This is a genomic window from Nakamurella multipartita DSM 44233, assembly GCF_000024365.1.
Classification (GTDB): Bacteria; Actinomycetota; Actinomycetes; order Mycobacteriales; family Nakamurellaceae; genus Nakamurella; species Nakamurella multipartita.
On sequence record NC_013235.1, the window covers coordinates 4641727 to 4699397 of the forward strand.

General features: G+C 71.5%; 38 protein-coding genes (2 of these 38 only partly in view). 17 read left to right on the plus strand and 21 right to left on the minus strand.

Translation table 11 applies throughout. From position 1 onward, the window contains the following. Positions 1 to 433, plus strand: the 3' end of a protein-coding gene (locus NAMU_RS20835) for a glycosyltransferase family 2 protein (protein WP_015749314.1). Its footprint begins 521 nt before the window's first position; 433 of the gene's 954 nt are visible here — the last part of the coding sequence; its start codon lies beyond the left edge, outside the window; the stop codon is at positions 431 to 433. Positions 434 to 481: 48 nt separating this feature from the next. Next, positions 482 to 1486 (plus strand): NAD-dependent epimerase/dehydratase family protein, encoded by a 1005-nt coding sequence (locus tag NAMU_RS20840; RefSeq protein ID WP_015749315.1) that lies wholly within the window; start codon positions 482 to 484, stop codon positions 1484 to 1486. Here the strand turns inward: NAMU_RS20840 and NAMU_RS20845 are convergent. The 6 genes from NAMU_RS20845 to NAMU_RS20870 form a co-directional block, all read right to left on the minus strand. Further along, complete coding sequence (locus tag NAMU_RS20845) at positions 1465 to 2586, minus strand: glycosyltransferase family 4 protein (RefSeq protein WP_015749316.1); 1122 nt, start codon at positions 2584 to 2586, stop codon at positions 1465 to 1467. The two genes, NAMU_RS20840 and NAMU_RS20845, sit on opposite strands and share 22 nt — an antisense overlap. Before the next feature lie 43 nt (positions 2587 to 2629). Further along, complete coding sequence (locus tag NAMU_RS20850; RefSeq protein ID WP_015749317.1) at positions 2630 to 5155, minus strand: glycosyltransferase; 2526 nt, start codon at positions 5153 to 5155, stop codon at positions 2630 to 2632. Continuing rightward, positions 5152 to 6426, minus strand: coding sequence for an ABC transporter ATP-binding protein (locus tag NAMU_RS20855; RefSeq protein WP_015749318.1), 1275 nt, complete (start codon positions 6424 to 6426; stop codon positions 5152 to 5154). Before NAMU_RS20855 ends, NAMU_RS20850 begins: the two co-directional genes overlap by 4 nt. Then, positions 6423 to 7217 (minus strand): ABC transporter permease, encoded by a 795-nt coding sequence (locus NAMU_RS20860; RefSeq protein ID WP_217180545.1) that lies wholly within the window; start codon positions 7215 to 7217, stop codon positions 6423 to 6425. The genes NAMU_RS20855 and NAMU_RS20860 overlap by 4 nt, the downstream gene beginning before the upstream one ends. Before the next feature lie 122 nt (positions 7218 to 7339). Continuing rightward, a complete protein-coding gene (locus NAMU_RS20865; RefSeq protein WP_015749320.1) occupies positions 7340 to 7630 on the minus strand; it encodes a hypothetical protein in 291 nt (96 codons plus the stop codon). An 83-nt stretch (positions 7631 to 7713) separates the two neighbouring features. Next, positions 7714 to 9216 (minus strand): DUF2142 domain-containing protein, encoded by a 1503-nt coding sequence (locus tag NAMU_RS20870; protein ID WP_169312534.1) that lies wholly within the window; start codon positions 9214 to 9216, stop codon positions 7714 to 7716. A 236-nt stretch (positions 9217 to 9452) separates the two neighbouring features. Here NAMU_RS20870 and NAMU_RS20875 point away from each other — a divergent pair, with 236 nt between their 5' ends. Both NAMU_RS20875 and NAMU_RS20880 read left to right on the plus strand, forming a co-directional pair. Continuing rightward, complete coding sequence (locus NAMU_RS20875) at positions 9453 to 11483, plus strand: DUF7657 domain-containing protein (RefSeq protein WP_015749322.1); 2031 nt, start codon at positions 9453 to 9455, stop codon at positions 11481 to 11483. Between the two features lie 71 nt (positions 11484 to 11554). Further along, the gene (locus NAMU_RS20880) at positions 11555 to 12595 is read left to right on the plus strand and encodes a glycosyltransferase (RefSeq protein ID WP_015749323.1); all 1041 of its coding nucleotides are present in this window, start codon (positions 11555 to 11557) and stop codon (positions 12593 to 12595) included. Here the strand turns inward: NAMU_RS20880 and rfbD are convergent. Continuing rightward, positions 12519 to 13427, minus strand: a complete 909-nt coding sequence (gene rfbD / locus NAMU_RS20885) for a dTDP-4-dehydrorhamnose reductase (protein ID WP_015749324.1) — start codon at positions 13425 to 13427, stop codon at positions 12519 to 12521. The two genes, NAMU_RS20880 and rfbD, sit on opposite strands and share 77 nt — an antisense overlap. Before the next feature lie 12 nt (positions 13428 to 13439). Continuing rightward, complete coding sequence (rfbB, locus tag NAMU_RS20890) at positions 13440 to 14435, minus strand: dTDP-glucose 4,6-dehydratase (RefSeq protein ID WP_015749325.1); 996 nt, start codon at positions 14433 to 14435, stop codon at positions 13440 to 13442. Positions 14436 to 14946: 511 nt separating this feature from the next. Here rfbB and NAMU_RS20895 point away from each other — a divergent pair. Together NAMU_RS20895 and NAMU_RS27705 are read left to right on the plus strand one after the other, a co-directional pair. Then, entirely contained in the window at positions 14947 to 16647 is a 1701-nt protein-coding gene (locus tag NAMU_RS20895; protein ID WP_052308031.1) for an LCP family protein, read from the plus strand. Further along, the gene (locus tag NAMU_RS27705) at positions 16635 to 17432 is read left to right on the plus strand and encodes a TIGR03089 family protein (RefSeq protein WP_015749327.1); all 798 of its coding nucleotides are present in this window, start codon (positions 16635 to 16637) and stop codon (positions 17430 to 17432) included. The genes NAMU_RS20895 and NAMU_RS27705 overlap by 13 nt, the downstream gene beginning before the upstream one ends. A gap of 71 nt (positions 17433 to 17503) precedes the next feature. Here the strand turns inward: NAMU_RS27705 and NAMU_RS20905 are convergent, their stop codons facing one another. The 6 genes from NAMU_RS20905 to NAMU_RS20930 form a co-directional block, all read right to left on the minus strand. Further along, on the minus strand, positions 17504 to 18664 hold the full coding sequence (locus NAMU_RS20905; protein WP_015749328.1) for an acyl-CoA dehydrogenase family protein: 1161 nt from the start codon (positions 18662 to 18664) through the stop codon (positions 17504 to 17506). A 55-nt stretch (positions 18665 to 18719) separates the two neighbouring features. After that, complete coding sequence (locus NAMU_RS20910) at positions 18720 to 20123, minus strand: MFS transporter (RefSeq protein WP_015749329.1); 1404 nt, start codon at positions 20121 to 20123, stop codon at positions 18720 to 18722. Beyond that, on the minus strand, positions 20101 to 20703 hold the full coding sequence (locus NAMU_RS20915) for an ArsR/SmtB family transcription factor (RefSeq protein ID WP_015749330.1): 603 nt from the start codon (positions 20701 to 20703) through the stop codon (positions 20101 to 20103). Before NAMU_RS20915 ends, NAMU_RS20910 begins: the two co-directional genes overlap by 23 nt. 45 nt (positions 20704 to 20748) lie before the next feature. Continuing rightward, a complete protein-coding gene (gene purE, locus NAMU_RS20920; protein ID WP_015749331.1) occupies positions 20749 to 21261 on the minus strand; it encodes a 5-(carboxyamino)imidazole ribonucleotide mutase in 513 nt (170 codons plus the stop codon). After that, the gene (locus tag NAMU_RS20925; RefSeq protein WP_015749332.1) at positions 21258 to 22520 is read right to left on the minus strand and encodes a 5-(carboxyamino)imidazole ribonucleotide synthase; all 1263 of its coding nucleotides are present in this window, start codon (positions 22518 to 22520) and stop codon (positions 21258 to 21260) included. Before NAMU_RS20925 ends, purE begins: the two co-directional genes overlap by 4 nt. A 219-nt stretch (positions 22521 to 22739) precedes the next feature. Further along, positions 22740 to 23495, minus strand: coding sequence for a hypothetical protein (locus NAMU_RS20930; protein ID WP_041369235.1), 756 nt, complete (start codon positions 23493 to 23495; stop codon positions 22740 to 22742). A gap of 366 nt (positions 23496 to 23861) precedes the next feature. On the opposite strand from NAMU_RS20930, the gene NAMU_RS20935 reads away from it, so the two are divergent. Together NAMU_RS20935 and NAMU_RS20940 are read left to right on the plus strand one after the other, a co-directional pair. After that, positions 23862 to 30854 carry a sigma-70 family RNA polymerase sigma factor gene (locus NAMU_RS20935; protein ID WP_015749334.1) on the plus strand — a complete coding sequence of 2331 codons (6993 nt, stop codon included), beginning with the start codon at positions 23862 to 23864 and terminating at the stop codon, positions 30852 to 30854. A 173-nt stretch (positions 30855 to 31027) separates the two neighbouring features. Then, positions 31028 to 31630, plus strand: a complete 603-nt coding sequence (locus NAMU_RS20940; protein WP_015749335.1) for a GtrA family protein — start codon at positions 31028 to 31030, stop codon at positions 31628 to 31630. A gap of 9 nt (positions 31631 to 31639) precedes the next feature. On the opposite strand, the gene NAMU_RS20945 is transcribed toward NAMU_RS20940, so the two are convergent. The 4 genes from NAMU_RS20945 to NAMU_RS20960 all read right to left on the minus strand — a co-directional run bounded on the left by NAMU_RS20945 (position 31640) and on the right by NAMU_RS20960 (position 36039). Beyond that, positions 31640 to 32941, minus strand: a complete 1302-nt coding sequence (locus NAMU_RS20945; RefSeq protein WP_015749336.1) for an ATP-binding protein — start codon at positions 32939 to 32941, stop codon at positions 31640 to 31642. Positions 32942 to 32996: 55 nt separating this feature from the next. After that, a complete protein-coding gene (locus NAMU_RS20950) occupies positions 32997 to 33677 on the minus strand; it encodes a response regulator transcription factor (RefSeq protein ID WP_015749337.1) in 681 nt (226 codons plus the stop codon). Between the two features lie 31 nt (positions 33678 to 33708). Beyond that, positions 33709 to 35148 carry a PH domain-containing protein gene (locus NAMU_RS27710; RefSeq protein ID WP_015749338.1) on the minus strand — a complete coding sequence of 480 codons (1440 nt, stop codon included), beginning with the start codon at positions 35146 to 35148 and terminating at the stop codon, positions 33709 to 33711. Positions 35149 to 35292: 144 nt separating this feature from the next. Continuing rightward, positions 35293 to 36039, minus strand: a complete 747-nt coding sequence (locus NAMU_RS20960; RefSeq protein ID WP_217180547.1) for a YggS family pyridoxal phosphate-dependent enzyme — start codon at positions 36037 to 36039, stop codon at positions 35293 to 35295. A 324-nt stretch (positions 36040 to 36363) separates the two neighbouring features. Between NAMU_RS20960 and NAMU_RS27715 the strand changes: the two genes are divergently transcribed. Continuing rightward, complete coding sequence (locus NAMU_RS27715) at positions 36364 to 39315, plus strand: carboxypeptidase regulatory-like domain-containing protein (protein ID WP_015749340.1); 2952 nt, start codon at positions 36364 to 36366, stop codon at positions 39313 to 39315. Continuing rightward, the gene (locus NAMU_RS20970) at positions 39291 to 39746 is read left to right on the plus strand and encodes a DUF11 domain-containing protein (RefSeq protein ID WP_138180378.1); all 456 of its coding nucleotides are present in this window, start codon (positions 39291 to 39293) and stop codon (positions 39744 to 39746) included. The genes NAMU_RS27715 and NAMU_RS20970 overlap by 25 nt, the downstream gene beginning before the upstream one ends. Before the next feature lie 79 nt (positions 39747 to 39825). Here the strand turns inward: NAMU_RS20970 and NAMU_RS20975 are convergent, their stop codons facing one another. Further along, a complete protein-coding gene (locus NAMU_RS20975; RefSeq protein WP_015749342.1) occupies positions 39826 to 47013 on the minus strand; it encodes a DUF5979 domain-containing protein in 7188 nt (2395 codons plus the stop codon). Between the two features lie 187 nt (positions 47014 to 47200). Further along, positions 47201 to 48016 carry a biotin--[acetyl-CoA-carboxylase] ligase gene (locus tag NAMU_RS20985; RefSeq protein WP_041369242.1) on the minus strand — a complete coding sequence of 272 codons (816 nt, stop codon included), beginning with the start codon at positions 48014 to 48016 and terminating at the stop codon, positions 47201 to 47203. A gap of 141 nt (positions 48017 to 48157) precedes the next feature. Between NAMU_RS20985 and NAMU_RS20990 the strand changes: the two genes are divergently transcribed. The 7 genes from NAMU_RS20990 to NAMU_RS21020 all read left to right on the plus strand — a co-directional run bounded on the left by NAMU_RS20990 (position 48158) and on the right by NAMU_RS21020 (position 56319). Continuing rightward, a complete protein-coding gene (locus tag NAMU_RS20990) occupies positions 48158 to 49816 on the plus strand; it encodes an acyl-CoA carboxylase subunit beta (protein WP_015749344.1) in 1659 nt (552 codons plus the stop codon). After that, the gene (locus NAMU_RS20995) at positions 49813 to 50043 is read left to right on the plus strand and encodes a hypothetical protein (RefSeq protein ID WP_015749345.1); all 231 of its coding nucleotides are present in this window, start codon (positions 49813 to 49815) and stop codon (positions 50041 to 50043) included. Before NAMU_RS20990 ends, NAMU_RS20995 begins: the two co-directional genes overlap by 4 nt. Continuing rightward, positions 50040 to 50699, plus strand: a complete 660-nt coding sequence (locus NAMU_RS21000; protein ID WP_015749346.1) for a nucleoside triphosphate pyrophosphatase — start codon at positions 50040 to 50042, stop codon at positions 50697 to 50699. Before NAMU_RS20995 ends, NAMU_RS21000 begins: the two co-directional genes overlap by 4 nt. A 42-nt stretch (positions 50700 to 50741) precedes the next feature. After that, the gene (locus tag NAMU_RS21005) at positions 50742 to 52526 is read left to right on the plus strand and encodes an acetyl/propionyl/methylcrotonyl-CoA carboxylase subunit alpha (RefSeq protein WP_015749347.1); all 1785 of its coding nucleotides are present in this window, start codon (positions 50742 to 50744) and stop codon (positions 52524 to 52526) included. A gap of 222 nt (positions 52527 to 52748) precedes the next feature. Continuing rightward, complete coding sequence (locus tag NAMU_RS21010) at positions 52749 to 53945, plus strand: cytochrome P450 family protein (protein WP_138180380.1); 1197 nt, start codon at positions 52749 to 52751, stop codon at positions 53943 to 53945. After that, complete coding sequence (locus tag NAMU_RS21015) at positions 53945 to 54925, plus strand: hypothetical protein (protein ID WP_015749349.1); 981 nt, start codon at positions 53945 to 53947, stop codon at positions 54923 to 54925. Before NAMU_RS21010 ends, NAMU_RS21015 begins: the two co-directional genes overlap by 1 nt. Next, a complete protein-coding gene (locus tag NAMU_RS21020; RefSeq protein WP_015749350.1) occupies positions 54922 to 56319 on the plus strand; it encodes a Dyp-type peroxidase in 1398 nt (465 codons plus the stop codon). The genes NAMU_RS21015 and NAMU_RS21020 overlap by 4 nt, the downstream gene beginning before the upstream one ends. Before the next feature lie 78 nt (positions 56320 to 56397). Here NAMU_RS21020 and NAMU_RS21025 read toward each other — a convergent pair whose 3' ends face one another. Then, positions 56398 to 57671, minus strand: partial view of a type I polyketide synthase gene (locus tag NAMU_RS21025; protein WP_015749351.1) — the 3' portion only. The gene runs 7375 nt beyond the window's last position; 1274 of the gene's 8649 nt are visible here — the last part of the coding sequence; its start codon lies beyond the right edge, outside the window; the stop codon is at positions 56398 to 56400.

Consider the following 57671-nt stretch of genomic DNA (forward strand, 5'->3'; position numbering starts at 1 on the left):
CGGGGAAGACTTCGCGGTCAGCGTGCTGCGCGGCAACTGGACCTACTTTCCGTCCATGGCCTGGCGTACGGGCTCGATCCGGCCCATCGGCTTCCGGCCCGGCCTCGACGTCGTCCAGGACCTGGCCCTGCTGCTGGACGTCGCGGCGGCGGGGGGTTCGCTGCTGTTCGACCCCGAGGTCAGCTTCGAATATCGCCGGCACCGCCATCAGGACTCGACGGTTCGCGCGGTGGACGGGCGCCGGTTCGCCGAGGAAGGCGCGTTTTTCCGGCGGGAGGCCGCGGACCTGGACCAGCGCGGCTGGCCGCGAGCGGCTCGGGTCGCCCGCTGGCACATTTCGTCCCGGCTGAACGCGTTGAGCGTACTGCCCAAGGCGCTAAGAATCGCCGGTGTGCCGGCCGCTCGACGGGTGGGGCGGCATGTGGTCGCCTGAGCTGGTGGGGTGCCCGTCCGGGCCACCCCGGGTTCGGCCAGGCCGACGATGACTGCCCTGGTCACCGGCGCGGCCGGGTTCATCGGGTCCACCCTCGTCGACCGGCTGCTCGCCGACGGTCAGCGGGTACTCGCGGTGGACGACTTCAGCCGGGGTCGAATGGAGAATCTCAGATTCGCCCAGGCGGCCGGCGGGGAACGGCTGGCCACCATCCGCCTGGACATCGGCGATCCACGGTTGGCCGAGGTGATGGCGGCAGCTCGACCCGAGGTCGTCTATCACCTGGCCGCCCAGGTCGATGTCCGCTGCAGCGTCGACGACCCGGTCACCGACGCCCGGATCAACGTCCTCGGCACGATCGCGGTGGCCGATGCGGCCCGCGCCGCCGGCGTCCGCAAGATCGTCTTCACCTCGTCCGGCGGATCGATCTACGGCGTACCCGATCGCCTTCCGGTGGATGAGGGAGCGGCGCTGCAGCCCCGATCGCCGTATGCCGTGGCCAAGGTGGCCGGCGAGCTGTACCTCAACGCCTATTCCGGTCTGCACGGCGTGCAGTGCACGCACCTGGCCCTGGCCAACGTGTACGGGCCGCGACAGGACCCGTCCGGGGAGGCCGGGGTGGTCGCGATCTTCACTCACGCGCTGTTGACCGGCCGGCCGACCCGTCTGTTCGGGGACGGCTCCAATACCCGCGACTACGTCTTCGTCGAGGATGTCGCCGCTGCGCTGCAGGCCGCCGCGGCGCCCGGCTGGGACCGGGTTCGTTTCAACATCGGCACCGGCCGCCAGACCTCCGATCGCGAGCTGCACTCGGTCCTGGCGGGCCTGGCCGGCGCACCTGACGAGCCCACCCACGCACCGGCCCGACCGGGCGACCTGCACCATTCCGCAGTCGACTCCACCCGGGCCCACCGCGACCTGGGATGGACGCCCGAGCACACGCTGGCGCAGGGGCTGCGCCGGACCGTCAACGATGCCCGGACGCAGCTCGAGCTCGCAGGTTCAGCGCCCGCCCGTCCTCCGCACCCCGATCAGCCGGCGGCGCGCCTATAGGCGCTCATGGTCTGCTCGGCACACCGGTCCCAGGTCCACCGGGCCGCGTACCGACGGCGCCGGAGCCGGTCACTCGCCCGTTCTGCGTCGCTGCGCCCTCGTTCCCGGGCGGTGACCGTGCCGAGCAGGTCGGCCAAGGCGTCCGGGTCCCCCATCGGGAAGGCGTCTGCATGCCCGCCCGAGACCTCTATCAGGGCCGGGATGTCGCTGACGATCACGGCCACGCCGGCGGCCAACCCCTCCAGGGCCGGGAGACCGAATCCTTCGTCCCGTGACGGCATGATCAAAGCTCGCGCTCCGGCCACGATGGTCTTGAGCTCGTCGGCCGGTGTGTAGTCCCGAATGAGCACACCCGGCCCCGGACGCTCGTCCGGTCCCCATCCCCGGGCCCCCACCAACACCAGGTCGGGAATGTCGGCGGGGTCCGGTGCGGCCGCCCGGTAGCGGTCATAGGCGGCCAGCAGGGTACGAAGGTCCTTGCGGGGTTCCCGAGTGCCGACGAACAGCAGGTACTCGCCGGGCAGCCCGAGCCTGGCCCGCTCATCGAGCCCGGGGGGATTCAGGGACAGCCAGTCCGCCTCGACGCCTAATGGCGTGACTACCAGGTCCTGCACCACCGGCCCGTAGGCGTCCCGGACCGCGGCGGCGACCGCATGAGTCGGGGTGCACACCACCGCGGCCCGCGCCAGGCTTCGCGGCATCAGCTCAAGCAGCTGCCGGCTAGTCCCATCGACGGTGCCCGGGCGGGTGAGATAGGCGAGGTCGTGGATGGTGACCACGCCCCCAGCCCGCCCGGTCGGCGGCAGCACGAAATTGGTCGCATGGAACACCTGGACCGGGCCGCTGAACGACCGGACCGTCGGCACCTCGCACCGCGTCCACAGAGCGCGCAACGCCCGCGCGGGCGAAGGAACCGACCGCGCCCGGACGCCGGCCGGAACGGCGTCGGCCAGTCCACGGGCACCCCGAAGGGTGAAGGCCGTGGCCGTCACCGTAACGTCCCCGCGCCGAACGAGAGCGGCGAGCAGGTGTTCGGTGTACCGGCCGATGCCGGTCCGCTGCCCGAGCAGCGGAGTACCGTCCAGGCCGACCCGGATCACTGGCGAGCGGATCCCGTTAGACCGGCGGCCGGCGCGCGGCGGCTCATTGCGCCCTCGCCGCCCGTGCCCGCTCGGCTTTACGTTTGCGGGCGGTCAGCTGCCGCTTCACGCGGCCGGCCGCCGCGCCCACCATCTCGCGGACGCCGCCGCTGCGCAGGTGTCGCCCGGCGATCGCCAGGTCGGAGCGGACTCGCTCGGCCAGAACCCGTGTCGGCCCGGCCGTTCGCACCGGCGTCATCGTTTCCGGCAAGACCCGGTCGGCGGCCGGGTGCGGATCGCGGCAGAACTCCAGCAACGGGGCCAGCGTTTTGTCCCAGGTGAACTCGGCCCGGACCCGATCCAGATTGCGGATCACCCGGCCTCGTTCGACGTCGTCGTACAGCATGATTTCGAGGGCGTCGGCCAGGGCCTGCGGGTCGTTCTCGCGCACGGCGACGCCCAGACCCTCGGCCGCGACCAGATCACCGAACCCATCGCCGCGAGTCGTCACGATCGGCAGCCTGGTCCACAGGTAGTCCAGGATCCTGGTACGGAAAGAGAAGGTGGTTTCGATGTGTTCGAAATGCGTGCTGACCCCGACATCGGCATCCAGCAGGTAGTTCTGCCGGGCGTTGTAGGCCACCCACTCCTCGTTGAAGAACACATGGCGTCCGGTGAGGCCGAGCTCCTCCGACAGCTGCCGGGCGCGCACCGCCATCTGCATCTCCGGGACCGCCGGGTTGGGATGCTGCATGCCCAGAAAGAACAGCCGGATGTCCTGATGGGTTCGAGCGAGCCCGGAAATCGCCTGGATCAGACTCAGCGGGTCGAACCAGTTGTAGATGCCGCCTCCCCAGATCACGATCTTGTCGTCGGCGCCGATGCCGTCGACGACCCCCCGCAGGGCCGGAGCAGTCCGAACCGGTTCCGCGGCCGGAAGTCCGAACGGGACCAGGGCCAGCAGACTGCCCAGCGAATTGTCCTGGGCATAGGTGAGGGGGTTGAGGCGTCCCTCACCGGCCAACTGGCCGAGCCAGAAGTGACGCTGACGTTCACTCGCGCACAAAAAGAAGTCGCCGCGGGCCAACTGCTGATTGAGGACCTCGGTGGCCGAGTTCACCTCGAAGGCCCAGGCCTTGGGCCCCTTCTCCTTCGCCTGCTCCAACTGCTCCAGATGCATTGGGTCGTACAGGTCGACGACCACGACCTTGTCGGTCTCGTAGAGAGCGGGGAACACGGCCATCGCGTGTCCCTGAAAGATGATCACGTCGGCCCAGTCGATGTGCACGTCGGCCGCGTGCGCGTCCCGCGGCGAGACCGAGAGAACCTCGAACTTATCCGGCCGAACCCCGGCGGTACCGAACGTCAACAGGCGCACCTCGTGCTCACGGCTCAGATACTGCGCCATGTTCCAGGAACGGATCGCCGGCCCGGCCATCACCGCGGAGACCGGCTCACCGGTGATGATGACGACACGCTTCTTGCGTCCGGCCGCGTCGATGCCCAGCGCGGACACCAGTTCCTCGTGCGCCTCCAGGTAAGTCGGCAGCGGGTAGGCCGGCTCCATCAGCTTGCCGAACAACGGCCGCAGCTCGGAGTCGCCGACCCGGCGCCGCTGCTGGAGCAGCTGCCGGGTCTCCGTGAACGAGGTGATGTTCTCCACCAGCTGATCGATGGCGTAGATCCCGGCCATGGCTTGCTTGGCCACCGGGCGATCCGGCGTGGCGTCATCTCCCGGTCGCCGAATGTCCAGCTCGGTGCTGTCCAATTCGCCCCGGGCCACCGCGCGACGAACGGCCAGCAGCAGCGCACCGGGCAGGAACTGAGCCAGGGAACGGTCGTCCAGATTCTTGTACATCGTGTACAGCGCGTTGCGCTCCAGCAGGTAGGTCTCCCGGAACGCACCGAACTTGTTCATTGATGCGTGATGCTTGTGGAAAGCCAGCGAGCGCGGCTCGTAGCGGACCTTCCAGCCCAGCAGGTTCAGGCGCCAGCCCAGATCCACGTCCTCATAGAACATGAAGTAGCGCTCGTCGAAGCCGCCGACGCTGTCGAACACGTCGGCCCGCACGAACATCGCCGCGCCCGTAGCGAACAGGACGTCCCGCGGCTCGTCGAAGGCGCCGGTGTCCGGGGACTCGCAGAACGGCTTGTACCCCATGCCGAACCAGGTGATCGCCGCCTCGACGAAGTCGATCTTCTGCCCGTCCCAGTCGAGCACCTTGGAGGCGACCGAACCCACGTTGGGCGAGGTCTTGAACGCGTCGACCGCCGCCCGCACCCAGCCCGGGTCGGGCCGCGCGTCGTTGTTCAAGAAGGCCACGTACTCGCCCCGCGCATGCCGGACGCCCAGGTTGCAGCCTCCGGCGAAGCCAAGGTTGTCGTCGGACTTCACCAGCGTCACGCCAGGATCGGCCGCGGCGATTCGCGCGGCGCTGTCGTCGCCCGACCCGTTCTCCACGCAGACGATTTCCAGCTTCTCGGCCGGCCAGTCGACCTTGCGCAGCGACCTGATGCAGGTGATCGTGTCATCGGCGCCGCGGAAGTTGACCAGGACGATGGACACCATCTCGGATGTGCGCTTGCTCACCGGCTTCCCTCCGGCCCGGTCCCGGCCAGCCCGGCGACATCGCGGCCGTCTGCCCCCGGCGCGGCGCCCGCCAACGGCTGACCCCACCGCCCGCCCAACGCGATGGGGCCGCCGGATTCCCTCGGCGTGCCGACCTCGACGTCGAATCGCGCGCAGTTGCGCAGGAAGTCAAAGACGTGCGTCGTGGAGTAGTCCACGATCGACGCGGTCAGGTCAAACGTGCCCGGCTGCAGCATGAGCTGCGGGATCTCAAGTTCGATGCTGCCGGCGCCCTCCAGCGCCTCCGGGACGCGACCGCCGTCCCGGCTGTGAAAGCCCCACAAGTGGTAACCGTCAAGCGCATTCACATTCAGCGCGAACACCGGCTGCTCGATGCGCTCGGCGAAGTGATAATTCAGCCGGATGGTCATGCGATCGCCCGTCCGGAAACTGGCCGTCGGCACTCCGGCGGCGTTGATCAACTCGACCGCCGTGAGGGTCGCCTCACCCGAGCCCCAGCGGGCCTGTTGGCCCGAGCCGGACCCGGGATCGCGCTGGGCGTGGGTCGCGTCCACGTAATCATCGACGGTCTGCTCGGTGGTGCCGACCTCGACCAGCTGACCCTGCTTCAGCCAGGCCGCATAGTCACACATCGTGCGCATCGACCCCATGGCATGGCTGACCACGATCACCGTCTTGCCCGCCCGCCGGAAGTCGGCGAATTTCTCCATGCATTTTTCCTGGAACGCGGCGTCACCCACCGCCAGGATCTCGTCGACGAGCAGGATGTCCGGGTCGATATTGATCGCGATCGCGAAACCCAACCGGACATACATCCCGGACGAGTAATTCTTGACCGGCTGGTCGATGAATTTCTCGATGCCGGAAAAATCAACGATCTCGTCGAATTTCGCATCGAGTTCCTTGCGCGACAGCCCCAGGATCGATCCGTTCAGATACACATTTTCCCGGCCCGACAATTCTGGATGGAAACCCGATCCGAGTTCGAGCAGGGCGGCCACCCGGCCGCGACTGATCACCCGGCCCGTGTCCGGCCGCAAGATCTTCGCAATGCATTTAAGCAGCGTGGACTTGCCTGATCCGTTCTCTCCGATCAGACCGAAGGTCGAACCTTCCGGAATGTCGAATGTCACGTCCCGCAGGGCCCAGAACTCGTTGAACGTCGCTCGCTTCCCGCGCATGAGCGCGGCCTTCAGCGACTGGTTGCGCTCGGTGAACATCCGGAAGCGCTTGGACACCTGTTCCACGCTGACCGCGATCTCGTTGCTCACAGCTCCTCCGCGATCCGTGCCTGGTACTTGGAGAAGACCAGGATCCCCAGGCCCATTGCCACGGCGGCCGCTCCGAGGCAGTACAACATGTCGCCCCAGTACGGCAGACGGTTGTCATAGAGCAGATCGCGGAAGACGGTGACGAAACGCTCCATGGGATTGAGGCTGTAGAACCAGGTGAGCGGGAAATCACGCCCGTTGGACCGCCATAGCGCTTCCTTGTCCGCGATCAACGTGACGGGATAGACGATAGGGGTGGCGTAGAACCATACCTGCATCGCGATGCCGACGAACTGGGCGGTGTCCCGGAAGTAGACGTTGGCGATCGAGAGCATCAAGCCCAGCCCCAGCCCGAACAGGGCCAGCAGCGCGATGAACACGACCATCAGCGGGAGCCAGATCCAGATCTGGCTCCCCAGGATCACCGCGATGCCCAGCAGCACCAGGAACTCGAAGCCAAAGGTCACCAGGCTGGACAGCATGCTGGCGGCGACCAGTGTGTAGCGCGGGAAATAGACTTTCTGGACCAGGTTGGCATTGCCGATCAGGGCATTCATGCCGCCGGTCATGGTGCTCGCGAAAAACGTCCAGGGCAGAAGCGCACAGGCCAGCCACAGAGTGAATACGTCGATCCCGCTGGGATCACCCGGGGGCGGCGTGGCCTGCAGCACGAACCCGAAAACAACGGTGTATATCGCCAGCGAGGCGATCGGATTGAGCAGTGACCAGGTCTGCCCCAGAAAGCTGCGCTTGTATTTCCCGCGCACCTCCCGCATCGTCAGGTTGGTCAAGATCTCCTTCGATGCCCGAAGGTCACTTGAAAGGCTCATCCCGACGGCTCCCACATTCGCACGATGCTAGCCCATGCACCGTCAGCAGCCGGTCCGGCGCGGGGACCGCCGTTCGCGTCGCGTCAGGCTCGACGGAGCAGACGCAGGGTGGCCGCGCGGGTGCGCAGGGTCAGGGTCGCGCGCAACGCACGGAGTTCGCGTTTGGCCAGTTCGCCCGATTCCACCAGCGACGCGAGGTCGTCCACCTCGGCCTGCAGGGCCAGATTGAGCTGGAGCGCCTCGGCCAGCTGGATCCGCACGTCCTGCAGCTGCCGGCTCAGCTCCTCGATCCGAGCCCGTTCCGGACCCGGCAGCCGGTTCGATGTCTCGTTGGTGGCGAACTCGACATCGATGTCGTCTTTCGTCGCGGACATGACTCTCCAGCGGTCGTCGGTGGGCACACCGTAATGCCCGTCGCACTCCCCAGGTGTGAGGCGCGCCACATCGATCCGCCTCGTCAGGTCAACGCCACCCACCAGGTCACCGCGCTGACGATCAGGGTCGTCGTGACAGCCACCGGGAAGAACACCCGGGCGGTCGCCCGTCGCATCGCTACCCGGATCGGCAGCACACCCGCCGCTCCGGCTCCTACCGCCACCACGCAGGGAACGAAGTATCGGCCCTGGACCCCCGCCGCCGACTCCGCGCCGACCGGATTGAAAGTCAGATACATCAACACGATGATCGCCAGGCCGACCAGCAGGCCCGCGACCAGCACCGACCACGCGGGTCCGCGTCGCAGCCGCTCGGCGTAGAACGCCGCTGCGGCGAGGGTGAGCACGGTCACGACGACGAACGGGTACGGCACCGCGATGGTGTTGTAGCCGAACAGGCCGACGACACCCTGGACCCATGACTCGCCGTAGGTCAGGACGGTGGTGCCGACCATCGTGACGCCGTGGATCGGGTTGACCAGCAAACCTTTGAGCTGCTCGACGGCATTGATCGTGGCGGCCAGGTCAGGTCGCTGGGTGCTCACCGCAACCGTCCCTTTGCTGGCGATGAACAGCGTCAGCCCGACCAGCACGGCCGCGCCGGCCAGCAGACCGATCTTGAACCACATGGCCGTTCGACGGGACCCGAACACGTCGACCGGCAGCAGCAACACCAGCAGTACCAGCACAGCGTAGGTCGGCTTGGACAGCATCACCCCCACGCTCGCGGCGACCAGCCCGACCAGCGTCGCGCGCCCCACCGGGGCCCGCTCGATCAGCATGGTCAGCACCACGGACATCAGGATCAACGCCGCGCCGTTGCAGAAGGTGTCCGCGCTGATCACCGAGGCCTGAAACAGCGCGGCCGGCAGCAGGGCAGCGACGAAGACCAGCCAGCGCAGGCGCAGTCGCCGGGCGAACCACACGGCCACGAAGGCCATCGCCAGGTACATCAGCGCGGCACCGATCTTGGCCGCCAGGGCGACCGTGCCGGTGTCCGCGCCGAACGCCCGAACTAGCGCGATCGCGCCGGCGGCGGGCAGGTAGACGACGGGAAAGTTCGGCAGGGTCTGGGTGACGTCGGTCGCCTGCGGGTCGCCGGCGTCCAGGGGCAACCCCTCGAGCCGCCGGTAGGCGTCGCGGTCGGGCACGTCCCGGCGATGGAAGAACAGGACCTCACGCGGCACGGTGTTGCTGTCGAACCAGCCCTGCTGCTCCAGGTCGTACAGCGAGCGCGGCACCTTCGCCACGTAGGTCCGGCTGACCGAGTCGAAGCTCGGAAACAGCACACCCTGGCTGAGTTGGTAGGTGCGATAGACGTGAGCCTGTTCGTCCAAGCCGTAGCCGGGAGGGGTCAGACCGATGAACAGGCCGATGAACACCGCCCCGATGACCATCGTCAACCCGTGCGCCGATAGCAGGAGGGAGCCGGCCCGTCCGCGAACCCCGGCGGGCCGGGTCCGGCCCTCGGTGGAGCCGGTCGCCTCGGTCGCCGCCGTCGGGGTTCCGGGCACCGGATCGGTCACGACAACCCCGATTCCATCGTGCGGACTGGCCCGCGGACCCGGCGCGTCGCGCTTCATCGACCCGGGCCCTGACCGGCCCGATGATAGCCTCGGACCCCGCCCGAATCCGCCGACAGCGGCCTCCGGGTGCACCAATCTTCGCATCGGCCGGCCCCGGTCGGCCGTCACCGGGCGCCGAATCATCTGCGGCACAGCGTGATCGCGCGAACCGTGACGGAAGGAAAGTCGAGCCGGCGATGACCGAGTCGACCAGCGCGGCGCCCACCGCGTCGGGCCCTGGCACCGGCCTTCGGGCCCGGTACTCGGGATGGGTCGAGCCCGCCCCGACCGGCCTGCCGCGCTGGCGGGTGGTGTGCGCGCTGCCCGTCGTGCTGTCGTTCGCCTTCGTGCTCCTGGTCTCCCTGGGCATCACCGGGTCGTCGACCGGGGCCTGGTGGCGCTTCTTCGGTACCGGTACCGACCCTGACCTTCTGCTTGGCGCGCCCCGCGAGATTCGCAGTGACGAATGGTTGGTCCAGTCCAGCTGGGTCATCTCCCAGGTCCAGCAGGGATTCCCGCTGTTCAACCACACCTTCCCGGGCGGGATGGACGCCAGCGTGCAGAACGACCTGCCCGTGTGGGACTGGTCGGCCCTGTTCCGGCCGCACACCCTGGGCTTTCTCGTGCTGCCCCTGGACCAGGGCATGGCGGTGCGGTGGTGGCTGCCCGGGTTGTCGCTGATCGCCGCCGCCTACCTGCTGCTGGTCACCCTTATGCCGCGCCGCCCGATCAGTGCCGCGGTCCTGGCCGGATGCTTCTTCCTCTCCCCGTTGATCCAGTGGTGGTTCCTACCCACCACGATCTGGCCCCCGACCTGGGCATTCCTGTCGATGACGGCGGTGATCTGGGCGGTCCGGGACCCTCGGCCATGGGTGCGCATCCTGCCCGCCGCCGGAGCCGGCTATCTGGCCGTCACCATGGTGATGAGCATCTACGTGCCGTTCATCGTGCCCGCCGCTCTGGTGTTCGGAATCGTCGCGGTGGGTGTGTTCGTGCAGGCCTGCGGTCGGGATCGGCTGGGCCTGCGGCGGGCCGCGGTACGTCTGGTTCCGCTGGTGGTGGCCGGTGTCGCGGCGGTCGCGGTCATCGGCCTGTGGGTGCTCACCCGGCGGGAGACCATCACCGCGCTGCTGTCCACCGTGTATCCCGGTCAGCGTCTGGAGGCGACCGGAACGGTTGACGGGCACGGGCTCGTCGCGTTGTTCGCCGGGCCGTTCGACGAATCTCTGACCTCGGGCGGGACCGTGATCCTGGGCCCGAACGCGTCCGAGTCGGCCACCCCCCTGCTCGCCGGGCTCTTCCTGCTCGTCCCGTTGATCTACTTCGTCGTCCTCGACTGGCGCCGGGATCGGTACCTGCACTGGCCGATGCTGGCGGTCATCGCCGGCACCGCCCTGTTCCTGGCCTTCATGCTGGTGCCGGGGTGGGATTTTCTGGCCCACCTGATCTTCATCGACCGAAGCCCCGCCACCCGGGCGCGGATGGGCCTGGCCATCCTCGACCTGCTGTGCGTTGCGCTGCTGGTGCGCCGGCTGGACCGGCCCGGCACGCGGCTGCCATGGGCGGTCAGCATCGTCACCGCGGTGCTCGCGGCCGGCAGCCTGGTCCTGGTCTGGCTGACCCTGCGGTCCACCTCCGACCCCGGGCTGGTGAACGCCGAGCACTGGAAGGTGCTCGCCGTCTTGTTCGTGTTCGCCACCTTCGCCTTCACCCGCCAGTGGGTCGGGGTGGCCGCGGCCGCGCTGGCCGTGGTCGCCCTCGCGACGGGGGGTGTGGTGAACCCGGTTTACCGGGGTGTCTTCGATCTGACCGACACGGCCGTCGGCCAGCAGATCCAAGACGTGAATGCGCCGGCGCCCGGCAGCTGGGTCGGGATCGGCGATTTCGCCCCGACCGGCCTGCTGGTCCAGTCCGGAGTTCAGGCCTACAACGGGGTGCAGACGTACCCGCCGGCATTGATGTGGCAGCAGATCGATCCGACCGGGCAGTACGAGTACCAGTGGAATCGGCTCGCCAACGTCGGTTGGACGCCCGGCGTCGGCGCGCCTGTCGTCCAGAATCCGGCCCGGGACCAGATTATGGTGACCTTCGATTCGTGCTCCGATTTCGCCCGCGACCACGTCGACTATGTCCTGACGACCACACCGCTCGACCAGGCCTGCCTGCGCGAGCTGCACGACATCACCGAAGGTCCGACCGAATTCTGGATCTATGGAGTCGACAAATGAGCGGCGTGATGAACCCGGGACCCGGGCCACGCGTCTTGCCCACAGATAGCTACCAGGAAAGGACGGCCCGTATGTATCCGGATCTCCGGATCGCCGCGATCGTTCCGTGCCACAACGAAGAGGCTGCGGTGGGCCAGGTGGTCACCGACCTGCGCGCTGCCGTGCCCGGTATGGCGATCTACGTCTACGACAACCGATCGACCGACCGGACGGTCGAGGTCGCTCAAGCGGCCGGCGCCATCGTGCGGCGTGAAGAGGTCAAGGGCAAGGGCAACGTGGTCCGTCGAGCATTCGCCGACATCGAGGCCGACGTGTACCTGCTCATCGACGGCGACGACACCTACGACGCCTTCGCCGCCCCGCGGATGATCGACACCCTGCTCGCGGGGCCGTACGACCACGTGCTCGGTGTGCGCAAGCAGACCACCGACTCCGCCTACCGGCCGGGCCACTCGGCCGGCAACAAGCTATTCAACAGGCTGGTCACGACCGCCTTCGGCACCCCGGTCAGCGACATGCTCAGCGGCTATAGGATCTTCTCCCGACGATTTGTGAAATCGTTCCCGGCGGTGTCCCGCGAATTCGAGATCGAGACCGAGCTCACCGTGCACACGATGAGCCTGCGCGTGCCGCAGACCGAAGTGCCGGTGGACTTCAAGGACCGCCCCGAAGGCAGCGAGAGCAAGCTCAACACGTACCGGGACGGATTCAAGATCCTGTCCTTGATCTTCCAACTCATCCGGCACGAACGTCCGCTGGCGTTCCACACGATCACCGCCGGTCTCATCGCGATCATCGCGCTCATCCTCGGCGTCCCGCTGGTCGTCGAGTTCGGCCGGACCGGGCTGGTCCCGCGGTTCCCGACCGCGTTCCTGGCCGCATCCCTGATGGTGATCGCGGCGCTGGTCCTGACCATCGGCGTCGTGTTGGACGGCATTACCCGCAGCCGGCGCGAATCGGCCCGGTTGGTGTATCTGGGCTACGAGGCACCCGGCCGGCCCCGGCACTCTTCGCCCGCCCGGCACGACCGGCCGGTCACCGGGCCCGAAACGCGTCAGCCGACCGCGCCATTGCATCAGCAAGGGCGACCCGCCACGGTCGTAGGGGGTTAAGTCCGGCGGCCGCCCAAGCCGCACCGGAGAGCACCGAATAGGCCGGCCGGGGAGCCGGACGGAGAAACTTGTCGCTCGTCGTCGGGTGCACCCGCCCGGGGTCCTCCCCCAGCTCGGCGAAGATCGCCCGCGCGAACTCGTACCAGGTCGTCTCCCCGGCGTTGGTCGCGTGCAGCACCCCACCGGGCACGTCCGAGCCGGCCAGCTCGAGCAGCCCGGCGGCCAGATCGGCGGCGTACGTGGGGGAGCCCCGCTGATCGTCGACCACGTCCACGGTGGGCCGGCTCGCGGCCAGCGCGGCCATCGTCTTGACGAAGTTGGCGCCGGTCGTACCCCACACCCAGGCCGTGCGCACCACCTGCGCACCGGCCAGGCTCGCCAGCACGGCCTGCTCGCCGGCGAGCTTGGACGCGCCGTAGACGCTGCGCGGCCCCGTCGGGTCGTCGATCTCATACGGGCGCCGGCCGTCACCGGGGAATACGTAGTCGGTCGAGACGTGGATCAGTCGCACTCCGCAGGCTGCGCAGGCGCGAGCCAGGTTCTGCGGTCCCGTCGCGTTCACCGCGTAGGCGGCGTCCCGATCGGACTCCGCCGCATCGACCGCCGTATAGGCGGCGGCGTTGATCAGGACCGCGGACTGACCGGCCTCATCCGCGGCCCGGCCGAAATCCGCGACCGTCGCCGTCACGGCGTCGACATCGGTGATGTCCAGCTCCCGCGAGCCGTGGGCCGCGTAGGTCAGGCCGGCGGCCGTGGCCGCGGCCACGACCTCGGTGCCCAGCTGACCGCGGGCCCCGGTCACCAGCAGCCGCGATGGGATCGATGACGTCATTCCCCGAGGATCTCAGCGATCGATCGCCGACCGGGCCTTGAGCGGCTCCCACCAGTCGCGGTTGTCCCGGTACCAGGCGATCGTGTCGGCCAGTCCCTGGTCGAACGGCACCTGCGGCTGGTAGCCCAGCTCGCGGCTGATCTTGCCGTGGTCGACCGAGTAGCGCAGATCGTGCCCGCCGCCCCGCGGGTCGACGATCCGCTCGATGAAGGACTCGTCCCGCCCGGTGGCGGCCACCAGCTTGGCGGTCAGCTCGGCGTTGGTCAGCTCGGTGCCGCCGCCGATGTTGTAAATCTCACCCGGACGGCCACCGGCCAGCACCAGCGCGATGCCGCGGCAGTGGTCGTCCACGTGCAGCCAGTCGCGCACATTGCGGCCCTCGCCGTACAGCGGCACCTTCTGCCCGTCCATCAGGTTGGTGACGAACAGCGGGATGACCTTCTCCGGAAACTGGTACGGCCCGTAGTTGTTCGAGCAGCGGGTGATCGTCACCGGCAGCTGGTGGGTCTTGGCGTAGGCCCGAGCCAGCAGGTCGGAGCCGGCCTTGGATGCCGAGTACGGCGAGTTGGGCAGCAGCGGCTCGTTCTCGTCCCAGGATCCGGTCTCGATCGATCCGTACACCTCGTCGGTGGACACGTGCACGAACTTGGTGAGCTTTGTCTCCAGTGCGGCCTGCAGCAGCGTCTGGGTGCCCATCACGTTGGTGAGGACGAAATCGGCCCCGCCCAGGATCGATCGGTCCACGTGCGACTCGGCGGCGAAATGGACCACTGCGTCGGCCGCGGCGACGAGCTTGCCGACCACGTCGGGATCGCAGATGTCACCCTGGACGAATTCGTAGCGGTCGGAATCCTCGACCGCGGCCAGATTCGCCAGGTTGCCGGCATAGGTCAGCTTGTCCAGGACGACGACCTCGGCGCCCTCCAACCCCGGGTACTGATCGGTCAGGACGTTCCGGGTGAAGGTCGACCCGATGAAGCCGGCACCGCCGGTGACGAGAATGCGCATGGGCACGCATTCTGCCGTACCTGGGCCGTGGAGCGGCGCACCGCGGCAGTTCGCCACCCGATCCGGCGGGGCGAGCGTCACCGGGGGTCACCGAAATTTCAGGCGTCCGCCGCTACGCTGGCGACGATCCGGGCGGCACCAGGCCGACGATGCGGGCCGATCGCGACCGTCCGGCCCGGGCAACCGCGGCGCGGCGGAGGCGTCCTTGTTCTCAGGTCGAGCGCCGGATCGCCGGCCGGCCACCCGGCCGGGCACAGGCTGAACAACGACGCAGGGCGCGAAGGGCAGTGGCATGACGAACTCGGATCGACCGGATCCGCAACGGGCGGCGCGCCGGTACGGCCCTAGTTCGACGTCGCGGGATCAGTCCCCGCCCCAGGGTGTACCCGGCGGGCACCGCCAACCGCCGCCCGGGCCGTACCCATCCGCCCGCCCCGCCTCGAACCAGCCGCCGGGACCTCAGCAGGCCTGGTCGCAGTCGACTCCCCCGCCGAACCCGCCGACCCGCCGGATGCCCAGCTATCCCCCGCCCGCCCCGTCGGGCGCGGGTCCCTCGTCCTACCGGCCGATGTCGGCCGACGTTCCCCCCGCCTTCCGCGGGTCGGTCCCGCCGCCCGCCGGCCCGCCCGGATCGCGGCCGCCGACCGGGCCGGGTGGGTCCGGGCCAGGCGATCCCGGACGGCGCCGCGGCCGCGGGCTGCTGGCCGTCCGGATCATCGCGATGGTGGCGGCCGCGATCGTGCTGATCGGGTCCGGAGTGGCCTACGCCTTCACCGACACCCTGCAATCGGTCAGCGGCACCTCCGACGCCGCCGGCAACGCCGGTGACGCCGGCGTCATCTCGGCGCAGGGCCTGACCTTCCTGCTGGTCGGCTCGGACGCGCGGACCGACGCCGACGGCAACCCGCTCTCCGCCGAGGAACTCGCCCAGGTCGGGACCGAGGACGACGGCGGCGGCATCAACACCGACACGATCATGCTGGTGCACGTGCCGCAGGGCGGTGGCCGGGCGACCGCCGTCTCGATCCCCCGCGATACCTGGATCGGTAGCCGGGTGACCAGCCAGATCACCGGCCCGTACGCCAACGGCTCGGAAGGGCCCTACCAACCGAACAAGGTCAACTCCTTCTACGCCACGGCCAAGGCCTACACCGAGCAGTACCTGGTCAGTCAGGGTGTGACCGACAAGGCCCAGATCGAGCGGGAGTCGAACGAGGCGGGCCGGACCCAGCTGATCCGGGTGATCCAGGCGTTCACCGGCATGAAGATCGACCACTACGCCGAGGTCAACCTGCTCGGCTTCTACCTGCTGTCCAACGCCATCGGCGGGATTCCGGTGTGCCTGAACGCGGCTGTCGACGATCCCTGGTCGGGCGCGAACTTCCCGGCCGGCGAGCAGGAGGTGCAGGGCACCGCCGCGTTGGCCTTCGTCCGGCAGCGGCATGGCCTGCCGGCCGGCGACCTGGACCGGGTGAAGCGGCAGCAGGCCTTCCTGCGCGGCGCCGCCGACAAGATCCTGTCGGTGGGCACCCTGACCAGCCCGACCAGGCTGAACGACCTGGTCAGCGCGGTCGACCGCTCGGTCGTCTTCGACAAGGGCTTCGACGTGCTCACCTTCGCCGAGCAGATCAGCAACCTGTCCTCGGGCAACATCGACTTCCAGACGCTGCCGACCACCGGGCCCGAGTCCTCTACCGACAAGGACGCCCTGGCCACCGACCCGGCCCAGATCAAGGCCTTCTTCCAGGCGATCGCCGGCGGCTCGAGCAGTGGCTCGGGCGGTGGGTCGACCCAGGCCCCGCCGTCGGTCGACGCCGCGTCCATCACCGTGGACGTCAACGACGGCACGATCGCCGACGGCGTGACCGCGCGCGCATCGGAACTGGTGACCGACGGTGGTTTCACCCTCGGCGCGCTCGGGGTGATCGCCGGCACCCGCAAGGGCAACGAGCAGACGACCACCGAGTTCCATTACTCCGGTGACGAGGCCGCCGCCCAGCAGGTGCAGTCGGCCTTCGGCGGGATCGGCAAGCTGGTCAACGATTCCGCGGTCAAGGCCAACCACGTGCTGGTGCTGGTCGGCACCGACCTGACCTTGCCCTCCGGACTGCGCGGGGCGGCGTCCGCCTTCGCCACCGCGGCGGCGGCCCCGGCCGTCGCGCCCGCGCCGGCTGCCTTCACACTGGCCGCGTCGGTGCCATGCGTGAACTGACGCTCCCCCGCTCCGGCGGCGTCACCGCCGCGGTCCTGGGCTCGATGGGTTCCGGCGACCCGCACCGGCCGCGTCTGGTCTGGTACGGGCAGGGCCGCACCGAACTGTCCACCGCCTCGTTGACCAACTGGGCGGCCAAGACAGCCGGCTACCTGGTCGACGAGCTGGGCGCCGAACCCGGCGATGGGGTGCTCTGGCGGGTCCGCCGCTCCTGGCAGGGCCTGCCCCTGCTGTTGGGCTGCTGGTGGGCCGGGCTGGTCGTCACCGACGTTCTCCCGGGCGATGCGGCGGCCGGCGCCACCGAACCGGTGGCGGCCTTCGTCGACCCGGAGGAGCCCGCGTCCGCGGATCTGGACGTCGACGAGGTGGTCGTGGCCTCGGTGCACCCGTTCGGCCTGGCGACCGGCGCGCTGACGGCGCCGTGTCGCAGCGTGGCCGACGCGATCCTGCCGCAGGCCGACCGGTTCGCCACCCGGGGTCCCGGTCCGGCCGCCGATGCTCCGGCCGTCGTCACCGCATCCGGATCGTGGACGGTGGGTCAGGTGCTGGCCATGATCGAGGCGGCCGCGGTGCCGGACGGCGCAGTCGTGCTCTCCACCACCCCACCGAGCCTGCTCGACGCGGTGTGCGCGGGCGCATTGGCCGCCTGGGCGGCCGGCGGCGCCCTGATCCAGGTGGATGGCGGATCGGTCGACCCGGCCCGGATCGCCAGCGGGATCGCCACCGACGAACGGGCCACCGCGACCCTGGGCCTGGACCTGCCCGGCCTGCCCCGGATCGGCTGAGGCGACCCGCTCCGTCACCCCGGTTGCTTCGACCCCCGCTACTTCAACCCCCCGCTACTTCAAACCCCCCGCTACTTCAACAGGGCGCGGGCCATGACCAACCGCTGGACCTGGTTGGTCCCCTCGTAGATCTGGGTGATCTTGGCGTCGCGCATCATCCGCTCCACCGGGAAGTCCCGGGTGTAGCCGGCCCCGCCCAGCAGTTGCACCGCGTCGACGGTGACCTTCATGGCCACATCCGAGGCCAGGCACTTGGCCGCGGCCGACAGGTAGGTCTTGTTCGCATCGCCCCGCTCGGCGGCCGCCGCCGCCTGGTAGACCAACGTGCGGGCGGCGTCGATCTGCATCGCCATGTCGGCGACCATGAACTGCAGTCCCTGGAACTCGGCCAGGTGCCTGCCGAACTGCCGACGCTCCTTGATGTAGCCGATGGCCACGTCCAGGGCGCCCTGGGCCAGGCCGATCGCCTGGGCACCGATGGTGGGCCGGGTGTGATCGAGAGTGGCCATCGCGGTGGCGAATCCGGTGCCCGGCTCGCCGACGATCCGGTCACCCGGGATCCGGCAGTTCTCGAAATGGATCTCCCGGGTGGGCGAGCCCTTGATGCCGAGCTTGCGCTCCTTGCTGCCGACGACGAATCCCGGGTCGTCCGCATGCACGACGAACGCGCTGATCCCCTTGGCCCGCTTGTCGGGATCGGTCACCGCCATCACCGTGTACCAGCTCGACACACCGGCATTGGTGATCCAGCACTTCGTGCCGTTGAGCACCCAGTCGTCGCCGTCGCGGACCGCCCGGGTGCGCATGGCGGCGGCATCCGAACCGGCCTCCCGTTCGGACAGCGCATAGGAGATCATCGCCTCGCCGCTGGCGATGCTCGGCAGCACCTGCTGCTTGAGTTCCTCGGATGCGGACAGCAGCAGCGGCATCGACCCGAGCTTGTTGACCGCCGGGATCAGCGACGACGAGCCGCAGACCCGGGCCACCTCCTCGATCACGATGACGGTGGCCACCGCGTCGGCCCCGGCGCCCTCGTACTCCTCGGGGATGTGCACGGCCTGGAATCCGGCCGCGGTCAGCGCCTTCTGCGCCTCGATCGGGTACCGCTCCCGCTCGTCGACGTCGGCCGCGTGCGGAGCGATCTCGTGTTCGGCCAGATCGCGGATCGCCTCCCGGACGGCCCGGTGGTCCTCGGTCAAGGTGAACAGGTCGGTGCTGATTGCCGTGCTCATGGTCGCCAGAGCCTTCCGCGTCGGAGAATCTCCGCAAATGTTACCCGTGGGTAACTTATCTCGCCAGGGGCCCGTCCGCTCCGGCTGCTCCCCCCTCACCGGCCTGCGCCCGGGCTCGGGCGATCTGCTCGTTGTTGATCCGCGGCCACGCCCAGGCGAGCAACAGCAGGTAGCTGAGCCCGCACAGCAGGAACGGCAGCCGCACGGCCCATTCCCGGCCGACGACCGGCTCGAACGCCCAGACCACCAGCCCGCCCAGCAGCGTGCCGATCGCGATCGTGCCCCAGCCGAAGAACCGGTACACCGAGTTGACCCGGCCGAGCAGTCGATCCGGGATCAGCGACTGACGCAGCGACACCGTGATCACGTTCCAGACCACGATGAACACGGCGGTCACCAGACTGACCGCCCAGAGCGCGGCGAACTGTGACAGCAGCCCGAACAGCAGATCGCCGGCGCCCATGCCCACGATCGCCGCCGCCAACGCCGTGCCGGGCGGCCAGCGCCGGATCAGCCGGGGGCCGGCGATCCCGCCGAGCACGGCGCCGACCGCCGAGCCCGTCATCAGCAGGCCGAATCCGGTGGCGTCCAACCCGGCCACCTCCTGCCCGAACAGCACGAACACGGCCGCACCCATGGCACTGGCCGCATTGAGCACGCCCAGCGAGATGGCCAGCGAGCGCAGCAGGCGGTGACCCATCAGCCAGCGGACGCCCTCGGCGATCTCGGCCGACAGCCGGGTCGGCGGGCCGTCCGAACGGGGTGGCCGGAACGAGCCGGCGATGGTGAACACCATGGCCGCGGCCACGGCGAACCCGCCGGCGCCGACGAAGAACGGCAGGGCGATGCCGACCGCGATCAGCAGACCGGCCAGGGGCGGGCCGACGAACTGGTTGGCGACGGTCTCGGCCGCCCACAGCCGCCCGTTCGCGGTGGTCAACCGTTGCTCAGGAACCAGGGACGGGATCAGCGTCTGTGCACTGTTGTCCCCGACCACCTCGGCCAGGCCGACCAGCAGGGCCAGGACGACGAGCCCGGCCAGCAGGACCCCGGAGTGGTCGCCGCCGGCCACCGTGCCGGTCCCCGCGCCGGCCGCCGGATCCGCGCCGGCCGACGGATCCGCGGCGGGCGCACCGACGGCCACCAGCAGCAGCGCGAACCCCAGCAACAGCACCGCGCGCGCCGTGGCCGCGAGACCGACCAGCCGCCGCCGGTCGAACCGGTCGGTGATCGCCCCGACCGGCAGGGAGAACAGCAGCCAGGGCAACCGGGTGGCCGCCGTGACCAGCGCGATCGACACCGGGTCGCGGGTGATCGCCGAGGCCAGCCAGGGCACCGCGACCACCATCAGCCCGTCGGCCAGGTTGGCCGAGGTGGTCGCGACCAGCAACCGGCGAAACGGGCCCGGCCCGGCCACCCGGGGCGCGGCCGCCGCGTCACCGGGTGGCGGCACCGTCATGTCCGCTGTCGTCCGGGGCCGCGGTATCGACCGCGAGCCGGGGCACGTCGGCCGGGTAGAGGCCGACCACCAGCCCGTAGGCCTGCTCGCCCGAACGGGGCTCGCGATCGAACTCGTCGAGCAGCCGGTGCAACCGATCCGTCCATTCCTGGGCCCGCGCGCCGGGTATCCGGGCGTAGCGCACCGCCCCGGTCATCACCTGCTCCTGCGGGTCGACCACCCTCGCCGCCTCGTCCGCGGCCTGCCGCAGCTGGCGGGCCGCCTCGCCGGCGGCGCCGTCCACCGACTCGAACCAGAACACTCGCGCGGTCCGTCCGTAGTACTTGGCCTCCAGCGCGCGCACCCGCCGGGTGCGCACCACCCGGACCAGCCCGGCCTGCTCCAGGTTCTTCAGGTGCGAGCCGATGGTGCCCTTGGGTTTGCCGAGCAGCTCGGCCAGCTCGGAGGTGGTGGCCGCGCGGTCCAGCAGCAGGCTGACGATCTCGCGGCGGGTCGGCTCGAACAGCGCCTTGTACTGCTCGGGCGAGTCCAGGGCGAGGCCGTCGGCCAGGTCGTAGTCGGGCGCGGTACGGTCGGTCATTTTCGTATGGTCGGCATTTGCCGACCATAAGTCAAGGTTTCCGGGTCAGTGGCCGGTGCGCTCGCGCAGGCCGTCGTGCTTGGTCAGCACCATCTGTTCCAGCCCGGCCGCAAAGCCGGCCAGGGACGTCCGCAACCGGTCGGCCCGCGGGTCGGCCCCGCTGGCCAGGATCCGCACCGCCAGCAGCCCGGCGTTGCGGGCGCCGCCGATCGAGACCGTGGCCACCGGGATGCCGGCCGGCATCTGCACGATCGAGAGCAGCGAGTCCAGCCCGTCCAGGGTGGCCAGCGGAACCGGCACCCCGACCACCGGGAGCACGGTCGCCGAGGCCACCATGCCGGGCAGGTGGGCGGCCCCGCCGGCGCCGGCGATGATCACCCGCAGACCGCGCCCGGCGGCTGCGCCGGCGTAGTCCAGCATGCGCTGCGGGGTCCGGTGCGCCGAGTACACGCCGACCTCGTACGGGACGTCGAACTCGTCCAGCAGCTCGCCGGCCGCGGCCATCACCTTCCAGTCCGAATCCGAGCCCATGATCAGGCCGACCACCGGTGCACTCATCGCGCCGCCACCTCCTGCGGTCGTGCTGCGCGGGGATCGGCGGCATGGGCGTTCCAACCGTCGGCCCACACGCCTTCGCTGAGCCAGGTCGCGGCCAGCGCGGCGACGCGCCGCAGCTCACCCAGATCCGAGCCGAGCACATTGACATGCCCGAGCTTGCGCCCGGGCCGGAAAGCCTTGCCGTATAGATGCACCTTGACCTGCGGGAACCGGGCAGCCAGGTGATGGACACGCTCGTCCATGCCGATGCCCGCACCGGGGCCGTCGGCCGGGCCACCGAGCACGTTGCCCATCACGGTGAACGGGGCGAGCAGGTCGGTGCGGCCCAGCGGGTAGTCCAGGACGGCCCGCAGGTGCTGCTCGAACTGGCCGGTCACCGCCCCGTCCATTGACCAGTGGCCGGAGTTGTGCGGGCGCATGGCCAACTCGTTGACCAGGATCCCGTCGGGCGCGTCCGGTCCGGGGTCGACCTCGAACAGCTCGACGGCCAGGATGCCGACGACGCCGAGCTCCCCGGCGACCTGCAGGGCCAGCCGCCCGGCCGCCGACGCGACGTCGCCGTCCAGTCCGGGTGCGGGGGCGATCACCTCGACGCAGATCCCGTCCTGCTGGACGGTCTGCACCACCGGCCAGGCCGCGGCCTGGCCGAAGGGCGACCGGGCGACCACGGCGGCCAGCTCCCGGCGCATCGGCACGAAGGCCTCCAGCACCAGCTGGCCCCCGTCCGGCAGGTCCAGCTCGGGCGCCTCGGTCGCCGACCGCACCACCCACACCCCGCGGCCGTCGTACCCGCCGCGCGCGGTCTTGACCACGCAGGGCCAACCGTGCGCGTCGCCGAACGCCACGATCCGGTCGTCACGGGCCGGGTCGTCGGCCGCGATCACCGCGAAGGCCGGGACCGGCACCCCGAGTTCGGCCAACCGGGTGCGCATCAGCGCCTTGTCCTGCGCGAATTGCAGTGCGTCCGCGCCCGGGTGCACGGCAAAGCCTTCGGCGACCAGGGTGCGGATGTGTTCACCGGGCACATGCTCGTGATCGAAGGTGACGACGTCGCACCCCTGCGCGAACCGGCGCAGGGCATCCAGGTCGGTGTGATGGCCGATCATCACGTCCGGCGTGACCAGGGCCGCGCTCTCCTCGGCCGAGATCGAGAGCACCCGCAGGGTCTGGCCGAGCGGAATGGCCGCCTGATGGGTCATCCGGGCCAGCTGGCCGCCACCGACCATCCCGACCCGGGGCATGCCGGTGCGTTCGTCCACGGTCGGACAGCCTAGTGGGGGCCGAGCACCGCGAACGCGGTGACCGTCCCACCATCGACCGGCCGATCACTCGGCCGGGCGCAGGACGGTCACCGCGCCGCCTCGAGCGCCCATCCCCGACGCTCGATCACCCTCCCCGGGACTTCCGGCGGCGGCCTGACCGGCCGCCACCGAGCGAGCCACGGCGTCCCCTCGATCCGCCGTGGAGTGTGGGGCCCGCTACCGGGCCAGTTCGCTGATCAGGTCGATGGCCGCGGCTCCGGTGTCCGGGAGCCGCTCGATCCAGATCCGGGCAATGGATTCGCCGGGGGGCAGGTCGCGACCGAGCCGCTCCTGCACCATCCCGGTGAGCAGGTGCGCGCGGCGAGCCAGCATCGGTTCGCGGACGGCCAGCACAACGGCCATGTGGTCGGCCAGCCGGGCCAGCGTCTGACCGCCGTCGAAGACGGTCCGCATGGCGTCGCCGGCCAGGATCAACGGGGTCAACCGGTCCCACCCGATCCGCCCGGCCAGGTTGAGCCGGACCGTCACCAACGCATGGGTGGCCGACACCTTGGTGTCCGCCACCTCGGCGGCGCGATAGACCTCGCCCAGCCGCGTCCGCAGGTAGTCGACGGACACCAGGCCGGTCAGCGGATCGAAGACCGCATGGCGGGGGGTCGTCATCCGTTCGGCCCAGCCCAACGACGCCGCACGGTGAACAACCCCGTCGCCGATGTCGGGGAGCACACAAGCCAGTCCATCCAGATCGGCCAACGTCTCGCCCAGGGAAACGCCTTTGTGCGCGCGGGCCGCGCCGAGCCGCTCGGCCGGCGCCCAGACGTTCTCACCCAGCAGGCAGGCTTCGCACAGCGCATCGACCGCGGGATGGTGCCAGTCGGACACGAACGCCCAGCCCGCCGCGCTGGACTGCTCGTACCAGCGGTCCCGGAGATCGGCGCTGGTCAGGGTGGTGACGCGAGGGGTGTGATCCATGCGTCCCGCGCCCTCCATTTCTGCTCTCGTCGTCGGTGTTGTTACGTGCTGTTACTAACTGTCACTGCTTGTAACTTTTGGTTACTGTCGAGACGGCGGAGGATGCAGTCCCGCCATGCTTCTGGGGATGAGACGGGCGGATCCCGTGACGATCACGCGACTTTGCGGACTTTTTTCACCAGGCGTTGCCCGGCCGTCCACCGAGGGGCCACGGGACCGGCCCGCTTAGCCCATTCGTGAGGTTCTCCCGCCCGGGCCGGTGACGGATCGCCGCTTCGTGGGTGACAATGCACGGGAGACCACGGCGCGGTGTGGTCAGGCGCGGGCCTGTCACTCCCCTGGAGGAAATCAAGGAGGGGTGCCCGCGTGCCGGAGCAGGAAGCTGACGAGTACGTGGTCAGCGACCCCGAACTGATCACCCAGGTCCGCAACGGCGATCGCGAGGCCTTCGGCGAGCTGTACCGGCGGCACTCGGGACCGGCCACCAACTTGGCGCGCCAGTTCGCCCGCAACGCCGCCGAGGCCGACGACCTGGTCTCCGAATCCTTCGCCCGCGTGCTGGACAACCTGCTGGACGGCAAGGGCCCCGACACCGCATTCCGCGCCTACCTGTTCACCACCATCCGCAACACCGCCTACGACCGCACCCGCAAGGACAAGCGGCTGCAGTTCACCGACGACATGACCGCCCATGACGTGGCCGTGCCCGGTGACGATCCGGCGCTGATGAAGATGGAGAGCGGGCTGGTCGCCAGCGCGTTCGCTCAGCTGCCGGAACGCTGGCAGGCCGTGCTGTGGCACACCCAGGTCGAGGGCGAATCGCCCGCCCAGGTCGGAGCGCTGCTCGGGATGGCCCCGGGGGCGGTGTCCTCGCTCGCCTTCCGGGCCCGGGAGGGCCTGCGCGAGGCCTATCTCCAGGCCCATCTGGCCGAGACCGCGGCCGAGCAGTGCCGCTCGACGGTGGAACGGCTCGGCGCCTGGACCCGCGGCGGCCTGTCCAAGCGGGAGACCCAGCAGGTCGACGCGCACCTCAAGACGTGCGACCGCTGTCGCGCGCTGGCCGCGGAGCTGCAGGAGGTCAACCACAACCTGCGCGGCCTGCTCGCCCCGCTGTTGCTCGGCGGCGCGGCGGCCGCGGGCTACCTGGCGACCCTCGGACCGGTGGCACCGCTGGCGGTGCCGGGGGCGCTGGCCGGTGGCGCGACCGGCGGCTCGGCGGGCTCGGCGGGCAGCGGCGGTGGCGCGGGAGCCGCCGGGGCCGGTGCGGCCGGCGGCGCCGGAGCGGCCGGAGGGGCCAGTGCGGCCGGGATCGCAGCGGCGGCCGCCGCTGCGGCGGCGGGTGCTGCCGCCCTGGGACTTGGCGCATTGGCCAGCGCCGCCGATTCGAACGCGGCGGCCGCGTCCTCCACCGGTGGTGCAGGGGCTGGTGGTGCTGGTGCCGGCGCTGGCGGAGCAGGGGCCGGCGCGGCGGGCGCGGGGGCCGCAGGCGCCGGTGCAGCGGCGGGCGCCGGCGGTGCGGCCACCGGACTGGTCGCGACCATCGGGGTCGGTGGGCTGATCGCGGCCGGCGCGGTGGTGGCCGCCGCCGTCCTCGCGGCGGTCGTGCTGATCGTGAACGGCTTGACTCCGGCGACCACCACACCCGTGGCCGATCAACCGCCGTCTGTGGCCGCCCCGGCCACCTCCGGCGGCGCCGACGGCGCCGCCGGCCCGACCGGGTCGGACTCCGCCGGCGGCACCGGTAGCCCGGCGGGTTCGGTCGCACAGGGCGGCGACACCACCGCCGGCGGGGCCAATGGCTCGTCGGCCGGCGCGTCCGACGCCGGTTCCGGCAGCAACCCGGGCGCCGGGACCGACTCGGGCGCGGGCGGAGATCAGGGTGGGGCCGGCACGGGCACCGGCGGAAATCAGGGTGGGGGTGGCGATCAGGGCACCGGCGGGTCCTCACCGCTGTCCACCTCGGCAGTGACCAACCCGGCAGAGACCAACCCGGCAGGGACCAACCCGGCACCGACCACGCAGGTGCCGACCACGGCCGAGCCGACGTCCCCGGGGCCGACCTCGGCGACCACCGAACCGACGACCACCGAACCCACCACCTCCGAACCCACAACCCCAGTGCCCCCCACCGACCCGAACCTGACCGTCTCGGGTCCTGCCGGTGTGTCGATCACCGCCGGTGCATCGGCCGGTATCGACCTCACGGTCCTGAACAACGAGGGCACCAGCGTCTCCCCGACCCTCACCGTGCAGCTCCCGTCCGGCGTGAGCGTCACCGGCTTCAGCCAGACCCCGACTGCTCCCGGATTGCGCGGCGCTCGCGCCGGGTTGCTGCGCGCCGGGACGTGCGAGCCGCTCGCCTCCGGCTGCCGCGCCCAGCTCGACCCGATCGGACCCGGGGAATCGACCGCGGTCACCATCACGCTGAGCGCCGACCGGGCATCCACCGGCGGCGAGGTGACCATCACCGGCTGGTCCGGCCCGTCGATCACCGTGCCGGTCACCGTGACGTCCGCGGTGAAGCTGGTCGGGAGCGCCGACGGCCCATTAACCGCCGACGGCGGTATCCACACGGTCAGGGTGACCGAGGAGAGCAACGGCTCCCCGGAGCCGGTCACCTTCAGCAGCAGCCAGCTGCGCTTCGCCGGCACACCCACCTGTTCGGTGACCGCGGAGCGGGCCGATTCGGTGATCTGCACGCCGGGCGCGAACGGCACCTTCGACCTGGCCGTGCTGATCGACCGTGATCAGCCGGAGGGCGAACTCGGTTCGGTGCTGCAGGTGACCGATGCCCACCAACGGCCGGTCGAGCTGACCGCCGCCGAGGGGACGTCGCTCACGATCGTCAAGCCGGCGCCGGCCGACCTGCAGCTCAATCCGCAGGTCCGCGTCGACCCACCTGTGTCCGGCGGCTCCGGCCGCGTCTCGTTCACGGTGCACAACGAGGGCGGCACCGCGTCGGCGGACGGCACCACGCTCGACCTCGCGTTCACCGGCGGCCTGGTGCTGACCACCAGTGCCCCCGAGGGCGTGACCTGCACGGCCACCGGCTGCACGCTGCCGTCGATCGAACCGGGAGCCGACCTGGAGATCACCCTGTCGATCTCGGCCGCCCCCACCGCGACCGGTGGCGAGGTCCTGGTCCGGTGGGCCGGCCAGGAGGGCGGTCTGAGCATCGGTGTGCCGGTCGGTCCCGCCATCACGGCCCTAGTCGCGCAGAAGGTCGACCTGGTCGCCGACGGCACCAGCCAACCGGTAGTTCTGCGGGCCGACCTGGCGCAGCCCGGCATCGATCCCGGGCCCATCACAGTGAGCACCGGCACCGACCTGGTCTCGGTCAGCTGCGGCGAGCCGGACGCGACCGCGGCCAGGACGGCGGCCTGCTCGCTCAGCTCGGACGGCGCCGTGACGATCCAGGTGACGGTGCCCACGGGCGTCGTCGCTGGTCCCTTCGCCCTGACCGCGACCGACGCGGCCGGCCGGCGGATCGACCCGGTCGACGTCAGCGCCGTCCGGATTGTCCGGCCGGCCGCGTTGGTGCTGGGCGAGGCCGGCGTGATCCAGCCGCCGTTCGCCGGCGGGTCGGGCGCGTTCTCGGTCACGGTCACGAACGCCGGCGACCTCGCCTCGGCCGCCGGCCAGGCCATCGAGGTCGACCTGCCGGACGGGCTGACGCTGACCGGGACCACCGTCGTCGGTGGCCAATGCGCCGGTCAGCCGCCGGCCGCCCTGGCGATCGCGGCCCCGTCGGTGCTGGTCACCGCCGACTGCCGGTTGCCGGCCATCGACCCCGGGCAGTCGGTCACGCTCGCGGTCACGGTCCACGCCGACCCGGCGTCGACCGGCGACACCAGCACCGTCAGCCTGCCCGGCCAGGGACCGGGCGTCCCGGTGGACCTCACCGTGCAGTCCGGCATCGCCACGCTGACGGTCGAGGCGACGACGCCCCTGGTCGCCGACGGAGCCACCTACCCGCTGACCATCTCGGCCGCTCCCGCCGACCCCTCGGTCACCGATCTCGGATCGATCACCGTGGACACCGGATCCGATGAGCTCACCATGGCCTGTGGCGGACCGGCGGCCCGGCAGGTCACCTGTGCGTTCACCGGCCCCACGCTGCCGGTCACCCTGACGGTCGCCCGGACCGCTGCGCCCGGACCGCTGACGCTGACCGCCGTCGACCTGGCGCAGCGACCGATCCGGACCGACGTCGGCTCGCTGGCGATCAAGACCCCGGCCGCCCTGAGCCTGTCGCCGCTGACCGTGACGTCGCCGTTGGTGGCCGGCGGCACGGGCGCCGTCACCGTCACCGTCAGCAACACCGGTGACGTCGACGGGACGATCGGGCCGGTCACCCTGGTGGCCCCCGAGGGCCTCGCGATCGCCGGCGTCACCCCGCAGGACTGCGCGCGCTCGTGCACCGTGCCGGCCCAGGGCTCGACCACCGTCGACGTCGCGCTGACCGTTGACGCCTCGCTGCCCGCGTCGGTCCCGCTGCAACTGGACCTCGGCCCGCTGACCACCCCGGCCGGTTCCGTCGACGTGGCCGCCGGGATCGAGCAGGTCGAGATCTCCTCCGCCGGCCAACCGGCGGACCCGCTGATCGCCGACGGCCAGGAGGCCACCCGCAGCGTCGCCGTGATCAGTTCGCTGACCACCCCGGGGCCGGTCACCCTGACCGCGCCGAAGGGCGTCACGCTGGCCGCCTGCGGGAAGGCGGGCGCCTCCGTCACCTGCCTCGCACCCTTCGACCTGGGCATCACGGTGCCCATCGGATACGCGCCGGGCTCATTGGCCCTGTCCGCCGTCGACGCCGGACAGCGCCCCCTGAAGGTCACCGAACTGACGGTGGCTGCCCCGGCCGCCCTGACCCTGGACGTCCCGGAGAGCGCCACCGCGCTCGCCGGTGGCCCCGGCACCCTCACCGTCACGGTGACCAACCGGGGCGGCAGCCCATCGGCCGGCCAGGAATCCCTGACCGCGGACCTGCCCGAAGGCTTCACCCTGACCGGCTCCACGTGCGACGAGCCGGCCGCAGCGGCGCTGGCGGTCGCCGTACCCACCGCGGCGGCCGACCCGTGTGCGCTTCCGGTACTCGCGGTGGACGAGAAGGTGGCCGTCACCTTCTCCTTCACCGCCCCGCCCCAGGCCGGGCCGACGCAGAGCATCGACGTGCGGCTGGACGGTCAGGAACCGGTCACCGTTCCGCTGACCGTGGGCGCCGGCATCACCCGGCTGGCCGCCGATCCGGATCTCGCCCTGCCGGCCAACGACACCGCCCAGCCGGTCACGTTGGTCGCGACGCCCGCCGCCGACGGCCTGATCCTGGGCTCGGTCACGCTGAGCTCGGCTGAGAAGGACGTGCAGGTGACCTGCGCGAGCGACTGCCGGGTCGGACCTGACCGGACGGTCGCCGTCATCATCACGGTGGCCTCGACGCACGCCTCGGAGCCGCTGCGTCTGCTCGCCCAGGACGCCGGCGGTCGGCCGATCGAGGTCGATCCGATCGCTGTGCTCGGCGCCCCACAGGTGAGCCTGACCGGTCCGACGGTGGTCCGGTCGCCGATCGCCGGCGGCCAGGGTCAGTTCAGCCTGACCGTCACCAACCGGGGCGAGTCCCCGTTGCCCGCCGGTCAGCCGATCGGGATCACCGCGCCCGGCTTCACCGTCGTCTCGGTGGAGGGCGCCGGGGTCGGCCAGTGCGACAAGACCGGCTGCCGATTGCCGCAGCTTGACGCGGCATCGTCCATCACCATCACCATCACCCTCGCGGCCCCGGCGGACACCAAGCCCGGCACCTACCAGCTCACGGCCGATCTGCTCGACCGCTCCTACCCGGTCGACTTCACCGTCGGTCAGGCCATCACCGGACTGGTCGCCACCCCGGGCGGCCCGCTGACCGCCGGCACCACGACCACACTCTCGATCGCCGCCACCCTGGCCGGCGAGCCGACCGACCCGATCGCAGTCACCCTGACCTCGACCAGCCCGCTGGTCACGCTCAGCGGGTGCAAGGGCAACGGGTCGAGCATGACGTGCACCGGCCAGTCGTTCACCGTGGCGGTGACGATCGACGCGAAGCAGCCGGCCGGGCCCCTCCCGGTGACCGCGACCGACGCCGCCGGCAACGCGGTGGCGCTCACCGACGGGGCCGCGCCGCTGCAGGTCGTGGCCCCGGCGACCACGCTGGCGCTGTCCGAGCTGACGATCATCCGCGACGGCAGCGCGATCACCACGCTCAGCCTTCGCGTCACCAATCCCACCACGGCGACGATCCCGGCGCGGTCGATCGCCCTGACCTACCCGAGCCCGCCGGTGGTGGGCCACCTGGTCGAGATCGTCGGTCCCGGCCGGATCCCGGTCTACTGCGTGACGTCCTGCGCGGTGCCCTCGCTCAAGGCCGGGCAACACAGCGACCTGACGATCTACTTGCTGCTCCCCCGCCCCACCACCGACCCGGTCACCGTCTCGGTCACGATCGACGGCATCACCCGGACGGCCACGGTGATCGACCAGGTCGACGGCCTGACCCGCACCGATCAGCCGGCCGGCCCCGCCACGCCCGACGCGGCCACGGACGGCGCCGCGCCCTCGACCGATCCGACCCCGACCCCGAGCTCTGAGCCGACCCCGGTACCGGCCGAGTCCACCGGGCCGGCCGAATCCACGAGTGCCGCCCCCGCCACCGACGGGCCCTCCACCGACGGGCCCTCCACCGACGGGCCTTCCACCGACCGACCGACTCGCTCCTCCACCGAGACCGGTGCGACCGACGGCCCCACCGGTGAGCGCCCGACCACCGCCAGCCCCACCACTGCGAGCTCCACCAGCGAAAGCCCGACCACCGCGAGCACCACCGCGGAGTCGCCGGCGGACACCGGTACGAGCACGCCCGAGCCGGCGCCGGCGCACCTCTCGCTCGGAACGCCCGCCGTCCTGGACCCGCTCACCGCAGGCGGGAGCGGGCGGCTGACCCTGACCGTGCGCAACACCGGTGACGGGCCCTCGACCGAGCAGGCGGTCCGGATGAGCCTGCCCGACGGGGTGAACGCGACGGCGGTCACGGTGGACGGCGCCCCGGCCGGCGGCGGGCTGCGGTGCACCGTCCCCGCGCTCGAGCCCGGAGCCGCGGTGACCGTCGTGATCACCCTCGCCGTCGACGCTGATGCGCAGACCGGGCCGGCTCGCTTCGACGTGGACGACGACTCCGCGACCGTCGAGCTGACCGTCGAGCGCCCCACCCCGCCCCCGAATCCCGAACCGGCGCCCACCGCATCGTCCAACCCGGCGGTCCGCCCGGACGATGCGGCGACGGACCCGGCGTCCGCGACGACCAGCCCGCTCCCGACCGGCCCGTGAGCAGCCGGTCGATCACCACATCGGTGCCCGGCCGCCATTTCCCGGAATTTACCAATCTTTGACGATTGCCTTTACCGTCGTTTGACCGAGCCATTAGGTTGCGTCATTGAGAGGTTTTTCTCGCGGCGGCGCGGATCATGGGACGGCGCCGCATCAGGCCGTAGACTCGGCGCGTGGCCCTCATCGATTCAGTCCGGCAGCACCTGCCTGTCAAGTACCGGGAACTCGCGAAGTTCCTGGTCGTCGGGGGCACCAGCTACGTCGTCGACGTCGGCCTGTTCAGCCTGCTCTCGCACACCGTGCTGTCCGACAAGGTCGTCACGGCCAAGGGCATCTCGGTCATCGTGGCCACCATTCTGAGCTACATCCTGAACCGGGAATGGTCGTTCAACAGCCGCGGCGGCCGCGAACGCCATCACGAGGCCATGCTGTTCTTCGTGGTCAACGGCATTGCCCTGGGATTGAATCTGGTCCCGCTCGCGGTCTCGCAGTACATCTTCGGCATCAACACCGCCAACTACTCCAGCCTGACCGTCACGATCGCCAACTTCGTCTCGGCGAACGTCATCGGCACCGCGCTGGGCATGGCCTTCCGCTTCTGGGCCTACCGCAAGTGGGTCTTCCCGGAGGAGCTCAACCCGCACCCGGAGATCGTGGCCACCGAGCTGGCCGCCCAGGCGGCGGTCGAGGCCCCGGTCACCGAGCGCATCCCCGAGCAGCCCCTGCGCTCCGATACCGCCGAGTACTTGCCCGGCGCCGGGCGATCCCGCAGCTGACCGTCGGCCCTACCCGACGGGGGCGCCGGCCGGCCCCGGCACCCGGTCGCCCTCCGCATCCGGCGTGGACGGTTCTTCGCTGACCACCAGGAAGATGGCGAAGGTCAGCGGGACGGCGCGCCGCAGCTCCAACCGTCCCCCGTCGGCCTCGACGAACGCCCGGGCCAGCCCCAGCCCGATCCCGGTGGACGACGCGGTCGACACCCCCCGATCGAAGATGTGCGCGACCAGTGCCTCGGGAATGCCCGGCCCCTCGTCGCTGACTTCCAGCACCACCATGCCGCCCGAGCCCCGGCCGGCCGGCCGGACCAGCACCCCGACCGTGCCCGCGCCGTGCCGCAGTGAGTTCTCCACCAACACCCCGATGGCCTCGCGCAGCCGCCCCGGAGTGGCGTGCACCCGCACGTCCCGGCCGCAGCGCACCGTCAGCGTGCGGCCCGCCGCGGTGAGCGCCGGCCCCCACTCCGCCTCGATCTCGGCCAGCTCGTCGAACAGCTCCAACTCGCTGGCCCCGGCCGCGCGCTGCGACCGGGCATTGGCCAGCAGGTCGTCGACCACCGTGACCAGGCGATCGGTCTGTTCCAGGGCCTCCTGCACCTCCTGCTGCACGTCGGCGTCCGGGTACTCGGCGAGCTCCTCCAGCCGCAACCGCAACCCGGTGAGCCGGGTCCGCAGCTGGTGCGAGATGTCACCGGCCAGGTCCCGCTCCCGGGCGATCAGCGCGGAGATGTCGTGCGCCGAGGAGTCCAGGACGTCCGCGACCCGGTCCAGCTCCGGAATGTCGTACCGGCGCCGGAAGGTCCGGAAGTCGCCCGAGCCCAGCCGGGCGGCCCGGCGCGCGACATCGGTCAACGGGGTCGCCAGGCGGCGAGCGGTCAGCACCGCGACCCCAGTACCGACCACCACGGACAGCGCGATGGCCAGCGCGACCAACGCCAACGCCTTCCACTGCTCGGCCCGCAGATAGCTCTCTGGCACCGACAACCGCAGGGTGCCGCCACCGGCCATCGCCAGTTGCTCGGAGTAGACCTGGCTGGTTGAGGTGGTCCCGATGGACTGGTCGATCCGGCCGGCCATGGTGATGTCCAGCCGGCCGCCGGAGGGCACCGCCGCGGCCAACTGCCCCAGATCGATGGCCGACGAGCTGGACTGGTTGGCGATCGAGGCGGCGATCGAATCCAGGCGACTGTTCAGGTCGCTGCGCATCAGGTCGTCGACGACTCGCCAGGAGACGATCGAGAGCGGGACGCCCAGGGTCAGAACGGTCGCCGCGATGACCAGCAGGATCGACACCAGAACCCGGCGTTGCATCAGCGGTCCCCGGTCATCGTGCGGCCGCCGCGCGCGGCGCGTGCCTGCCGCACGCTCAGTCCGTCTCGAACCGGAAGCCGACCCCACGCACGGTGGAGATCCGCTGGTCGCCCCCGGAGCCGTCGGGCCGGGCGATCTTGCGACGCAACCAGGACATGTGCATGTCCAGCGTCTTGGAGGTCTTCATGGTCGGGTCGTTCCACACCTCGGCCAGGATCTCCTCGCGGGTCACGACCTGCCCGGCACGACTCATCATGACCCGCAGCAGCTCGAACTCCTTGTTGGACAGGGTGACCTCGACGCCGTCCACCTCGACCTTGCGCGAGCCGGTCTCCACCCGGACCCCGCCGACCTCCATCAGAGCCGGCACCCGCCGGCGCAGCAAGGCCCGCACCCGGGCCAGCAGTTCGGCCATCCGGAACGGTTTGGCCACGTAGTCGTCGGCCCCCGCGTCCAGGCCGACCACGAAGTCGGCCTCGTCGGTCCGGGCGGTCAGCATGAGCACCGGCAGGTCCCGGCCGGCGGCGCGGATCCGCCGGCAGACCTCCAGACCGTCTAGGTCGGGCAGGCCCAGGTCCAGGATCACCAGCGTGATCTCCGACCCGTTCTCGCCGAACGCCGCGACCGCGGCCCCGCCGGTCGGGGCCGGCCGCACCTGATAGCCCTCCCGCTGCAGCGCGCGGGTGAGCGGCTGCGCGATGGCCGGGTCGTCCTCGACCAGCAGCACCGTCGTCACGCCGACCACCTTACGATGCTGCGTGATCGGGTCAGGATCGCTGGCTCGAGTCCGGCTGGTCCGGGTCGGTCTCCGACGGCGCCGGCGCGCTTGCCGGTGCACCCGCCGGTGCACCCGACGCCGAATCACCCGACGACGCGGGCGAGCGAACGATCACCGTTGGGTCGGGCTCGGCGAAATTCGGCAGCGGCGTCTGCTCGGTGGGCCGGGCGTGCCGGCCCCGGTCCGAAGTCGGCGGGGTAGGCGGGGTTGCCGGGGCCCCCGAGTCGCTCGACGACACCGGGGCGGCGGACGGCAGCCGGGTCATGACTGTCGGCTCGGCCGACGCCGGCGGCTGCTCACCCGGCCCGGCGGCCGGCGTGAACGGCGGGGCGGCCTGGCCCTCGGCCGGCTGCGACGAACCGGGCTGGGCATATCCGGCCTGGGAATAGCCGGACTGCGAATACCCGGGCTGCGGCGGGCCGGGCTGCGAGTAGTTCGCGGGTGCGGCCGGCGGCGGGTAGCCGCCCGACGCGTGTCCGGGCTGCTGGTACCCGGGCTGTTGGTACCCGTTCGGGGCATACCCGGGCTGCTGGTAGCCGTTCGGCGGATACCCGCCCGTCGCATACCCGGACGGCGGATACCCCGGCGACTGGGTGGGCTGGTGGCCGGCCGGATAGCTCTGGGTCGGGCCCGGCGGCGGGTAACCCTGCGGCTGACCGGGCGGCGGGTAGCCCTGGGTCGGACCGGTCTGCGGGTGGGCCGGCCCGTACCCGGGCTGCGCGTAACCCGCCGCCGGTGGGTACCCCTGGGCCGGCGGGTACCCCTGCCCGTACGCCGGCTGCGCCCCGGTGGCCGGTCCGTAGCCGCCGGTCTGGTTCGAGTCGGTCGCGGCCGCCCACTGGCCGGTCGGCGCCTGGTTCGAGCGGTCGCCCGCGCGTTCCCGGTCGGAGTCGTCGGCGGCGTAGTCGTCGACCTCCACCATGCCGCGGTGGGTGAGTTCCTTCTCGTTGCGGATCAACTGGTTGAGCATCGACTGCACCTTGGACAGGTTCGCCACGTTGCGGAACTTGAGCGGCTGGTCGGCCGAGGACTCGACGATCAGCGAGCCGTACCCCATCAACCGGCCCCAGAAGGTGACCTCGGTTTCGATGTTGGCGATCTGGCCCAGCGGGATCTGGTGCTCGCGCCGGGACAGCAGGCCGGTGCGGAAGAAGATGTGGTGGTTGCTGATGACGAAGTGCTCGGTGCGCCAGCGGATGAACGGCACCACCACCAGGATGATCAACGCGATCACCGCGATCGCGACGATCGCCCAGTCCGCCCAGCTCGGCCAGTCCCAGCCCCGGCTGTTGGCAAAGGCGATGATCGCCGCCCCACCACCGACGATGAGGACGAAGAACAGGGTCGGGAGGATCAGCACCTTCCAGTGCGGGCGCTTGCGCACATAGATCTTCTCGCCGGCGACCAGCAGATTGTCCGGGTAGGGCATCGTGGACTCCCCAGGGATCGGTCGGCACCGCGGTCCGACTGCTCGCGCGCCCGGGCATGCGGCGCTGCGATCACGCTACCGCCGGACGCCGATTCGGACAGCCGGGACGCCCCGGAAGGATCGCGACCCGCCCGAATCGGGTGATCAACGGGCCGGCCGGGGCCCGAAGACCGCCGAGCCGAGCCGGACGATGGTGGCGCCCTCGGCGATCGCATCGGCGAAGTCGCCGCTCATCCCCATCGACAGCTCGACCGCGTCCTGCGCTCCGGGCCACTGCTCGTCCGCGGCCCGGTCACGGATGGTGGCCAACGCCCGGTAGCCGCGGCGGATCGCGTCCCGGTCGGGTGAGTTCAACCCGATCGTCATGAACCCGCGCAGCCGCAATCGGGGGGCCGCCGCCACCGCCTCGACCATCTCCCGCGCGTCCGCCGGGGCGATTCCGGATTTGGTCTGCTCGCCCGAGACATTCACCTGGATGAATACATCCAGATTCCGGGCGGCGGATTCGAGCCGGGATTGCAACCGGCCGATCAGGTCGACCGAATCCAATGTCTGCAGGCACTGGATGTGCGGCAGAAGTTGATTGACCTTGTTGGACTGCAGATGGCCAATGAAATGCATGGTGTGCGGAAACCCGGCCAACGCGTCGGCCTTGGCCAGCACTTCCTGGACGCGGTTCTCCCCGATCAGCGTCGCCCCCGCGGCCAGGGCCTGCGCGATCACCTCGGGCGGCATCGTCTTGGTGGCCAGCAGGATGCGGACCTCGGCGGGATCCCGACCCGCTGCCTCGGCCGCCGCCCGCACCCGGCGACGGGCTTCGGCCAGCCGTTCGACCACCGGACCGGCGGAGGCGCCGGTCGGGGTACCGGCGGGTTCGGGATCGGGGAGCACCACTCGACCCTAGTGCCGGTGCCCGCCGCTCGGACCACGGGCACTCGCCGAATGAATTCGGCAAAACGGACATTGTGGGTTCTTGTGCCGCCGCGAATTGGTCGCCGTCACGCCCGAGGTGAATTGTCGGCTGTCCCATGTCATGATCGGCGTGATTTGGCGGGTTTCGGCATCAATCGCGATCCTGTGGTCGCGCCGGCGCCGGACGGTCGGACGGGGGAATCAATGGGGCCACGACTTCGTCGATCGAAACCGCGGCGATCAGGACTGCGTCGTCCAGAACTGTGGCGATTCAGCGGCCTGGCCGGCGCCCTGGTGGTGGCTATGGCACTGCCGATCGTGTCCGCACCGGTGGCCGCGGCCGCGCCGGGCCCGGTGTACGGGACATTTACCGACTTGGCCGGGACCGGCGGCGCCTACCGAGGGACGATGACGCTGGCCCCGGGCTTCCCCGCGGCCACGTTCGCCTCCACCTCTCGTTCGGGCGGAGTCGGCCCGCAGTCCGGGACGACCGCCTGGTTGCCCGCCGGCAGCCCGCCCGGCGTCGTCTACGGATCAAGCCAGAACCAGGCCTACCTCAACCTGCGACCGGCAGCCGACAGCGCCGCCAGCCCGTCCGAGACCGTCTACACCTTCGCCCGGCCCACCCCGACGGCCGGCTGGAGCTTCATCCTCGGCGACATCGACGCCGACCAGGTGACGGTCAGCGCGACCACCGCCGACGGCAGCGCCGTCCCGGTCGCGGCGTTGGGCTTTGCCGGAGCCTTCAACTACTGCGACGCATCGCCCCGGCCGAGCTCGTGCTCCGGGGTCGGCGCGCCGTACGACCTGCCCAGTTGGGATCCGGGCACGGCCACGCTGACCGGCAACTCGGGGGCCAGCGACACCACCGGCGCCGCCGGTTGGTTCAGCCCGACGGTGCCGATCAAGACCCTGACGTTCAGCTACCGGTGGCGCAGCGGCGTCCCGGTGTACCAGACCTGGTTCGCCACCCAGACCCGGTCGGTCTCGGGCACCGTGACCGCCGGCGGCAGCGGGCTGGCCGGGGTCACCGTCGAGATCGTCGACGGCGGCGGCGCCGTGGTCGGCACCGTCACCACCGGGGCCGACGGCACCTACGGCCGGGACGGCCTGGCCCCCGGCACGTACACCGTCCGGGTCGTCACCCCCGACGGGTACGCGCCGGTGGGGCCGAGCCGGCGCCCCGCCGACCTGAGCGCCGGCGACGCGACCACCGTCGACTTCGCGCTCGCCCAGGTCGCCGATCTCTCGGTCATCAAGAAGCTGGACACCGATCCGGTCGTCGCCGGCGAGCCCATCACCTACACGCTGACCGCCACCAACGCCGGCCCGGCGGACGCCACCGGGGTCAGCGTGGTCGATACCGTGCCGCCCGGGCTGACCGGGGTGAGCGGCCAGGTGACCGGCGGTGCCGCCTGCGTGGTCGACGCCGCCCTGCTCACCTGCCCGGTCGGTGCACTGATCGTCGGGACGTCGGCCACCGTGCAGGTCACCGGCACTGTGTCGGCGACCGCCCCGGCGGGCGTCGCGCTGCTCAACCAGGCGGCCGTGACCGCGGACCAGCCGGACCCGAACCCCGGCAACAACCGCGCGTCCGCGGCGGCACGGGTCACCGCGGCGGCCGACCTGGTCCTGGTCAAGACGTTCACCCCGGACAACCCGGTCGCCGGCGGGACGGTCAGCTACCAGCTCACCGTCACCAACAACGGACCGTCGCGGGCCACCGGGCTGGCCATCGCCGACCCGCTGGACCCGGGGGTGACCGTCGGCACCGTCACCACGACCGACGGGACATGCACCGCGCCCGGTGGGATCGTCGCCTGCACCGTGCCGGCCCTGGACGTGGGCGACAGCGTGACGGTCACGGTGCCGGTCACCCTGCCCACCGGGTCCACCCCGGCGCTGCAGAACGCGGCGTCGGTCACGGCCGTCACGCCCGACCCGGATCTGGAAAACAACACCGGGGTGGCGACCTTCGAACCCAGCCTCGGGGCCAACCTGGCCCTGATCAAGACGGCCTCACCGGCGACCGCCATCCCCGGGCAGACGATCCAATACCAGCTGTCCGTCTCCAACGGTGGCCCCTCCGACGCCCCGAACGTGCTGCTCACCGATTCGATCCCGCTGGGCCTGGACGCGGTCACGGTGACCGACGCCGGCGGCGCCAGCTGCACCGTCACCGACCAGGTGAGCTGCAGCTGGGCCTCGGTGCCGGTCGAGGCGACCCGGACCATGACCCTGACCGGGATCGTCGCCCCGGACGCTCCCGACGGCGCCCTGACCAATACTGCCGCGGTCACCGCACCGGTCGACGAGTCCGACCCCAGCGACAACACCGCCACCACGTCGGTGCTCATCACCTCCGCGGCCGACGTCAGCCTGACCAAGACCGCCGGCCCCGACCCGGTGGCCCCCGGTGGCACCGTGACCTTCACCCTGACCGTGGGCAACGCCGGCCCCCAGCAGTCCGCGTTGCTGGAGCTGCGCGACCCGACCCCGGCCGGACTGAGCATCACCGCCGTCGACGACCCGGATTGCCTGACCGATGCCGTCGCGGTGACCTGCCTGATCGCCGGCCTGGACCCCGACGCCAGCCGCACGGTGACGATCACCGGCACGCTGTCGCCGGACTACGACGGCGACGAGCTGACCAACACCGCGCAGGTGGCCTCGCTGCTCACCGTCGACCCGGACCCGGCCGACAACTCGGCCACGGCCACCGTCGCGGTGATCACCCCCGAGCCGCCCGGCTCGAACCTGACCGTGAGCAAGACGGCGACCACGCCGACGGTTGGTCAGGGCGACCCGGCCGGGTTCGTGGTCACCCTGACCAACCAGGGACCGGCCGACCAGACCGACGTGGTCATCGCCGACACCGCCGGCGACGGCCTGGTGATCGGCTCGGCCACCGGCTCCGCGGGCACCTGGGACGGCGCCGCGGGCCTGTGGACCGTGCCGTCCCTGGCCGCCGGGGCCAGCGCCACCCTCACCGTGTCCGCGACCGCGACCGCGGTCGGCACCCTGACCAACACGGCGACCCTGATCAGCTCCGGCCGGCCCGACACCGACCCGGCCGACAACTCCGCGAGCGCCACGGTCCAGGTCAACCCGACGGCCGACCTGTCCCTGACCAAGTCGGTGACGCCGGCCGGCGGGGCCCCCGGGCAGCCGGTCACCTACCAGCTCACCGCGACCAACGCCGGCCCGTCTCCGGCCAGCGGGTGCACGTGGTGGACACGTTGCCGGCCGGGGTGAGCGGACCGTCGGAGTCCGGCAGCGTCGAGTGCACGATCAGCGGCCAGACGGTCGATTGCACGCTGGGCGACTTCCCGGTCGGCGCGACCGCCACCATCACCATCGGCGCCGTCGTCACGGCCGGGGCCACCGGCACGATCGTCAATACCGCGACGATCAGCTCCGACACCAACGATCCGAACCCGGCCGACAACACGGCCAGCGCCGCGTTCACGGTGTCGGCCACCACCCCCACCACTCCGGCCACGCCGCCCCCGTGGACGCCCAGCCAGCCGGTCACCCCGACCTACCCCACCTACCCGTCGGCGCTGGCCAGCACGGGTGCGCCGATCGCCCAGCAGAGCGTCGTGGCCGGATTGCTGCTCGCGGTCGGGGCGTTGTTGATCATCGTGGCCCGGGCCCGGCCGACGCGTCCGCACCGTCGCGGCTGACCCGCGCACCGGCGGCCGGCCATCAGGACGCCGCGATTCAGGACGCGATTCAGGACGGCGCGATTCAGGACGGCGCGATTCAGGCCGACCGGCGCCGGCCCGGTCGCCAGCCGGCCAGCGCGATCATCGCGGCCCCGATCAGCAGCAAGCCCAGGCCCCAGCCCAGGAAAGACCCGACCGCGAAGCCGGTCACCGGCAGCGGGGTCGGATGCGGCGGGACCGGCCCGGGCGTCGGACCCGGCGTGGGTCCGGGGGTGGGCCCGACACAGGTGACCACGTTGGTGACCACGGTCGAGGTCAGCGGCGCGGTCAGCGTGACCGGGCCGGTCCCGGACGAGGCGGAGGTGCAGGACGCGGGTACGACGGCCCGCTCCCCCACGTCCACCGTCGACCCCGGCTGGTCGGCCCAGTACACGGTGCGCCAGACCCGGTCCACGCCGTCCAGGGTCAGCGTCGCCGAGTACCCGAGCGGCTGCGTGCCGTCGCGGTAGGTGACGCCGTCGATGACCCACTGCTTGTCGACGACCAGGAACACCGGGACCGGGGCGCAGGCGTCTGCCATGGCCGAGGAGTCCAGCGCGAACAGCGTGGCGATGTTGAAGAACCCGGACCCGCCACCCGATCCGGTCGCCGCGCAGGCCAGGCGGGCCGGGTCGATCGTGAGCGGCACGGTCGCGGTCACCGCGACCCGGTAGGTGTGGCTGGCGCCGCCGGGCAGCGCGACGTCCTGGGCGATCGTCGTCTGGTCACCGCCGGTCCAGGCCGGTTCGAACAGGCTGACCCCGTCCGGCGCGGAGGTCACCGCGGCGGACACGATCGTCGCGTCGGTGGGGAAGGCGATGTTGTCGGTCAGCGAGTAGGTGATCGCGGTGTCCGGGTTGGGGTTGGTCACCACGATCGCGTACGGCACGGTCCAGGTCCCGGGGCCGGGATCGAAGACCGGGTCCCCGTCCACCTGCTTGCTGATCGTGGGCCGGTCCGGCGTGCGATGCGTCGTCGTGCAGACCGGATCGCCCGGCTCGGCGCAGCTGCTCGGACGCACGTCGGCGGTGCTGGTGACCTGGTTGGTGATGCTGACCCCGGCGACCCCGGGGTTGACCGTCGCCTGATAGGTCAGCGTCCGGCTCTGCCCGCCGGGCACGTCGCCGACCGTCCAGACCAGTTGTTGGGTCTGCGAGTCCAGGACCGCGGCCGGGTCGGAGATCGACCCGATCACCGCGTACGGCAGCACCGCCGACAGGTCGTCGGTGACGACGACGTCGTGCACCGGCACCTCCCCGGTCGAGGTCACCGTGACCGAGTAGGTGATGGTCGACCCCGGGGCCACCACCGTTCCCGACGCCGGGTCGCTGGACTTGCTGACCGCGTAGGAACCGTCGGTGGTCAGCACCGGGTTGCTGATGTCCAGGCCGACGCTGGGCGGATCCGGGTAGTCCTCCTGCGGCCGCGGGATGGTGACCGTCACCGACCGCTCACCCAGGCACGGGGTGAGCAGCGGGTCCGCGCAGGGCACGGTGACCGGCCCGGCCGTGGGGATGTCGCCGACCACGGTGAACCCGGGGTCGCCCCAGGTCCAGGAGCTGTCGCGCAGCGGCGGCATCGTGGCCAGCGGCTCGGTCAGGGTGCAGATGCTGGACACCGGGATGAACAGCTGCAGATCGTCACCCGGGTCAGGTCCGACGGTCAGCGTCTGGCCGGCCGCCAGCGCGGTGCTGCCGGTGATCGCCGGGCCGTCCCCGGGCTGGCAGGAGTAGGTCACCGGGAACGGCTGCGGGTCGGTGATGCCGTCGGTGGCTCCGGTGACCGCCTTGGTCAGGGTGAAGCGCCCGAACAGCCGCTCCGTGGGGTTGGTGACGGTGACCGTCTGGTTCGCCTCGGTCGGCGGGGTCACGGTGACCGAGGACCCCAGATCCGGGGTGCCCCAGATGTAGGAGGAGTCGCCGGTGACCGGCTGCCCGCCGGCCCCCGGGGGCACCTCCTCGGTCACCTGGCAGACCGAGCCGACCAGGATGCCGGCCTGCACCCACGCTGTGGCCACGCTGGCCGTCCAGGGACCGGTCACCGGCACGTCCGAGCCGTACTGGCAGGAGAAGGTGCCGGTGAACACCCGATCGACCGGCACCAGGTCGTCGTCGGCGACCGATCCGGTGATGGCCTTGGCCACGTCGAAGCCCGAATACACCCGCTGAACGGTGTTGGTGACGGACAGCTGCGCGGTCTCGTCGGCGACCAGGATGACCGATTCCGGGGTGTACGTCCGGTCCCCCCAGGCGTAGGAGCCGTCCAGCAGCCGCGCCGGATCCGGGGTGTCCTCGATGATCGCGCAGACGGCCGTGGCCGGTACCCGGGCGTCCGCCGGGGTGAACAGGGTCGCCGCGGCGCCCGCGCCGACCTCCCACCGATCGCTCCAGGTCTGCGCACCCAGGGTGCAGGTCCACACGCCGGTGAAGTCGGTGTCCGGCCGGACCCCGCCGTCCGGGTCGTCGAGCACCTTGCCGACCTCCAGGCCGCCGTACTGCCGCTCGATCGTGTTGGTGACGGTGATGGTCGCGGTCCCGCCGGGAACCACGGTGACCGGATCACCGACGACCGGCGCCGCCCAGTCGAAGGAGGCATCGGGCAGACCGGCGGTGCCCAGGTCGTTCTCGGTGACCGTGCACTGCGAGTTCAGGTAGACCGCCGGGCCGGTGAACGTGTCCCCGTTGGTCAGGGTCCAGTTTCCGGTGACGGGGTCGTCGGAGCCGTACCGGCAGCTGAACGTCCCGCTGAACTGCGTGCCGGGGATCAGGGCGCCGAACGGGTCGACCACGTTCTTGGTGATCTGGAACGTGCTGCGCACCCGGACGACCGGGTTCTCGACGAAGAAGTCCTGCCGGGCGCCGGCCTCGGCCAGGGTGAAGGTGCCCCCGACCGGCGGGGTCAACGCCGGCGTCCCGGTGATGATGGGTGATCCCCAGGCGTAGGAGGTGTCGGCGAGCAGGCCCTGCGCCGGGGTGTCCTCGAAGCCGGAGCAGGTCCAGCCGACCGAGACCGGAGCGATCGTCACGGTGCCGAGATTGGCGATCGTGCCGTCGGCGTACCGGGTCGGGACGTCCGTTCCGGGCACCGCGCACTGGCCGTGCATGGTGAAATCGGCGCCGGTGCCGAGGTAGCCCTCGCTCGCCCCGGTGACCGTCTTGTGCACCACGACCTCGCCGGTGTCGCGGGTCAGCGCGTTGGCCACGGTGACCGCGTTCTGGCCGTCCGCCGTCACGGTGGTGCCGGTGACGGTCGGGGCCAGCCAGCGGTAGGCCGGATCGTCGGACGGGACGCCCAGATCGCCTTCGGTGGCCGTGCACTGCGCGGTCAGCGGCACGTCCTGGTCGACGACGACGCCGGTCGGGTCGACCACCGCGTCCAGGGTGCCGCCGGCGACCTGCTGGCCGCCGTAGCTGCAGGACCAGGTGATCGGATAGGTCCGAGCCGGATCGATGACGCCCTGGCCGCCGGTCAACGACTTGACCACCCGGACCGGCGCGCCGACCCGGACGATCGGGTTGACGATCGCGACCTCGACCTGCTGGCCCTCCTGCGCGATGGTCACGGTGGCGCCCGGATCGTAGGTCGCCGGGCCCCAGCCGTAGGAGGCGTCCACAAGGCCGGCCGGGTCGGGCGGCAGCTCGGCCACGGTGCAGCTGACCCCGACCGGGATGCCGGTCAGCGTCCTCGGCTCACCCTCGGTGAGGGTGACGGTGAACAGGTCACCGGGGCCGCAGCTGACGTTGACGTCGAAAGTGGTACCGGGCACCAGGCCGGCGGTCTGCCCGGTGACCTGCTTGGTCAGCTCCAGCGAGCCGAACCGGGGCGTGATCGGGTTGACCGCGTTGACCTGGATCGGCGTGGCCGTCTCGGGGATCCGGATGGTGATCGATCCGTTGACCCGGCTGCTGCCGATGCCGAACTCGACGTCGTCCCAGCCGAAGGCCGGCGAGAGGGGGTCGGGTTTGCCGGTTTCGGTGATGGTGCAGGAGCTTCCGGACGCGATGGCCCGGTCCGGCGTCCAGCTCTGACCGTCGGCCAGGTCGACCGTCGATTCGTAGCCGTCGGTGCACTCGACCGCGAAGGTGAACTGGCTGCCCGGCTGGTAGCCCAGGGCCTTGCCGTCACCGACCACCGACTTGGTCAGCTGGAAGGTGCCGGTCAGCTGGTTGGTCCGGTTGGTCACCGTCACGGTGGCCGGGAAGTCGGGCGAGGTGATCAGCACCGAGGTTCCGGGGTCGTAGGTCGGCGGCAGCCACACCCAGGAGGTGTCGTCGGCCACGGGGGGCGCGTCCAGGGTGGTCGGGTCCTCGACCACCGTGCACCGGGACTCCAGCAGGATGTCGGGGATCACCGTCGACTCGCCGGCGAAGAGCTGGACCGTGCCGTTGGCCGCGCTCACGCCCGCGTAGCTGCAGTCGTAGTCGATGGTGTACTGCCGCTGCCGGTCGACCCGGCCGCTCGGATCCACCAGCTGCTTGCTGATCTCCAGGTCCCCGTACACCCGGCTGACCGGGTTGGTGACGACGACGCTGGGCACCTGGTTGGGCGCGGTGATGGTCACCGGTCCGGGCAGCACGGGAGTGCCCCACTGGTAGGACGAGTCGAGCAGGCCGACGGTCGGGGTGGCCTCGCTGAACGAGCAGGACGTGCCCACCGGCAGGTCGGGGGTGAGCGCGGTTCCGCCGACGCCCACGGTGAAGGCGCCTGTGTAGGCGTTGCTGCAGGAGACGGTGATCTGGAAGCTGGCCGCGGCGGTGACCCCCGCGGTCTCGCCGGTGATCTGCTTGCCGACCTGGACCCGGCCGAAGACCGGGATCGTCGGGTTGGTCACCGTCAGGGTGGCGGTGCCGTTGGCCGGCACGGTCACGCTGTTGGTCGCGCTGGTGCCGTCGGACCAGGTGGCGTTGCCCCAGACGTAGGCCGGCTGCAGCAGGTCGGCGGCGGGCGGCACCTCGGCCGCTGTGCAGGTGTTGCGGGCCGGCACGGAGACCGTCGCGCTCCCGCCCGCGGCCAACGTCACCTGGCCGGAGGCCACGCCGCAGGTGTACTGCACGGTGAACGGCTCGCCGGTGCCGATGTAGCCGTCGCCCTGGATCTGCTTGGCCAGCACGAGGCTGCCGGCGTCGCGCTCGTAGGTGTTGGTGATGCCGACCTGGGCGGTGGCGCCGTCGCCGATCGTCACGCTGGTCGGCGTCACCGTGTAGCCCGACCAGGCGTAGCTGGGGTCACCGAAATCCCCGGCCTGCGCGGTCAGGGTCTCGCTGAAGGTGCAGACCGAGCCGGCCGGGATCGCCGCCGCCGGGGAGACGGCCTGTGCCGCGGTCAGGTCCAGCGTGCCCGCCGACGTCGGGCCGTTGGTCAGCGTGCAGGAGTACGCGACCGGGAAGACCCGGTTGACGCCCCCGGTGTACCCGCCGGGCCCGTCGATGGATTTGGTCACGGCGAAGCTGCCCAGCCGCTGCACCACCGGGTTGGTGATCGTGACGTCGGCGGTGGCCTGGTCGGTGATGGTCACCGGCTGGGCCGAGTACGACGGGGTCCCCCAGGCGAACGAGGCGTTGAGCAGGCCGCCGGTCGGGCCGTTCTCGCTGACCGTGCAGGCCCGGCCGGCCGGGATGCCGGTCACGGTCACCGCCGCCGCGGTGGTCAGGGCGCTGAAGCTGCCGCTGAACCCGGCGCCGCAGGTGTAGGCGCCGGCAAAACTCTGGCCGGTGCCTCCGACGTACCCGCCTTGCGGGTCGTCGACGACCTTGCTGATGCGCAGCGTGCCGGTGGCCGCCCGGTTCACCACGGTGCAGCCGACCGCACTGCCGGCGGGCAGATCCGGCAGGGTGACCACCCCGGTGGGGCTGACCGGATAGGTGGTGGACCCGCGGGCGCAGGTCCACGAGCCGACCTGGACGAAGCCGGTTGCGGCCGCCCCGGTGCCGAGCTCGGTGAGCTGGTAGGTGCCGGCGACGATGCGCTGGTTGGTGACGGCCGTCGAGCCGGAGGCGCCGGAGACCACGGTGCCGCTGGTCGGCGACGCCGTCCCGGTCGCGGTCAGCGTGAACAGGGACGGGCTGACCACGGCCCCGGTCACGGACTTGACCAGGGTCAGCGTCGTCCGCGGGGTATAGGTGTTGGTGAAGGTGCAGATGACGACCGGATTCGCGGGATACAGCGGGGCCGGGACCGGGTCCAGGCTGATCCGCCGCGCGGCCAGGTTGCCGGTTCCGGGCAGGTCGACCAGCACGCCGAGCGCGTTGTACTGCTGGCAGGTCAGGCCGGTCAACGACCAGCGGTCGTCGGCCGGGTCGCCCTCGGTCACGGTGACGGTGCTGCCGGAGGTCAAGGGTCGCTCGACGGTGCCCCGGGAGGCCAGCGAGAACGTGGTGTTGGCCCAGGCCGAACCGGTCAGCGTCGACGTGCTGTTGTAGCTGAACGAAGGAGTGCCCGGCGGCGAGCCGACCACGTTCTTGACGATCCGCAGCGTGCGGACCTGCTGGAGCGAGGCGTACAGGCAGGCGTTGGTCTGGGCGCCCTCGACGGTGGAGAACTCGTTGACCGGATTGCCGGCCGGCGTGGCCGGGCAGCTCGTCGCGCTGGCGGCCGGCACGAAGCCCAGGATCACCAGCCGGTAGGTGAGCCCGCCCTGGGTCAGGGTGACGTCGGAGATCTGGTTGGTGAACGAGGTGATGTCGTTGCAGCAGTTGCCGGATCCGGTGTTGGGGGTCTCGTTCATCGTCCAGTTGAACGTCACCGTCGTCCCGCTGAAACCGCCCAGCTGGGTCCGCAGCTCGCCGGTGAAGTACTGATCGTTCGCCTGGATCGGGTTGTTGTAGTGGGTCATGCCGCCGATCAGAAAGGGCATCCCGTCCTCGGCCGAGGTGACGGTGGAGGGCCGGAAGCCCAGCGCGCTCTGGCTGCTGGTGCTCAGGTTGGTCGGGCAGCTGGTGCTGTAGCCGTGCGCCGTGGTCGCCGAGTTGGGCAGGCCGGCCACCGTGTTGGTGACCCAGGCCGAGGAGGTGGACGAGGACCCGGTGCCGCTGGACGGGGCATACCGGATGCAGTTACCGCTGGTGCCGGCGTCGACGCCCTGCTGGTTGGCCATCTGGGTGGCGATCGTGCCGATGGCCACCGTCGCGGCGTGGGCGGGCGGGGCCGGGGCGATCGTCGCGGAGACCATGAGCAGGCCCGCGACCAGGGCGACCACCGTGGCCAGCGCCCCCCACCGGCGCGTCCTGCGTCGAGCGACAGTGCCCATGCCGACCCCCGAGCCGACGCAGCCGGGCCGCCAGCCCGCCGTCCAGATGATCGCGCTGCGTGTGATCGCGTGAGCTTAGCGTGAGGTACGCAGGGCCGCTCGGGCAGAAGTCACGCCATTCGGGTGGCGGCCGCCGCCGCTTGCGCGCGCCGTCCGCCGGTCGTTCGGGTACCTGGGCGATCGCCGTTCACGCCGGCCGGACGTGCACCACGTCACCGACGGTGTAGCTCTGGGTGCGACCGGACTCGTCGGTGAGCACCAGGGCACCGGTCGGGTCGACATCGGTAGCGATCCCGGTCACCCAGCGCTGCGCGGGCAACAGGATGCGCACCTGAGCACCCAGCGTGACGCACACCTCCCGATAGTGGGCGCGGATACCGGCGGTGTCCACGTCGCCGGCGGCCGCCGTCCATCGGTCGCACCAGCTGCCCAGCTCGTCCAGGATCCCGGCCAGCAGGGCGGCCCGATCCAGGGTGCCGCCGGCCAGGGCCAGCGAGGTGGCGTCGGCCCGGGGCAGCTCGGTCCGGGTCAGCGAGACGTTGATCCCCGACCCGACGACCAGCCGGCTCCCGGCCACCTCGCCCAGGATGCCGGCACACTTGGCCCCGTCGATCAGCACGTCGTTCGGCCATTTCAGGCGGGCGTCGACACCGCTGACCCGGCCCAGCGCGGCCACGATCGACAGGCCGAGCACGGCCCCGACCCACCCCCGGCGCTCGACCGGGACGGCGGGCAGCGCGAGCGCGACCGAGAACATCAGCCCGGCGCCGGGTGGGCAGTGCCAGTCCCGGCCGGCCCGGCCGCGCCCGGCGGTCTGCTCCTCGGTGACCAGCACCTGCCCGGACGCCAGCCGGCCGGCGTCGGCCCGCCGGGCCAGGTCCGCGTTGGTCGATCCGGTCTGCGCGCAGAACTCCAGCGACCAGCGGGCCGGGTCGGTCAGCCGCTGCGCCACCGTCACCGGGTCGATGGGCCGGCGGATCACGCTGGGGTCGGCATCGGGCACCGGATCACCGTAGAAGGGGTTCGCCGTCCCAGGCCGGCCGGGGCGGGCCGGGGCCGCCGGTCGGTGAGACCCAGACTCAGTCATCGTGAACTGCGTCTCACGGTGCCCACCGCCGGCGCGGCCCTGGGTACCCTCTCGCCCGTGAGCCGGACCACGCAAGCGCCCGATGGCGTCCCTGATGTCACCCCCGATGGCCCGGCGCCCACCCCGCCGCATACGACGGCCGGCAAGTTGGCCGACCTGGATCGCCGCCTGGACGAGCACATCCACGCCGGCTCCGCGACGGCGGTGCAGCGCCAGCACGCCCGGGGCAAGCTGACCGCCCGGGAGCGGATCGACCTGCTGCTGGACCCCGGCTCGTTCGTCGAGTTCGACTCCTTCGCCCGGCACCGGTCGACCAACTTCGGCCTGGAGCGCAACCGGCCCTACGGCGACGGAGTGGTCACCGGCTACGGCACCGTCGACGGCCGGGAGATCTGCGTGTTCTCCCAGGACGTCGCCGTGTTCGGCGGGTCATTGGGCGAGGTCTACGGCGAGAAGATCGTCAAGGTGCTGGATTTCGCCCTGCGTTCGGGGCGGCCGGTGGTCGGCATCAACGAGGGCGGCGGGGCCCGCATCCAGGAGGGCGTGGTCTCGCTCGGGCTGTACGCGGAGATCTTCAAGCGCAACGTGCACCTGTCCGGGGTGATCCCGCAGATCTCGCTGATCATGGGCGCGAACGCCGGCGGGCACGTCTACTCCCCCGCCTTGACCGACTTCATCGTGATGGTGGACAAGACCTCGCAGATGTTCATCACCGGGCCGGACGTCGTCCGGTCGGTGACCGGCGAGCAGGTCACGCTGGAGGAGTTGGGCGGGGCCCGCACCCACAACACCCGCTCGGGCAACGCGCACTACCTGGCCAAGGACGACCCGGAAGCCATCGAGTACGTCCGGGACCTGCTGTCCTACCTGCCGTCCAACAACCTGTCGGCGCCGCCGATCCGGCCCGGCGAGGCCGCCGACCCGGACGAGCTGACCGCCGACGACCTGGCCCTGGACACCCTGATCCCCGACTCGCCCAACCAGCCCTACGACATGGCGGTCGCCGTCCGGGCGGTGCTCGATGACGGCGAGTTCCTGCCGGTGCACGAGCTGTACGCGCCGAACGTGCTGGTCGGCTTCGGCCGGGTGCAGGGCCGATCGGTCGGCATCGTGGCCAACCAGCCGATGCACCTGGCCGGCACGCTGGACATCAACGCCGCGGAGAAGGCCGCCCGGTTCGTGCGGACCTGCGACGCGTTCAACATCCCGGTCCTGACCTTCGTGGACGTGCCGGGCTTCCTGCCGGGCACCGAGCAGGAGTGGAACGGCATCATCCGCCGCGGCGCCAAGCTGATCTACGCCTACGCCGAGGCGACCGTCCCGCTGGTCACCGTGATCACCCGTAAGGCCTACGGGGGCGCCTACGACGTGATGGGCTCCAAGCACCTGGGGGCCGACGTCAACCTGGCCTGGCCGACCGCGCAGATCGCCGTGATGGGCGCCTCCGGTGCGGTGAACGTGTTGTACCGCAAGGAGATCGGCGCGCTGGCCGAGCAATACGGGCCCGATTCGGCGGAGGTCGCGACGGAGCGGTCGCGGCTGCAGACCGAGTACGAGGACACCCTGGCCAACCCGTTCGTGGCCGCCGAGCGCGGTTATGTCGACCAGATCATCAAGCCGTCGGCGACCCGCGGGGCGATCACCCGGGCGCTGCGGGTGCTGGCCGACAAGCGGCAGACGCTGCCGCCGCGCAAGCACGGGAACATCCCGCTGTGAGGCCGGCCGGCCGAGCCAGCGATCACCCGGGCACCGGCCCGACCGGCCCGGCCCGCGACGAGCAGGACGCGGCCGTGGTCATCGCCGTGCTGGCGGCGTTGGCCGCCGGCCCCGAACCGGCCGCGACCGAGCCGGCCCCGCGCTCGGTCTGGGCCGACCCGGCGCACCGGCTGGGCTCGGGCGCCGCGGGCGATCACCGCTGGTGGGCCTCGGGACTGCCGCGATGAACGCCCCGCTGGCGCTCGTGCTGGCCTCGGCCTCCCCGGCCCGGCTCGGGGTGCTGCGCACCGCGGGCCTGGACCCGCACGTGCTCGTCTCCGGGGTGGACGAGGACGCGTTGCTGGACGGGCTGCGCTCGTCCCCGGAGCAGGTGCGGGTGCAGGCCCTGGCCGACGCCAAGGCCGACGACGTGGCCGCCCGGTTGACCGAGCCGACCCCGGCGGTGGTGATCGGCTGCGACTCGATGCTGCTGATCGACGGTGAGCTGCAGGGCAAACCGGCCGACGCCGAACAGGCCCGCGCCCGGTGGCGGCAGATGGCCGGCCGGGACGGGATCCTGCTCACCGGCCACGCGGTGCGCCGGGTGGTCGGCGGCCGGGTGGTCGGCGCGGCCGGCGCGGTGGGCTCCACCGTGGTCCGGATGGGCCGGCCCAGCGAGGCCGAGCTCGATGCCTACCTGGCCACCGGCGAACCGCTGCGGGTCGCCGGGGCCCTGACCATCGACGGGTTCGGCGGCTGGTTCGTCGACGGCATCGACGGTGACGCCGGCAACGTGCTGGGCATCTCGTTGCCGCTGACCCGTCAGCTGCTGGCGCAGGTCGGCGTGCCGGTCACCGACCTGTGGCGCCGGCCCGACCAGCGGGCCACCGAGCACTCTCCCTGAGACACCCGACCGACCGCAGAACTCCAGAAGAAGGAACCGCCTGTGCACACCGTGCTGATCGCCAACCGCGGCGAGATCGCCGTCCGCGTCGCCCGTGCCTGCCGCGACGCCGGGCTGCGGTCGGTTGCCGTCTACGCCGACCCGGACCGCGATGCCCTGCACGTCCGGGTCGCCGACGAGGCGTTCGCGCTGGGCGGCTCCACGCCCAAGGACTCCTACCTGGACATGGCCAAGCTGCTGGACGTGGCCGCCCGGGCCGGGGCGGACGCGGTCCACCCCGGTTACGGTTTCCTGTCCGAGAACGCCGATTTCGCCCAGGCGGTGATCGACGCCGGGCTGACCTGGATCGGCCCGACCCCGCAGGCCATCCGCGACCTCGGGGACAAGGTGACCGCCCGGCACATCGCCCTGCGAGTCGGGGCGCCGCTGGTCCCGGGCACCAAGGAGCCGGTGGCCGGGGCCGACGAGGTGGTGGCCTTCGCCCAGGAGCACGGGCTGCCAGTGGCCATCAAGGCCGCGTTCGGCGGCGGCGGCCGCGGCCTGAAGGTGGCCCGCACGCTGGAGGAGATCCCGCACCTGTACGAGTCGGCGGTCCGCGAGGCGGTCACCGCGTTCGGTCGTGGCGAGTGCTTCGTGGAGCGCTACCTGGACCGGCCACGGCACGTCGAGGCGCAGGTGCTGGCCGACCAACACGGCACCGTGATCGTGGTCGGCACCCGGGATTGCTCGTTGCAGCGGCGCTACCAGAAGCTGGTCGAGGAGGCGCCCGCGCCGTTCCTGACCGGCGAGCAGCGGGCCGCCATCCATACCGCCGCCCGGGCCATCTGCGCGGAGGCCGGTTACCACGGCGCCGGCACGGTCGAGTTCCTGGTCGGCGAGGACGGGTCGGTGTCCTTCCTGGAGGTGAACACCCGGTTGCAGGTCGAGCACCCGGTCTCGGAGGAGACCAGCGGAATCGACCTGGTGCGCGAGCAGTTCCGCATCGCCGACGGCGAGAAGCTGCGGTGGATAGACGATCTCCCGCCGCGCGGGCACTCGATCGAGTTCCGGCTCAACGGCGAGGACCCCGGCCGCGGGTTCCTGCCCGCCCCCGGCGTGGTGTCCCGGTTCGTCCCGCCGGCCGGCCCGGGGGTGCGGGTGGATTCCGGGGTGGAGTCCGGCTCGGAGATCGGCGGCGCGTTCGACTCGCTGCTGGCCAAGATCATCGTCACCGGCGCGGACCGCACCGAGGCGCTGCAGCGGTCGCGCCGGGCGCTGGCCGAGATGGTGGTCGAGGGCATGGCCACGGTGCTGCCCTTCCACCGGGCCGTGCTGGAGGATCCGGCCTTCACCGCCGCCGACGGGTCGTTCGCCGTGCACACCCGGTGGATCGAAACCGAGTTCGACAACACGCTCGAGCCCTTCGACGTCGCGTCGGCGGTGCCGGCCGGCGAGCCGGCGGCGCGGCAGGAGATCGTCGCCGAGGTCAACGGGCGGCGGGTCCGGGTCAGCCTGCCGGCCGAACTCGCGGTCCGCAGCAGCGGCCCGGCCCCGGCCCGCCGGTCGTCGAGCAAGCGGGGCGGCGCGGCCCATCACGCACCCGGTGGCGGCGGCGACGCCGTCGTCGCCCCCATGCAGGGCACCGTGGTCAAGGTGGCGGTGGCGGTCGGTGACACGGTCGCCCAGGGCGACGTCGTCGCGGTGGTCGAGGCGATGAAGATGGAAAATCCGATCACCGCGCACAAGGCCGGCACGGTCGCCTCGATCGCCGTCGAGGTCGGCGGCGCGGTGACCGCCGGCGCGTTGGTGGCCCAGATCGAGGACGCCCCGGGCGGCACCAGCACCTGAGGCACCCCCACTTCAGGCACCCCCACCTGAGGCACCAGCACCTGAGCCGCCTGCACCTGAGTTGATCATGGCGTTCTCTGCTCGACACGCCGAAGACACGCCGAGCGCGCGACAGGGAACGCCATGATCAACGGCGAGGGGGCGGGACGCAGCGAACCAGCCGGCCGCGGTAATCCGGACAAATCGGTGGACCGGGCGGCCGACCGGCCATATGCTCCCGGGGTGATACGCCTGGTCGTGGGCCGCCTGTCCGCCGGGGTGATCGCCGCCCAGCGGCCGCTCAAAGTCGTGGCCTATCACCACAGCGTGGCGCCGGTGAAGCGATTGCTGTTGGAAGCCACCACCTTCGTCGACTGGGCGCTGATCTGGCCGAACATCCAGAACGGGGCCATGCGGCTGTATCACGAGGTCTACGGCGGCAACTTCTTTTTCGGCAAGGCCGTCATGATCACCGATCATGCGACGACCAAACGGGAGATCGCCTGCCCGGCCCATCGGGGCGAGCGATTCATGGGGGTCGACATCGTCAGCTCCGACCCGAACGTCTTCGCCACCAACACCGGCATTCTCAACCAGAATCCGCCGATTCGGGCCGCCACCCGGGCCTACCTGGACGAGCACGTGTTCACCCCGGATGTGATGGCGCTGAGCCTGGACGACGTGCAGGCGCTCGCCGCGCCGATCCTGGCCGAGTGGCGGCAGGACGACCGGATGGCCACGATGCTGGCCATCCGGGCCACCGTCACCCGGGTGTTCCTGCGCATCCTGACCGGCGTCACCATCTCGGCCGACGAGAGCGATGCCTGCACCCGCAGCTACGTCCGCGGCTTCACCGAGGCCTCGCTGTTCCACGGCTACGCGCCCTGGATGCTCGGGCTGCTCGGCACCCACGAACGGCTGCGCAAGCAGACCTACACCCCACTCGAGCGGCACGGCATGGATCTGATGGCCGTCGACGTGACGATGTTCGCGGCGATGTTCTCCGTGGGCACCCTGGTCCTGCGCTGCGTGGAGGACACCCGGCGCTTCGGCATCCGCTACCGCGACCTGGACCAGGCCCAGCGGCGGGCGTTGGTGTTCGAGTCGATCCGACTGTTCCCGACCGTCACCACGGTGCACCGGCGCCTCACCGAACCCGAGGACGTGCAGGTGTCGGGCCGCACCGTCCATCTCGAGGTCGGCGACGAGATCGCCTACCCGTTCGTGTGCGCCAATCGCGACCCGAGCGTCTTCGCCGATCCCGATGCGATGGACCTGGGGCGGTCGGAAGAGTCCCGGGACGAGATCCTGTCGTGGTCCAAGGCCCCGCACGCCTGCCCGGCCAAGGACCTGTCGGTGCACGTCACCATGGCCATGCTGGACGTGCTGAGCGAACGGTTCGAGCTGTCCGCCCTGCGCATCGTCAATCCCCAGTTCTGATGACGTCCGGCCTGCCGGCCGCGGTCGGTTCAGCGGCGAGGTCGGTGTTCGCCTGGCGCCGACCCGGGACCGTCACCGCCCTGTGTCCGGTGCCGGCCGCGCGCACCGCCGAGCTGCGGACCCGGTTGGCCGCCGCGCAGCCTGCGCTGGGTCTGGACCGGCTGACCGGCGTGCAGTTCGCGACCGCGCAGGTCGTGCGCGGCGGCTGGGACGGTCCGTGCCGGACCGGGCGGGGCGCCGGCCGCGACCACCGCGCCGGGGCGCGACCGCATCTGCCCCAGCACCCGCCTGCTGGATCTGCCGCACCGTCGCGTCGTGTCCCCGGCGACATCGACCCAGTCGGCACTTCCTGCGCCTGCTGGTGCTCGACGCTGACCGGGGCCGCGATGGCCCTGGTCCGGTACCTGGAGAAGACCGAACCCGACGTGGTGATCCGGCCGGACGACGGCCGGGTGGCCGCGCTGGAGCAGGCCGAGGACCTGGACGTGCAGAACCAGTTCACCATGATCGCGACCGTGCGGGATTCGGTCGAGCGGCGAGAGCTGCTGCGGGCCACGCTGTTCCTGTCCGACGCCTACAGCAAGTTCCTGGCCAACAGCGGGCGGCTGGTCGGTGTCGAGACCATCCACTTCGCTCGGATCCACCGCCTCGACGGCGGCCGCCGGTTCCTGTTCATGAGCGATTTCGACGGCAGCTGGAGCCGTTACCTGTTCGATTTCCTGACCACCGGCTCGTTCGCCGTCGTGCCGAACTGGACCAACCTGCTCGGCTGCCCCAAGACCGAGTACCTGATGGAACCCGGACCCGGGTTCAGCCAACGGTTCCTGCCGTTCACCCGGGCCGGCCAGGTCCGCACCGACGTCTGGTTCAGCGCCTACCCGGGCCTGACCGTCACCGACATCCTGAGGCACGGGCAGATCCGGCGCGGGCTGTTCACCGACGACGGACCGCCCGCCGACCGCTGGGTGCGGCTGCTGTGACCGCCGGCGAGCCCGACCTCGATCAGCTGCAGGGGCTGCTGACCAGCGCATTTCCCCGCTCGCCGGCCGGCCGGTACGTGCTGGTCGCCCTGCCGGATGCCGAACGCGGGCGCGCCTGGCTGCGCTCGCTGCTGCCCATGATCACGTTCTCGGACGAGGTCGACCAGCAGATCCGGGCCCGGCGCGCCGCGGACCGGCCGGCCGTCAACGTGGCCTTCACCGCCGCCGGCCTCGCCGCCCTGGGCGTGCCGGCGGACCGCACGGCGGACTTCTCCCGGGAATTCCGTGAGGGCATGGTCACCCCGCACCGCCAGCGCATCCTGGGCGATCTGGACGGCTCGCCCAGCGACCCGCGCGGCTGGCGCTGGGGCGGGCCGGGCACCGATCCGGTCCATGCGGTGCTGCTGCTCTTCGGGGCGGACGAGGCCGCCCTGGACGACGTCGTAGGCGAGCTGCTCGGCGCGGCCACCGGGGTCCGGGTCGTGCACACCGTCCCGACCGTGTCGATCGCGGACGGCCGCGAGCACTTCGGGTTCCGGGACGCGATCGCCAGCCCCTGGGTGCCCGGGTTGCACCGGGATCGCGCGAAACGGGACCGGGTCGCGGCCGGCGAGCTCGTCCTCGGCCGGCCCGACCTGACCGGGCAGCCGGAACCCTTCCCGCCGGTGGGCCGGGACGGCAGCTACCTGGTGATCCGCCAGCTGGCCCAGGACGTGCCCGGCTTCTGGACGGCCCTGCGGCAGTCGGTGGGCGACGCGCAGGCCGTGCGGTGGGCCGCGAAGATGACCGGCCGCTGGCCGGACGGCACCGCGCTGATCCGCTCCCCCGGCGGCGCGGCGGCCGACCCGTCCGATGATTTCGGTTACCACGACGACCCGGACGGTGTCCGCTGCCCGCTGGGCGCCCACATCCGGCGGGCCAACCCCCGCGACGGGTTGGGGACCCGGCCGGACGAGTCGATCCGGCTGGTGAACCGGCACCGGATCTTCCGCCGGGGCCGGCCGTTCGGCGCGGCGGCACCCTGGCCCACCTGGCCTGCCGGCATCGACCCGGTCGTCGTGGACAGCGGGCCGCCGGACGACAGCGGTGAGCGGGGGGTCGTTTTCGTCTGCCTCGGCGCCAGCCTGGCCCGGCAGTTCGAGTTCGTCACGCAGTCTTGGGTGAACAACCCGAAGTTCGCCGGGCTCTACGACGAAGCCGACCCGATCACCGGCGCACCCCACCGGCGGATGTCCGGGTCGCGCGGGTCGGCGATCGGATTCGAGTTCACCGCGCCCGGGCCCGTCCTCAACGAGCGGATCGACCGGCCGGCCACCTACGTGCGCTGCGTCGGCGGCGGCTACTTCTTCCTGCCCGGCCGCCGCGGACTGGCGCTGATCGCCGCGGAGGCCTGATCCCGCCCCCCACACCCCCGCAGTTGATCATGGACAGATGGCCGTTCTGGCGGCGGGATAACGGCCATCTGTCCATGATCAACACGAGGGCGGGGGGACGGGGCGGACGTGGGTCTCCACGCCGAGCAGCTCGAGCACGACGACGCCGTTCCCGTCGCGGATGACCACGTCACACACCACCCGGCCGGACGTGGCCGAGCGGCCGGCCAGGGTGGCGGTGTGCGGGCCGCCGGCCGGTTCGCCGAACATCCGGATCCGCTCGATCCCGGTGGGCAGGGAGGGCCGGCCCCGCAGGTGCCGGGTCCACAGCAGGGCCAACTGCAGCGCACCGTCGATGATGGCGGGGTCCACGATCGCGGGGTCGACCCTCCAGGGTTCGGCCGGCCAGTCCAGGTCCCCCGCCGACCGCAGCCGGGCAGTCATCCCGCCGGCCGCCGGGTCGAGTACGACGGATTCGATCATCTGGAAAGCCGGCCCGTGGAAAAGGATGTCGTCGCCGTAGGGCGGGGGCGCTCCCGACGGGTCGGCCTGGACCGGGGGTCCGGGCGGCGTGGGCCGGTGGTCGGCGAGGATGGCGGTGCCGCGGTAGTGCCGGCGGCCGGTGGCCGGGTCGACCAGGTCGAGCCGGACGGTCCCGGGGTCGTCGCCGGCAGGCTCGGCGGTGAGGTCCAGATGGGTGTCCCGGCCGTCGGCGAAGCCGCCCAGCACCACCCCTTGGAACAGGGTGATGCCGGCCAGCTCGACCAGCTGCCGGCCCGGGGTGACCGCCCGGGCGCCGCGGGCCAGCCACTGCGCCGCGTAGGCGACCGGGACCACCACCTGCCCGTCGATGGCGTGATCGGCCAGGTGCGGGTGGGTCGACCGGCCGATCGTCAGGCGGTCGACCACCGCCGGCCCCGCGCGCTCCGGGAGCGGGGGGCCGGCGGCCGGCCCAGCCCCGGCCGGTCCCACCATCAAGCCGGCCATGGCGGCCAGCCAGTCGCCCCGCGGCGTGCCGTCCGAGGCGTACCCGCCGGTCTGGGCGGCCATCCGCAGCAGCATCGTGTCCTCGCCCGGTTCGGCCACGGTGTCCAGCAGCTGCCGGGCCACGGCGAACGCCTCGGCGGCCCCGGTCCGGCGCTGCCACCGGTCGACCCGGTCGGCCAGGTCGGGGTTGGCCGCCGCCGGAGCGTCCGCAGTGAGTCCACCGCCCAGGGCGTTGATGGCGGTGACCACCCGACGCACCCGTTCCCGCAGCGGCAACGCGGCCAGCTCGGCGGCCTCGATGGGCTCGCCGATCCAGTAGTCCTGCGCGCCATGACCGATCGGGAAGTCGGCCTTGCCGGTCACCGGCCGGACCGGCAGACCCCCGG

Excerpts from the sequence above, each read along its gene's own strand:
- NAMU_RS20875 (WP_015749322.1), top strand. The coding sequence starts at position 9,453 with ATGACCGAGTCGACCAGCGCGGCGCCCACCGCGTCGGGCCCTGGCACC.
- rfbB (WP_015749325.1), bottom strand. The coding sequence starts at position 14,435 with ATGCGCATTCTCGTCACCGGCGGTGCCGGCTTCATCGGGTCGACCTTC.
- NAMU_RS20930 (WP_041369235.1), bottom strand. The coding sequence starts at position 23,495 with ATGGATCACACCCCTCGCGTCACCACCCTGACCAGCGCCGATCTCCGG.
- NAMU_RS20905 (WP_015749328.1), bottom strand. The coding sequence starts at position 18,664 with ATGAGCACGGCAATCAGCACCGACCTGTTCACCTTGACCGAGGACCAC.
- NAMU_RS20975 (WP_015749342.1), bottom strand. The coding sequence starts at position 47,013 with ATGGGCACTGTCGCTCGACGCAGGACGCGCCGGTGGGGGGCGCTGGCC.
- NAMU_RS20945 (WP_015749336.1), bottom strand. The coding sequence starts at position 32,941 with ATGCAACGCCGGGTTCTGGTGTCGATCCTGCTGGTCATCGCGGCGACC.
- NAMU_RS20865 (WP_015749320.1), bottom strand. The coding sequence starts at position 7,630 with ATGTCCGCGACGAAAGACGACATCGATGTCGAGTTCGCCACCAACGAG.
- NAMU_RS20840 (WP_015749315.1), top strand. The coding sequence starts at position 482 with ATGACTGCCCTGGTCACCGGCGCGGCCGGGTTCATCGGGTCCACCCTC.
- NAMU_RS21015 (WP_015749349.1), top strand. The coding sequence starts at position 53,945 with ATGACGTCCGGCCTGCCGGCCGCGGTCGGTTCAGCGGCGAGGTCGGTG.
- NAMU_RS27710 (WP_015749338.1), bottom strand. The coding sequence starts at position 35,148 with ATGCCCTACCCGGACAATCTGCTGGTCGCCGGCGAGAAGATCTATGTG.
- NAMU_RS27705 (WP_015749327.1), top strand. The coding sequence starts at position 16,635 with ATGCGTGAACTGACGCTCCCCCGCTCCGGCGGCGTCACCGCCGCGGTC.
- NAMU_RS20895 (WP_052308031.1), top strand. The coding sequence starts at position 14,947 with ATGCCCAGCTATCCCCCGCCCGCCCCGTCGGGCGCGGGTCCCTCGTCC.
- NAMU_RS27715 (WP_015749340.1), top strand. The coding sequence starts at position 36,364 with ATGGCACTGCCGATCGTGTCCGCACCGGTGGCCGCGGCCGCGCCGGGC.
- rfbD (WP_015749324.1), bottom strand. The coding sequence starts at position 13,427 with ATGACGTCATCGATCCCATCGCGGCTGCTGGTGACCGGGGCCCGCGGT.
- NAMU_RS20880 (WP_015749323.1), top strand. The coding sequence starts at position 11,555 with ATGTATCCGGATCTCCGGATCGCCGCGATCGTTCCGTGCCACAACGAA.
- NAMU_RS21000 (WP_015749346.1), top strand. The coding sequence starts at position 50,040 with ATGAACGCCCCGCTGGCGCTCGTGCTGGCCTCGGCCTCCCCGGCCCGG.
- NAMU_RS20910 (WP_015749329.1), bottom strand. The coding sequence starts at position 20,123 with ATGACGGTGCCGCCACCCGGTGACGCGGCGGCCGCGCCCCGGGTGGCC.
- purE (WP_015749331.1), bottom strand. The coding sequence starts at position 21,261 with ATGAGTGCACCGGTGGTCGGCCTGATCATGGGCTCGGATTCGGACTGG.
- NAMU_RS20915 (WP_015749330.1), bottom strand. The coding sequence starts at position 20,703 with ATGACCGACCGTACCGCGCCCGACTACGACCTGGCCGACGGCCTCGCC.